The organism is Nocardioides sp. CPCC 206347, assembly GCF_048654605.1.
Lineage (GTDB): Bacteria > Actinomycetota > Actinomycetes > Propionibacteriales > Nocardioidaceae > Nocardioides.
Window position 1 is genome coordinate 109367 of the sequence record NZ_JBMCYZ010000007.1, and the last position, 57465, is coordinate 166831.

Genomic DNA, 57465 nt, shown 5'->3' on the forward strand with positions numbered 1-57465 from the left:
ACATCGGGGAGCGCACCAACATCACCGGGTCCGCCCGGTTCCGCAACCTGATCAAGGCCGAGGACTACGACACGGCCCTGTCGGTCGCGTTGCAGCAGGTCGAGGTCGGTGCGCAGGTCATCGACATCAACATGGACGAAGGCATGATCGACGGCGTCGCCGCGATGGACCGTTTCACGAAGCTGATCGCGGCCGAGCCCGACATCAGTCGCGTGCCCGTGATGATCGACTCCTCCAAGTGGGAGGTCATCGAGGCCGGCCTGAAGAACGTCCAGGGCAAGCCGATCGTCAACTCGATCTCCATGAAGGAGGGCGAGGAGAAGTTCATCCGCGAGGCCCGGTTGTGCCGCAAGTACGGCGCCGCGGTGGTCGTTATGGCCTTCGACGAGCAGGGCCAGGCGGACAACCTGGAGCGCCGCAAGGAGATCTGTGGCCGGGCGTACCGGATCCTGACCGAGGAGGTCGGCTTCCCGGCCGAGGACATCATCTTCGACCCGAACTGCTTCGCGCTCGCGACGGGCATCGAGGAGCACGCGACGTACGGGATCGACTTCATCGAGGCGTGTGCCTGGATCAAGGAGAACCTGCCCGGCGTCCACATCTCCGGCGGCATCTCGAACGTCTCCTTCTCGTTCCGGGGCAACAACCCGGTCCGCGAGGCGATCCACGCGGTGTTCCTGTTCCACGCCATCAAGGCGGGCCTGGACATGGGCATCGTGAACGCCGGCGCCCTGGTGCCGTACGACTCGATCGACCCCGAGCTCCGGGACCGCATCGAGGACGTCGTCCTGAACCGCCGCGAGGACGCCGCCGAGCGCTTGCTGGAGATCGCCGAGCGCTTCAACAACGCCGGCGACCCCAAGGAGGAAGCGGCGGCTGCGGAGTGGCGCAGCCTGCCGGTCCGCGAGCGGATCACGCACGCCCTGGTGAAGGGCATCGACGCCGACGTCGAGGCCGACACCGAGGAGCTCCGCGCGGAGATCTCCGCGGCGGGCGGTCGCCCCATCGAGGTCATCGAGGGCCCGTTGATGGACGGCATGAACGTCGTCGGTGACCTGTTCGGTGCCGGCAAGATGTTCCTGCCCCAGGTCGTGAAGTCGGCCCGGGTCATGAAGAAGGCCGTCGCCTACCTGCTGCCGTTCATCGAGGCGGAGAAGCAGCCCGGCGACGCCGAGACCACCAACGGCACGATCGTGATGGCGACCGTGAAGGGCGACGTCCACGACATCGGCAAGAACATCGTCGGCGTCGTGCTGCAGTGCAACAACTACACCGTGATCGACCTCGGTGTGATGGTGCCTGCCCAGAAGATCCTGGACGCCGCCAAGGAGCACAACGCCGACATCATCGGCCTCTCCGGCCTGATCACCCCCTCGCTCGACGAGATGGTCAACTTCGCCGTCGAGATGGAGCGCCAGGGCCTGGAGATCCCGCTGCTGATCGGTGGCGCGACCACGTCGCGCGCGCACACCGCGGTCAAGGTCTCGCCGCGTCGTACCGGACCGGTGGTCTGGGTCAAGGACGCCTCGCGTTCGGTCCCCGTCGCCGCCGCACTGCTCGACGACAAGCAGCGCCCGGCGCTGCTCGAGGCGACCGAGGCCGACTACGCAAGCCTGCGTGAGCGGCACGCCCAGAAGCACGAGCGCCCGACCGTCACCCTGGAGAAGGCCCGGGTGAACCGGACGCCGATCGACTGGGAGGGCTACGTCCCGCCCGTCCCGCAGCAGCAGGGTGTGCGGGTCTTCAACGACTACGACATCTCCGAGCTGCGCGAGTACATCGACTGGCAGCCGTTCTTCAACGCCTGGGAGATGAAGGGGAAGTTCCCCGACATCCTCAACAACCCGGCGTCGGGCGAAGCGGCTCGCCGGTTGTACGACGACGGCCAGGACATGCTCGACCGGCTGATCAAGGAGAAGTGGCTGACCGCCAACGGCGTCATCGGCTTCTTCCCGGCCAACGCCGTCGGGGACGACATCGAGGTGTACGCCGACGAGGAGCGCACCGAGGTCGTCCAGGTGCTGCGCAACCTGCGCCAGCAGGGCGAGCACCGCGAAGGCATCCCCAACCGGTCCCTCGGCGACTTCGTGGCACCGAAGGCCACCGGCGCCGCGGACTACGTCGGCGCGTTCGCGGTCACGGCCGGGCTGGGCAGCCAGGCCAAGATCATGGAGTTCAAGGAAGCCCTCGACGACTACAGCGCCATCCTGCTGGAGTCCCTCGCCGACCGCCTCGCGGAAGCCTTCGCGGAGCGGATGCACGAGCGGGTCCGCAAGGAGTTCTGGGGCTACCAGCCCGACGAGGAGCTCACCAACGAGGCCCTCATCGGCGAGAAGTACGTCGGCATCCGCCCTGCGCCCGGCTACCCGGCCTGCCCGGAGCACACCGAGAAGCAGACCCTCTGGGAGCTGCTCGACGTCACGACCAACACCGGCATCGAGCTCACCGAGTCGATGGCGATGTGGCCCGGTGCTGCCGTCAGCGGCTGGTACTTCTCGCACCCGCAGTCGCAGTACTTCGTCGTGGGCCGCCTGGCCCAGGACCAGGTCGCGGACTACGCCACCCGCAAGGGCTGGACGCTGAAGGAGGCCGAGCGCTGGCTCGGTCCCAACCTCGGCTACAACCCCGAGGACTAGCGGTGGTTGAGGTGCGAGCGCAGCGAGCCTCGAAACCCAAGGCAGTCCTGTGGGACATGGACGGCACCCTCGTCGACACCGAGCCGTACTGGATGGCCACGGAGTCGGAGATCGCGGAGACCCACGGCGGGACGTGGACCCACGAGGACGCGATGCACCTGGTCGGCAACGACCTGCTCGTGTCGGGGGAGTACATCAAGGCGAAGCTCGGTCTGGCGCAGACGGCCGAGGAGGTGGTGGAGATGCTGCTCGACGGCGTCGTCGAGCAGGTCCGCCACGCCGTGCCGTGGTGCCCGGGTGCCCGCGAGCTGTTGCTGGCGCTACGCGACGCCGGCGTCCCGTGCGGGCTGGTGACGATGTCCTACCAGCGGTTCGTGGCGCCGATCCTCGAACACCTGCCACCGGAGACGTTCCGGGTGATCGTCACCGGTGACATGGTCAGCCAGGGCAAGCCCCACCCGGAGGCCTACCTCACGGCTGCGGCCGCGCTCGGCGTCGACCCCGCGGACTGCATCGCCATCGAGGACTCACCGACCGGAGCGCGTTCGGCGGAGGCCGCCGGCTGTCGCGTCCTGGTCGTCCCGAACCACGTGCCGGTGCCCGAGGGTCCCGGTCGGACGTTCCAGGAATCGCTCGAGGGGCTCACTCCGGAGGCGTTGGGCTCACTGCTCTGATCGGGATCGTCGGGCCGGCAGCGTTTCGCGGCAGTTTCGTCGCCTCATTGACGGCACCTACCGCGGCTGGGACTCTGAATTGCAATGAGAGGAAGGTCCGACAAGGAGTTCGCGCCCGCTTTGGGGCGAGCGGTCGCCGCCCGACCGCGCCCGCGCGGGGCGGTGCGCAAATGGGTTCCGCACGACGACCGTAGCGAGCGGCCCGACCATGCGGCCCTCCACACCCTCCAGCACACCGCAGGCAACAAGGCTGTCGTGTCGCTGGTCGCGGCCACACTGCAGCGCACACCTCCAGGCGCGCCGCCCGTGCTCAACATCCCCGCCGCTCACGCCCACACGCTGCCGGGTGCGACGGCGCAGCCGCGCGGATCGACGAGGACAGCGGTTGCCGTGAGCGATGCCGAGGTTCGCGAGGTCTACGCCCAGGACCCGGGGCGTGTCCGCCGCAGCTGGCAGGACGATTGGCACGCCCAGATGTACAGCCTGGACAAGGGCGCCGGCCCGGTACCGACTGCGTACCGGATCGGAAACCTCATCCTGGTCCATCCGACCTACCAGGGCATGGCATCGGAAATGCCGGACTGGACCAAGGACACGAAACCGATCATCGTCGCCGCCCAGCCAGCAGCTGTCGAAAGTGCGCCGGCCAAGGTCGCGCCGCCGCGCGACGTCACCCCTGGTCCGAACGGCACGATGGTCTCCTCCGCACCGGAGCCGGCCGGCAAGAAGGCAGGCCAGCCGCGAGCGTGGAAGCGCCCCGATTCCTGGGCAACCGCGTTCCCTGCGCGGCGGAGCGAGGTCGAGGCGGCCTACAAGAAGGACCCGTCCACGGTCGTCCGGAGCAACACCCTCGCCTTCCACCAGTTCATCTGGAGGCAGGACCAGGGCGTGGGAAAGAACGTACCGCGCTCCTACCGCATCGGCAGCCGCTTCTACGTCGCGCCGAACTGGGTGGGCTCCGCAACCCCGCTGCCCGACCACAGCGTCCCACGGGTCGACCCGACCAAGGTCGTCGCGCTGCCAGGGACCACCCACCACACGGGCGGCACGGTTCGCAACAGCACAACCGCCGTCACCGAAAGCGCCACCGGGCAGACCAAGGTGACCACGCGCAAGCGCGAACTCGGGACGGCCACCGTCACCGAAGAGGAATCCTCTGGCGGCGTCACTCGCAAGAAGGAGCGCTACACGGCCATCGGCAAGGGCGGCAAGCCCGGAGTGGCGTGGGGCAAGAGCGAATCGGTCAGCCCCGACGCCGAGACCTCGTCGACCAAGTCGTCGCACGGTTCTGCCAACGTCGCGATAGTCGATCCGAAGCTGACGGTCGGGCAGACCTGGGGCAAGGAACGTGTCGAGGGCACCGACGACTCTGGTTCACTGCGCAACCCTGTCCGCCAGGTGAAGACGGGCACGACGACGGGTGCGGCCGGGGAGCTCGGCGCGGACGGTGCCGGCGGAAGCCTGACCCGCACGAACACCCGTGCCACTGGCACGAAGTCGAGCACATCGGGGGGCGGCAAGCTCGACCTGGACGGCAACTCGTCGGCGAACATCACGAAGGGTATCGAGAGCAAGGGTGGACACAGCGCCTCGGTGAGCGGCGGGACCCAGCACAGGGTCTCCGCGGAGGCTCCGGAGCAGGTCGCGTCGGGCGTTTGGGAGGTGCGCTACACCGTCCAGGACACCCGCTCTGCGGGCGTGAATGTCTCGGCCAAGGGCCCGGGGATGATCGGCGCGGGTGCCGGGGCCAGCAGGAGCTCGGGCACAGCCCGCACCGGTTCGCGTCAGTTCACTTCCGAGGCCTCTGCCAAGGCGTTCCAGAAGAATGTGGCCAAGCACGTCGACGGCCTCGCCGCACTGATGGAGAAGTCGCCCACGACCGTCGCCGGGGCGCTTTCCATCCCGATCGGCGAGGCACGCGGCGTCGCATCGTCGAGCGGCAGGAGCGTCAACGCTTCGGTCTCGCTCGGCGCTTCCGCCGGCCGGACGGAGAGCACGTCGTCCTCCCAGGAGATCTCGGTACGTCGTACCGGCGACAAGACGGTCGAGGTCACCCGCGCGGTGTCTTCCAGCGACGTCGGCGACTGGGGCATCAGCGGGCTCGGGCTGAGCAACGAAAAGGGCAGCTCACGCTCGCAGATGTTCGAGGTCACGTACACGTTCGACCTCGGGCAGAAGGTCGACATACGCGCCTTTGAGGCGCTCTGTCAGTCGGGCGCCCCTCCCGGACGGCCGCCGAAGCGCACGGTCAAGCTGACCTCGGCACAGGACCACGACGATGTCGGCTTCCTCGGCGGCAAAGCATCCTGGAAGGGCGGGACGTCGGAAAGGGTGACGACCGACGAGACCGGGAAGCGCGAGGACTACAGCGGCCACCAGTCGCACGACCAGGACCCGGGATGGGTGCTCAAGAACATCTTCGGCGAGGACACGATGCACTCGAAGGCCGAGATGGTTCGCTCGCAGGCCAACGACAAGGACGCCGGCGCCAAGGCGGTGTTCACGCTCTCCGGCGACTCCGGCGCGAACAACCGGGAGGAGTTCGCGAAGATCTTCGGCACCTCCGGTATGACAGGGAAGGCGCGGGCCTCCGGCAGCTGGACGCTGAGCGCCGAGGTGCCACGCGAGGCAGTCAAGAGGCTCGAGGCCGTCCACCGAGAGATGGGTCGCGCCGCCAACCTCGACGAGAAGATGCGGATCTACGCGCGGCTGGTCAAGGAGAACGGCGCCACGATGCTCGGCGCCCAGGTCGGCATGTCCAGCGAGCGGTGGAGCCTCGAGCTCAAGGGCGACCCGAACTTCCCCGGCGAGGCCGGCCGGCGGCGCCTCGATGCCCTCGCCAAGGAAGCGCTCGTGAAGCTGAAGCGCGAGCCGGCCGCGGCGACGACGATGGCCGCCCAGCTCGACACGGAACTCGCAGCGCTCGCCAAGCGCCAGAAGGAGGTGGGTGACCCGAACAAGTACACCGACCTACCCGGACGGCTGCGCAAGCAACAGCTCGCCGTGATCGCTCGGCACATCGAGAACCTGTCACGGGTGCGGCGCGAGGCGCAGACGGTCAGCGCACTGCACGGCGGCGACGCCGTCACGGCACGGTCGACGAACAAGGACCCCGCCACCGCCAAGCTGGAGCAGGAGATGGCGGACAAGAGCCGCGCGGCCGCCGCGCTGAGCGCCGAGTCCCAGGAGGGGCTGCGCGCACTGGGTGCAGTGCTCAAGAGCGGCCACGTCGTCGTCGCCGACGACATCGACGAGGCCTCTGAAAGGATGCATACCTCGCACGCCCTCGAAAACATCCGCGACGCCGACTCTGCCTCGTTCCGCGCCAAGACTGGAGTCGCCCTGGTCGACGAACACCGCGACAGATGGCTCGCCGCGACCACGCCGACCGACAAGCGCGCTGCGCTCGCCGCGGCCAACGCAGCCCTGGACGATGTCATCAAGTTCCGGCGCGAAGAGGTGAAGCTGGTGCAGGCTGCCGCGAACTGGCTCGATCCCATCGCCGCCGACAGCGCCAAGGCCAAGCACGCCGGTTACTGGGCGAAGGTGCGCGCCGCGTCCTTCGCTGCGGCCTTCCCGCCGAAGAAGGCCGCAGCGACGAAGTAGCCGCAGGTGCCAACAGACCTGCGTCCGAGGCTGCCTCAGGCGCTGGGGAACGGCGGGGGCGTGCCGTCGTACGACGGGCACAGGGTCTGGTGTGCACACCAGCGGCAGCCGTAACCGGGTCGCGACTCGAACTCGCGCTTCTCGGTGGCCAGCTGGATGGCCTGCCACACCGCCTGGACCTTGCGCTCGGTGGCGAGCAGGTCCCGCTCGTCCGGCTCGTAGCGCAGCACCTCGCTGTTGCCGAGGTAGACCAGCTGGAGCATCTTCGGGATGACGCCACGCATCCGCCAGAGGACCAGGCCGTAGAACTTGAGCTGGAAGAGGGCCTTGCCCTCGAACATCTCGTTGGGCGATGGGCCCGTCTTGTAGTCCACCACCCTGATCGCCCCGTCGGGAGCGATGTCGACCCGGTCGACCACGCCGCGCAGCAGCAGCTTCGTGTCGGTGAGCGTCTCGACGTACAGCTCCCGCTCGGCCGGCTCGAGAACGGTCGGGTCCTCGAGGTCGAAGTACTTCACCAGGGTCTCCCGGCACGACACCAGCCACTCGGCGATCTCGGGCCCGTCGACCGGGAACATCGACGTGACCGCCGGCTCGGCCTCCTGCAGGTCGGCCCAGGCCGGCGTGAGCATCGCCTCGGCGGCGGCAGGCGTGCGGTCAGCCGCCGGCAGGTCGAACAGGCGCTCCAGCACCGTGTGGATCACCGTCCCGCGCACGGCGGCCGGCGACGGCGGCTCGGGCAGGCGATCGATCGTGCGGAACCGGTAGAGCAGCGGACACGACAGGAAGTCACCCACCCGCGACGGCGACAGGGCACCGAGCACGTCCACGCCATCGACGCGGGTGCCCCCGCGTTCGGACGGGTCGGCCGGCTCGAGACCGGTCGGTGCTGGCTGTGTGGTCATGTGTCCGACCCTAGGTCAGGCCTCCGACATAGGGTCGGGGGCATGAGTCGATCCTCCGAAAGCCTCCGGCGGCGCCTGGCGAACACACCGGAACGGATCGGACACGTCGTCCGTCGGCGCTTCCCGATCGTTGCCGTCACCGGGATGACCGGGGTGGGCAAGACCCAGCTGACGGACCGCCTGACGGGAAGCACGGACGACGTGGCCGCCGATGTGGGATCCGCCGTCATGGAACGCCGCACGCGCCGCTCGTCGGGGCTGCGCGGCTTCCGGTTCCGCGTGGTGCCGGGCGACAACGCCGCGACCCGGCTGGGCGCGCTCGACGAGGTGTTCCACGACGAGCCCGTCGACGGCGTCCTCCACGTGGTCGCCAACGGCTACGCCACCCCTCGTCGCGCTGCGGGGACGTCCGGCACCGCGGACGCCAGCCGCGAGGAGCAGCTGGTCCAGGAGCTCGAGGACTGGGCGATCACGTCGCACCGGATCGCGTCGATGGCCGTGCGCCGCGACCGGCCCATCTGGCTGGTCATCGTCGTCACGAAGGCCGACCTGTTCGCCGACGAGATCGAAGAGGTCGTCCGCTACTACTCGCCCGGCAGCGGCTCGCCGTTCGGGAACAAGGTCGACGAGCTCCGCGCCCTGGCCGGGGGTGCCAAGCTCTCGATCGACGTCCTCGCGGTCAGCAGCCAGGGCGGCGACCGCAAGTCGGCGATGCCTGCCAAGCGGAGCGCCCAGCTGGTCGACGCCCTGGCCACCCGTCTCGCACAGCTGAGCGGGCACGCCTGACGGGCACCTCGCCGCACCCCGGGCAGACCTGCCACGGGTAGCCTCGGGGCATGTCTGAACCTGACGTCCCGCAACGGGCAGCCGCGCCTCGGGGGATGGTCAGGATCGGCCGGATCGCCGGCAGTGACGTCCTCGTCGCGAACTCCTGGTTCCTGGTCGCCGCCCTGATCGCCTACATCATGGGCCCGCGCGTCGACGAGGTGCAGTCCGGCCTCGGCGGCTGGAAGTACGTCGTCGGGCTGGCCTTCGCGATCGCGCTCTACCTCGCGATCCTGCTCCACGAGGCGTCCCACGCCGTGGTGGCCAAGAGGTTCGGGTTCCGCGTGGAGTCCATCACCCTCCACTTCCTCGGGGGAGCGACCGCCATCGTCGGCGAAGCCCGCCGCCCGCGCCAGGAGTTCTGGATCGCGGTGGTCGGGCCGATCACCTCCCTCCTCGTCGGAGTCGTTGCACTCGGCCTCTGGTTCGTCACACCGCCCGGCGTGGGCCGTCTCGTCATCGAGGGCCTCGCCGGAGCGAACCTGATGATCGGCGTGCTGAACCTGGTGCCCGGCCTGCCCCTCGACGGCGGCCGGGTCCTCAAGGCCGGCGTCTGGGCCGCCACCGGCCGCGTCCACACGGGCACCATCGCGGCCGCCTGGGGTGGCCGCGTGACGGCCGTCCTGGTGCTGGCCTGGGCAGTGTTCAGCGCCCTGAACGGCAGCGTCATCAACCCGGTCATCCTCGCCATCGTCGCCATCTTCCTGTGGACCGGCGCCAGCCAGTCACTGATGGCCGCACGCCTGGTCCGGCGCCTGGGTGAGATCGTGCCGCGCGATCTCGCGCGTCGTACCCTCTCCGTTCCTGACGACCTCCCGCTGGCCGAGGCCGTGCGGCGCGCCGAGGAGGCCGGAGCGGGCAGCATCGTGACCGTCACGTCGGACGGGCGACCGATCGGCGTGGTCGACGAACAGGCCGTCAGCGCGATGCCGGACGACCGCAAGCCCTGGGTTGCCGTCTCGACGGTGGCCCGCAGCCTGGCCGGCGGCCGCGCCCTGCCGGCGTCGGTCAGCGGTGCCGAGCTGATCGCTGCGCTGCGCAACAGTCCTGCGTCGGAGTACGTCCTGATGGCCGAGGACGGCAGCGTGTACGGCGTTCTGTCGGCCGCCGACGTCGCGCGCGAGGTGCAGCGATAGATTGCGCCGGTGAGTGACGCAACTTCCGACGTGCCCCCGGAGGCCTGGTCCGGTGTCCATCGCGGCCCCCTTCGCGAGGGTGAATGGGTACGCCTGGTGGACGGCAAGGGCCGGCGCCACAACTTCGCGCTCGAGGCCGGCAAGCGGTTCTTCTCCAACAAGGGCCACCTGGAGCACGACGAGCTGATCGGCCGGGAAGAAGGCTTCACCGTCGGCTCGTCGGTCGGCGGCGAGTACCTCGTCTTCCGCCCCCTGCTCTCCGAGTACGTCGTCTCGATGCCCCGCGGCGCGGCCGTGGTCTACCCGAAGGACTCGGCCCAGATCATCGCGATGGCCGACATCTTCCCGGGCGCCCACGTGGTCGAGGCCGGCGTCGGGTCCGGCGCACTCACCTGTTCGCTGCTGCGTGCGGTCGGCCCCTACGGCCGCGTGTCGTCCTTCGAGCGCCGCGAGGAGTTCGCCGAGGTCGCCCGCCGCAACGTCACCCAGTTCTTCGGGGCCCCCGACGGCGAGACGCACCCCGCCTGGTACCTCACCCTCGGCGACCTCGCCGAGGCGTTGCCGGCGTCGGGAGAGCGCTGCGACCGGATCATCCTGGACATGCTCGCCCCGTGGGAGTGCCTGGACGCGGCGGCCGACGCCCTCCTGCCCGGCGGGATCGTGTGTGCGTACGTCGCCACGACCACCCAGCTGTCGAAGTTCGTGGAGGCCGTGCGGATGCACGGTGGCTTCACCGAGCCGTCCCCGTGGGAGTCGCTGGTCCGCGACTGGCACGTGGAGGGTCTCGCGGTCCGTCCCGGCCACAAGATGATCGGCCACACGGCCTTCCTGGTCACCGCGCGCCGGATGGCGCCGGGGGAGCGGGCCCCGCTCAAGAAGCGCCGCCCGGCACCGGGTGCCTACGGTCCCGACTACGACGGCCCGCGCCCTCCCGGCGTACCCGAGCTTCCGACCGACGACTGAGCCGCTCCACGTGGGCCGTTACAGAAACGTCGCGTGCCACGTGTCGTGAACCACTTCCTCGCTGGACCGGTCCGAGTAGGGTCGGATTCAGGAGGTGTGCCATGACGAACATGGGAGAAGGCACCTCGGGGAGCCACAGCTCCCCGAGCCGCCAGCAACTCGAAGACCAGGTCCGTTTCCTCGAGGACGAGATCAACGAACTGCGCCGACGACTGATCGACACGCCCGGAAGCGGAGCTCGCTCCGTGGACATGCGCCTCGCTGACACCCAGCGATCGCTGGCTGCGGTGACCGCGCAGAACGAGCGTCTCGCCAGCACCCTGCGTGATGCGCGTGACCAGATCCTCAAGCTCAAGGAGGAAGTCGACCGGCTCGCCCAACCTCCGGCGGGCTTCGGCACCTTCCTCCAGCGCAACGAGGACGACTCGGTCGACGTGTTCACCGGTGGGCGCAAGCTACGGGTGAGCGTGAGCCCGAACGTCGAGATCGACACGCTGCGCCGCGGCCAGGAAGTGATGCTCAACGAGGCGCTCAATGTCGTCGCCGCGTTCGACTACGAAACCGTCGGCGAGGTCGTCATGTTCAAGGAGCTGCTCGCCGACGGCGAGCGGGTCCTGGTGATCGCGAACGCCGACGAGGAACGCGTCGTACGGCTGGCCGACCCGTTGTTCAACGAGACCCTGCGCGCCGGCGACTCGCTGTTGCTCGACTCCCGTGCCGGCTACGTCTACGAGAAGGTCCCGAAGTCCGAGGTCGAGGAGCTCGTCCTCGAGGAGGTCCCGGACATCTCCTACGAGTCCATCGGTGGCCTCGGCAACCAGATCGAGATGATCCAGGACGCCGTCGAGCTGCCGTACCTCTACCCCGAGCTCTTCGCCGAGCACGAGCTGAAGCCGCCGAAGGGCATCCTGCTCTACGGTCCTCCGGGCTGTGGCAAGACGCTGATCGCCAAGGCGGTCGCGAACTCGCTGGCCAAGAAGGTCGCGGCGAAGACGGGCCAGGAAGGGAAGTCGTACTTCCTCAACATCAAGGGCCCCGAGCTCCTCAACAAGTACGTCGGCGAGACCGAGCGGCACATCCGGCTGGTCTTCCAGCGGGCGCGGGAGAAGGCGAGCACCGGCACGCCGGTCATCGTGTTCTTCGACGAGATGGACTCCCTGTTCCGCACCCGCGGCTCCGGCGTCTCCTCCGACGTCGAGAACACCATCGTCCCGCAGCTGCTGAGCGAGATCGACGGTGTGGAGCTGCTGGAGAACGTCCTGGTCATCGGTGCCTCCAACCGCGAGGACATGATCGACCCGGCGATCCTGCGGCCCGGTCGCCTCGACGTGAAGATCAAGATCGAGCGTCCCGACGCCGAGTCGGCCCGGGACATCTTCAGCAAGTACCTCACCACCACGTTGCCGCTGCACGCCGAGGACGTCGCCGAGTTCGGCGGTGACCGCCAGGCCACCATCGGCGGCATGATCCGGGCCACCGTCGAACGGATGTACACCGAGACCGAGGAGAACCGCTTCCTCGAGGTGACCTACGCCAACGGTGACAAGGAGGTCCTGTACTTCAAGGACTTCAACTCCGGCGCCATGATCCAGAACATCGTCGACCGGGCGAAGAAGATGGCGATCAAGGACTTCATCGACCACAGCCAGAAGGGCCTGCGGGTCTCGCACCTGCTCCAGGCGTGCGTCGACGAGTTCAAGGAGAACGAGGACCTGCCCAACACCACCAACCCCGACGACTGGGCACGGATCTCCGGCAAGAAGGGCGAGCGGATCGTCTTCATCCGCACGCTCATCACCGGCAAGCACGGCACCGAGCCCGGCCGGTCCATCGACACCGTCAACGACACCGGGCAGTACCTGTAGGCGAGGTCCCTAGGACCCACGGAGGTAGAAGGCGCGCACCATGTGGAACGCGCCGTAACAAGCGAGCCCTGCGGAGATCGCAAGCATCATCCAAGGTCCCAGCCATCCGTCTCGCAGGCGCACGATGGCCTGGTCGAGCCCTCCGGACTTGCCCGGGTCGTGGGTGATGCCTGCCCACACGAAAAGACCGGCGATCAGCAGGAAGGCCCCACCACGGCTCAGGTAGCCGGCCCGGGCGAGCACGGTCACCGCGCCGGCGGCCGTGCCGCGGCGTCCGCCGCCGTCGAGCCCCTTGCGCCAGCGATCGGTGACCGCCGTGCGGATCGACACGATGCCGAGCACGGCCACCACGCCACCCACGCCCATGACCAGGGCCGGGCCGAAGGGACGCCCCATCAGGTCCGCCGTGACACCTCCGGTACCGCTTCCACCGCCGCTGGTGCCGGTCGCGGTGCGCACGGCGAGGACTGCGAGGACGCCGAAGACGACCGTCCGCACAGCGGACCCCAGTCGACCCGCCCAGCGCTTCGCTCCCTCTGAGCTCCGGTGCCCGCCGACCGCCTGGCACGCCTGCCAGACGGTGAGCGCAGCGAAACCGGCTGCCGCGAGCCACAGCGAGACCGCGCCGAGCGGTTGGCGTGCGATCTCCCGCAGCGCGCCCGAACCCGACGCGGATCCGGCGCGATGACCCAGCGCCAGCTGCCCGCCGAGCCAGGCGACGATCACGTAGACGACGCCGTAGGCGAACATCCCTGCCCGGGCCGGCCACTTCAGCGCGGGATGGTCCCGGGCGCTGCGTGCAGCAGCCTCTGCCGAATCCTGCTGCGCACTCATGTCGCCTCCTGGGCGATCGATACCCGAACCCGACCGCTCCATGCGACGGCAACGCCACCCGTACGGCGATGTCACGCCGTACGCTGGCAGCATGAGCGTGCGCCGGGTGATGGGCACCGAGATCGAGTACGGCATCTCGGTACAGGGACAACCGACGGCCAACCCCATGGTCGCCTCGTCCCAGGTCGTCAACGCCTATGCGTCGGCGACGGTGCGGGCCCGGCGCGCCCGGTGGGACTTCGAGGAGGAGTCCCCGCTGCGGGACGCCCGCGGGTTCGACATGGCACGCCAGATCGCCGACCCCTCGCAGCTCACCGACGAGGACCTCGGGCTCGCCAACGTCATCCTGACCAACGGTGCACGGTTGTACGTCGACCACGCCCACCCCGAGTACTCCACGCCCGAGGTGATCACCCCGCTCGACATCGTCCGGTGGGACAAGGCGGGGGAGCAGGTGATGCTGGACGCGGCGCGCCTGGCCCACCAGCTGCCCGGCAGCCCGACCATCGCGCTCTACAAGAACAACACCGACAACAAGGGGGCGTCGTACGGCGCCCACGAGAACTACCTGATGCGGCGCTCGACGCCGTTCGCCGACATCGTCCGGCACCTCACACCGTTCTTCGTGAGCCGTCAGGTGTTCTGTGGCGCCGGCCGCGTGGGCATCGGCCAGGACGGTCGCGGCAGCGGGTTCCAGATCAGCCAGCGCGCCGACTTCTTCGAGGTCGAGGTCGGGCTCGAGACCACCCTGAAGCGACCGATCATCAACACCCGCGACGAGCCGCACGCCGACCCGGAGAAGTACCGCCGCCTCCACGTGATCATCGGCGACGCGAACCTCTCCGAGATCGCGACGTACCTCAAGGTCGGCACGACCTCGCTGGTCCTGGCGATGATCGAGGACCGTTTCATCACCCGTGACCTCACTGTCCGCACACCAGTCACTGCCCTGCGTGCCGTCTCCCACGACCCTGGGCTCGCGCACCAGGTCACGCTGACCGACGGCCGCACCCTGACCGGCATCCAGCTCCAGCTGGAGTACCTCGACCTGGCCAGGAAGTACGTCGAGGACCGCTACGGATCCGACGCCGATCCGCAGACCGTCGACGTCCTCGCCCGCTGGGAGGACGTGCTCAACCGCCTCGAGACGGATCCGATGTCCCTGGCCGACCAGCTCGACTGGGTCGCCAAGCTGAAGCTGATCGAGCAGTACCGGTCACGCGACGGACTCGACTGGGACGACGCGAAGCTCCAGCTGATCGACCTCCAGTACTCCGACATCCGTCCCGACAAGGGGCTGTACCACCGCCTGGTGAAGGCCGGTCGGATCCAGCGACTGCTCACCGACGCCGAGGTGGACGCGGCGATGACCAACCCGCCCGAGGAGACCAGGGCCTACTTCCGCGGCCGCTGCCTGGAGAAGTACGCGCCCGACATCGCAGCCGCGTCGTGGGACTCGGTCATCTTCGACCTGCCCGGCCGCGAGTCGCTCCAGCGGGTCCCGACCATCGATCCGCTCCGCGGCAGCAAGGCCCACGTCGGAGAACTGATCGACAACTGTGAAACCGCGGAGGCATTGGTCCGCGCACTCAGCCGTTGAGTGGCTAGGGTTGAGGCATGGCCCAGGAGCAGAAGCAACCGCGCAAGTCGGAAGACGCCGAAGAGACCACTGAGGTCGCTCCGGAGTCCGACGTCGCCGAGCGCAAGGACGCGATGGACGACGACGTCGACGCGATCCTCGACGAGATCGACGAGGTCCTCGAGTCCAACGCCGAGGACTTCGTGAAGTCGTTCATCCAGAAGGGCGGGGAGTAACCCGCACATGACTGGTGACGCACGGATCCCGGCTGCGTTCCTGCGCCCCGGCACGTCCTCCTTCAGCGACTTCATCGGCGTCAACGCGCCCGACCTGCTGCCTGCCCGCCGCTCGCTGCCGGCCGGCACCGCGGCCGACCTCGCCCCGCACGGCACGACGATCGTCGCCGCGACCTTCCCCGGCGGCGTCGTCATGGCCGGTGACCGGCGCGCGACGATGGGCAACGTCATCGCCCAGCGCGACATCCAGAAGGTCTTCCCGGCCGACGAGTACTCCGTGGTCGGCATCGCCGGCACGGCGGGCCTGGCCGTCGAGATGGTCCGGCTGTTCCAGGTCGAGCTCGAGCACTACGAGAAGATCGAGGGCACCGTCCTCTCCCTCGACGGCAAGGCCAACCGGCTCTCGGCGCTGATCCGCGCCAACCTCGGCATGGCCATGCAGGGGCTGGCCGTCGTCCCCATGTTCGCCGGCTTCGACCTCGACAGCGGGGTCGGCCGGATCTTCGGGTACGACGTCACCGGCGGCCGTCACGAAGAGGCCGCGTTCTTCACCGTCGGCTCCGGATCGCTCTTCGCCCGCGGGGCGCTGAAGAAGCTCTACCGCGAGGACCTCAGCCAGGACGACACCGTCCGGGTCTGCCTCCAGGCCTTGTACGACGCCGCGGACGACGACTCCGCCACGGGCGGGCCCGACATGGCCCGCCGGATCTTCCCGATCGTGTGGGTCGTGACCGCCGAGGGCGGCGTGGAGCTGACGCAGGACGACATCGGAGCGTTGGCGGACGAGGTCGTCGCGGCCCGGTTCACCCGCCCCGACGGCCCGCTCGCCCCGCTGCCCGGTGGCGACACTGCTGGCGACCAGGGACAGGAGGCCTGAGATGAGCACCCCGTTCTACGTCTCGCCCGAGCAGTTGATGAAGGACCGCGCCGACTTCGCCCGCAAGGGCATCGCGCGCGGCCGCTCGCTGGCCGCCGTCCAGTTCGCCGACGGCGTCCTGCTCGTCACCGAGAACCCGTCCAAGGCGCTGCACAAGGTCTCCGAGCTGTACGACCGCCTCGCCTTCGCCGCCGTGGGCCGCTACAACGAGTTCGAGAACCTGCGCATCGCCGGCGTCCGGCTCGCCGACATGCGCGGCTTCGCCTACGACCGCCGCGACGTCACCGGGCGCGGACTGGCCAACGCGTACGCGCAGACCCTGGGCACGATCTTCTCCTCGGGCGGCGAGAAGCCCTACGAGGTCGAGATCTTCGTGGCCGAGGTCGGCAAGACGGCGGACGACGACCAGATCTACCGCCTGACCTACGAGGGTCGCGTCGCCGACGAGCACGGCTACGCCGTGATGGGCGGCGACGCCGACACCGTGGCGGCGTACCTCAAGGAGCATTACACCGACGGCGCGAGCCTCGATGCAGCGCTCGCGGTCGCCGTGGCAGCCCTGGGGCACTCCAGCGACGAACGCGGCGAGGTGCAGGACCGGGTGATCCCGGTCGAGGACCTCGAGGTCGCCGTGCTGGACCGCACCCGCTCGCAGCCGCGCAAGTTCCGCCGGATCCTTCCCGCGAAGCTCGCCGAGCTGCTGGGCGACCGCGGCCCGGCCGAGGCCGCCCCGGAAGCCCACGCCTCCGAGACCCCGACCGACGCCCCGGCCGACGCCCCGGCTGACGCCCCGGCCGGCACGCCGGACGCAGCTCCGACCCCGACTCCGACAAGCGACGGCCCGGAAGAGCCGCCGGTGGCGCCTCCGCTCGCGTAGGGTTCCATCATGGACCGCCGAATCTTCGGTATCGAGAACGAGTACGGCGTCACCTGCACGTTCCGGGGTCAACGCCGGCTGAGCCCGGACGAGGTCGCGCGGTACCTGTTCCGCAAGGTCGTGAGCTGGGGGCGCTCGAGCAACGTGTTCCTGCGCAACGGCGCCCGGCTGTACCTCGATGTCGGCAGCCACCCGGAGTACGCCACGCCCGAGTGCGACGACATCGGCGAGCTCGTCACGCACGACAAGGCGGGGGAGCGGGTCCTCGAGGGCCTGCTGCTCGACGCCGAGCAGCGGCTGCACGACGAGGGCATCGCCGGGGAGATCTACCTCTTCAAGAACAACACCGACTCCGCCGGCAACTCCTACGGCTGCCATGAGAACTACCTCGTGGGCCGGGCCGGCGAATTCAGCCGCCTCGCCGACATCCTGATCCCGTTCCTGGTGACCCGCCAGATCATCGTGGGCGCCGGGAAGGTCACGCAGACGCCCCGCGGGACGTCGTACTCCGTGAGCCAGCGCGCCGAGCACATCTGGGAGGGCGTCTCCAGCGCGACCACCCGCAGCCGTCCGATCATCAACACCCGCGACGAGCCGCACGCCGACGCCGAGAAGTACCGCCGGCTGCACGTCATCGTGGGCGACTCCAACATGAGCGAGACGACCACGATGCTCAAGGTCGCCTCGTGCGACCTGGTGCTGCGGATGATCGAGGAGGGCGTGGTGATGCGCGACCTCACGATGGAGAACCCGATCCGGGCCATCCGCGAGATCTCGCACGACGTCACCGGACGCCGCAAGATCCGGCTCGCCAACGGCCGCGAGGCCAGCGCCCTCGACATCCAGGGCGAGTACCTCGCCAAGGCACGCGACTTCGTCGACCGCCGGGGGATCAGCACGCCGATCATCGAGCGGTCGCTCGACCTGTGGGAGCGCGGCCTGAAGGCCGTCGAGTCCGACGACTGGGGCCTGGTCGACCGCGAGATCGACTGGGTCATCAAGTGGAAGCTGATCGATCGCTACCGCGCAAAGCACGGCCTGCCGATGAGCCACCCGCGGGTCGCGCAGCTGGACCTCGCCTACCACGACATCCACCGTGGCCGGGGCCTCTACTACCTGCTGGAGAAGCGTGGCTCGGTCGCCCGGGTCACCACGGACCTGAAGATCTTCGAAGCCAAGTCCGTGCCGCCGCAGAACACCCGGGCCCGGCTTCGCGGCGAGTTCATCCGCCGCGCCCAGGAGCGCCGTCGCGACTTCACGGTCGACTGGGTGCACCTCAAGCTGAACGACCAGGCGCAGCGGACCGTGCTGTGCAAGGACCCCTTCCGGGCGTACGACGAGCGGGTGCAGCGGCTCATCGACGGCATGTGACCGCGCCACCCGCCGTGGGGGTGCCGTCCCGCCATGGGCGAATGGGTAAGGTTTGCGCGTGCTCGACCGCCTGCGCCCTGTGATTGCGCGTCCCACCGCCCTGCTGCTGACCGCCCTGCTTCCGGCGAGCCTCGCGCTGACCGCCTGCGGAGGCGACAGTGACGAGCTCAAGGGCCTCGACGCGGTGGCCGTCAGCGGCGCCGTCGGGTCCACGCCGAAGCTGGACTGGAAGGGCACTCTCGCCGCAGGCAAGGCGCAGACGAAGGTCCTCACCGAGGGCGACGGTCCTGCCATCGCCAAGGACGACGTGGTGCGGATCGACTTCACCCTCGCCAACGGCTACACGCACAAGATCACCTATGACACGTACGACGACTACACCGTCGGCACGCTGCTCAAGGTCGGCGCCAAGAAGGAGCCGGCCAGCGTCGCCGACGTCCTCGTCGCGGGCCTTGCCGACAAGATCGAGGCGGGCCAGAAGATCGGCAGCCGGATCGCCGTCACCATCAACAGCAAGGACGTCATCGGCGACTACCTCGGCAACGCCCAGGCTGCCTCGGCGTTCGCCAGCCTCGACATCGGCAACGAGGACGGCCTGCTCTACGTCGCCGACCTGACCGCCCTCGCCGGCCCGGAGGGCACCGAGCAGGAGGCTCCCGCCTGGGCGCCGGCCATCGTCGAGAAGGACGGGCTTCCGTCCAGCCTCGACTTCAAGAACGCGCCGGCACCGTCCGGCAAGCTCGAGGTCGCCACGCTCGTCAAGGGCACCGGCCCGGTCGTGAAGAGCGGCCAGAAGATCCTCGCCAGCTACCTCGGCCAGATCCCCAAGGGCAAGGCGCCCTTCGACCAGAGCTACACCGACGGTCGCGGCCTCGAGGCGACCGTGGGCGGCGACGCCGCCTCCGTCGTCGAGGGCTGGTCGAAGGGACTGGTCGGGCTTCCGGTCGGCAGCCGCGTGCTGCTGCAGATCCCGCCGAGCCTCGGCTACGGCAAGGAGGCACAGGGCGAGGACATCCCCGCCAACTCCACGCTGTACTTCATCGTCGACATCCTCGACGTCGCCGACCCGGAGCCCGCACCCGAGCCGAAGGAAACGGCCTCGCCGAGCGGATCCCCGAGTGCCACCCCCAGCGGGTCCGCGACCGGCACCGCCTCGACCGAGCCGACCGACGGGTCCTCGGAGTAGCCCTACCGGGCAGAATCGATCCCATGCCTGCTCCGAAGAGCGAGCGCCTGCTCAACCTGTTGATCATGCTCCTGGTCCAGAGGCGACCCATTGCCAAGGAGCGGATCCGCGAGCTGCTGTACCCCGACTCGCGCCCGGACGCCTTTGAGAAGATGTTCGAGCGCGACAAGGACGAGCTGCGCAGCCTCGGAGTGCCCGTCGAGGTCGCCTCGATCGATCCGCTGTTCGAGGACGAGGTCGGCTACCGGATCCCGCCCGAGGCCTTCGCGCTGCCCGACATCGAGCTCACCTCCGAGGAGGCTGCCGTCGTCGGCATCGCGTCGCGGGTCTGGCAGCACGCCACGATGGCGCAGGCCACCACCGACGCCGTCCGCAAGCTCTCCGCCGCCGGCATCGATGTCGACCTCGACGCCCTCGAGATCGCCCAGCCACTCCTCACCGCCGAGGAACCGGCGTTCGAGACCTGCTGGGTCGCGGTGTGCGAACGCATGGCCATCGAGTTCGACTACAAGCGTCCGGGAGCCGACAGCGCCCTGACCCGCCACGTCCAGCCCTGGGGAGTGGTGCGCTACGCCGGGCGCTGGTACGTCGTCGGCCACGACGCCGATCGCGGTGCCGAGCGCGTCTTCCGCCTCTCCCGCGTCCAGGGTGCCGTCCGGACCGTCGGCCCGCCGGGCGCGTACGACGTCCCGCCGGACACCGACGTACGCGAGATCGCCCGGCGGCTGGCTCCGCCCACGAGCACCGAGCGCGCCGTGCTGCTCGTGCGCCACGGCGCCGGCCACGCGTTCCGGCGCAACGCCGACCGGATCGAGACGGGTGTCGCCGGTCCCGACCACGCATCCGCGTGGGACCGGGTCGAGATCACCCGCCGCGCCGTCGGCCTGGCCGACGACGTCCTGGCGCAGGGGGCCGACGTCGTGCTCCTCGAACCGGTCGCCGTGCGCAAGCAGGTCATCGCCCGCCTCGAGCAGGTCACCCGATGACCACTGCGCGCGCCACCGGTGCCGGTGCACGCGACCAGGTGGCCCGGTTGCTGACGCTGGTGCCGTTCCTGCACCACCGCGACGGCGTACGCCTGGAGGAGGCCGCCGCGCTGCTCGGCACCTCCTCGGAGCAGGTGCTGCGCGACCTGAAGGTGCTCTTCATGTGCGGGTTGCCCGGCGGCCTGCCCGGTGACCTGATCGACGTGGACCTCGACGCGATCGAGACGTCGGAGGGCAGCCCGGTCACCGAGGGCGTGATCCGGGTCGAGAACGCCGACTACCTCGCCCGCCCGCTGCGGCTGAGCGCGACCGAGGCGTCCGCGGTGATCGTGGCGTTGCGCATGCTGCGCGACACGTCGACGGGGGAGACCCGGGCGCTGGTCAAGCAGGTGCTCCGCAAGATCGAGAAGGCCGTGAGCACCGCCGGTGCGAACCACGTCGACGTGACGCCCTCGCCCCACGACGCCGTCCAGGTCGCCCAGGTCGAGCTGACCCGGGTGCTCAACGAGGCAGCCGTTGCGGGCAGGCAGGTGCGGCTCGCGTACTTCGTGCCGTCCCGTGGTGAGGAGACCGAGCGTGTCGTCGACCCGCACGGCGTGGTGGGCCACGGGGTCTTCGCCTACCTCGACGCCTGGTGCCACCGGGCAGCGAGTGACCGGCTCTTCCGGCTGGACCGGATCGCGAAGGCCGAGGTCCTGGACAGCCCGATCAGCACACCCCGCCGGGCTCCGCGTGACCTCCAGGAAGGGCTCTTCCGCGACACGGACCAGCCCGGCAGCACCGTGGTGACCCTGCACCTCGGCGCCGAGGCCCGCTGGGCGACCGAGTACTACCCGATGCGCGACGTGCGGCCCCAGGCCGACGGATCGGCTGTCGTGGACCTCGTCGTCGTCGACCGACGGTGGCTCACCCGGCTCCTGATGCGATTGGCTCCGCATGCCACGGTGACAGGACCTCAGGAGTTCACCGACTCTTTCACCGCCACCGCACAGGAGACCCTCGGCCTGTACCGCTGAGGTACGCGTACGATGGGGTCCGTCCCCGAGTCTGAGATGTGAGAGTTGGTAGCCCCGAAATGAACCCCCTGATCGGAATGCCCCAGGGAGCCGAGTGGCTCATCATCCTGGCGATCGTGATCCTCGTGTTCGGTGCTGCCAAGCTTCCCGACCTTGCCCGCGGCACCGGCCAGGCGCTGCGCATCTTCAAGGCCGAGACCAAGGGCCTGCGTGACGACGACAAGAAGCCGTCCGCGCCGAAGGCTGAGCTGAACCCCGCCGACGACGTCGCCGAGGGCGAGATCGTCGACGAGCGCCGCGAGAACAACGCCTGAGTTGTCCCTGCTCGGAGTTGCAAAGCTGCTCGTCGGCACCCCGGTCCACCCGGTCGGTGCGGACGGGCGAATGGCCCTGTCGGACCACCTGCGGGAGTTGCGCGCCCGCCTCTTGAAGGCGGCACTGGCGGTCGTGGTGGCGTTTGCCATCGCGCTCTTCTTCTACGATTTCCTGCTCCACCTCGTGCTCGACCCGTATCTCGAGGCGCAGAAGGCGCTGCCGGACGGAGCCACGGAGGCCACGACCTCAGGAGCGGCCGGCGGGTTCCTGCTGTACCTCAAGCTCTGCGGACTTGCTGCGCTGGTCGGATCCAGCCCGGTGTGGCTCTACCAGATCTGGGCGTTCATCCTTCCCGGCCTCCACCGCAACGAGAAGAAGTGGACCGCGATCTTCGCGGTCATCGCCGGACCGCTGTTCTTCGTCGGCATCGTGCTGGGCTACGTCACCCTGCCCAAGGGCCTTGAGATCCTGATCGGCTTGAACCCGGACGAACTCACGAACCTCGTCGAGTTCAACGAGTACCTCACCTTCTTCAGCCGAACCCTGCTGGGCTTCGGGATCGCGTTCGAGATCCCGGTCTTCGTCGTCCTGCTCAACTTCGCCGGGGTGGTCAAGGGCAAGACGCTCGGAGCGCACCGGCCGTGGATCATCGTCGGTTCGTTCATCTTCGCCGCGGTGATGACGCCTTCGGGTGACCCGTTCACCATGAGCTTCATGGCCGTCCCGATGGTGGTCCTGTTCCTCATCTCCGAAGTGATCGCGCGGTTCAACGATCGCCGGCGCGGCAAGAAGACCATCAACGCAGGCCTGTCACCCGACGAGGCGAGCCCGCTTCCCTGAGGGTGGTCCTCTAACCTTCACCTGTGCCTCGCGCGGTCGTCCTCACCAACCCCACGTCGGGGAAGGGACGCGGTGCGCGCCTGCGGGACGAGGCGCTGCCGAGGTTCCACGGTGCCGGCTGGCGTACGACGGCCCTCTACGGCCGTGACGCGGAGGAGTCCCTCGACCTGGCCCGCGCGGCCGTCGCCGACGAGCCCGACGTGCTCGTCGTGTGCGGCGGCGACGGCATGGTCAACCTCGGGCTCCAGGCGACCGCCGGCACCGAGGTCCCGATCGGCATCCTTCCGGGTGGCACGGGCAACGACATCGCCCGCTCCCTCGACATCCCGCTGCGCGACGGCGCCGCGGCAGCGGCCCGGATCATCCACGGCAGCCCGCGGCCGATCGACCTGGCCCGGGTGGGTGATCGCTGGTTCGGCGGAGTGCTCGCCGCCGGGTTCGACTCGGTGGCCAACGAGCGGGCCAACCGGATGCGCTGGCCCAAGGGCCAGATGCGCTACAACCTCGCCACCCTGGCCGAGCTGAGGGTCTTCGAGCCGCTGCACTACGTCCTCGACCTCGATGGCGAGGAGCGCCGGGTCGACGCCATGCTGGTCGCCGTCGGGAACGGGCCGTCGTACGGCGGCGGGCTGCGGATCACGCACGGTGCGGTCCTCGACGACGGCCTGCTCGACGTGGTCCTGATCAAGCCGATGGGGCGCGTCGAACTGGCCCGGACGTTCCCCAGGCTCTTCAACGGGACGCACGTGAACCACCCCCAGTACGAGCGGCACCGGGTGCGCCGGGTGACCGTCGCGAGCGCCGGGATCGTGGGGTACGCCGACGGCGAACGGTTCGGTCCGCTACCCCTGACCGTCGAGTGCGTTCCTGGAGCAGTCAAGGTATGGGCATGAGCAGCCATCCCGTGTTCGACCAGTTCTCGGGCACCTTCCCCTTCCCTCTCGACGAATTCCAGGTCGAGGGCTGCAAGGCGGTGGAGGACGGCGACGGCGTCCTGGTCGCTGCTCCGACGGGTGCCGGCAAGACGGTGGTCGGCGAGTTCGCGGTCCACCTCGCGCTCGAGACCGGCCGCAAGTGCTTCTACACGACGCCGATCAAGGCGTTGTCGAACCAGAAGTACAACGACCTCGTCGCCCGGCACGGTGCCGACCAGGTCGGCCTGCTGACCGGCGACACCTCCATCAACGGCGAAGCGCCCGTGGTCGTGATGACCACCGAGGTGCTGCGCAACATGCTCTACGCCCGTTCACGGACCCTCGTGGGCCTGGGCTTCGTGGTCATGGACGAGGTGCACTACCTCGCCGACCGCGCCCGGGGCGCGGTCTGGGAGGAGGTGATCATCCACCTGCCCGAGTCGGTGTCGGTGGTGTCGCTCTCCGCGACGGTCTCCAACGCCGAGGAGTTCGGCGAGTGGCTCGAGACGGTCCGGGGATCGACGCGGACCATCGTGGCCGAGCGGCGCCCGGTTCCCCTGTTCCAGCACGTGATGGCCGGGCGGCAGCTCCACGACCTCTTCGCCTCCTCCGACGTCGACGCGGCCGCCGGCTTCGTGCGGGAGGGCGCACCCGTCAACGAGGAGCTGGTCAAGCTCGCCCGCGACGACTGGGCTTCGACGCGCCTCAAGGGCCACCGCACCCCGAAGTCCGGCGGCAAGGGCGGGCGGCCCGGCGGTCCGGGCAGCCGACCCGTCGGCAACGGCCGCCGGATCTGGATTCCCGGTCGCCTCGACGTCCTGGAACAGCTGCAGCGCAAGAACCTGCTGCCCGCCATCGACTTCATCTTCAGCCGCGCCGGCTGCGACGCCGCCGTCCAGCAGTGCCTGGACGCAAATGTCCGCCTCACCACGGCCGCCGAGCGCGACGAGGCGATCGCCTACGTCAAGGGCACCCTCGGCACGATGCCCCCCGACGACCTCGAGGTCCTCGGCTACGACGACTTCCTCGACGCGGCGTCGCGGGGCGTGGCGTCCCACCACGCCGGCATGCTGCCCGCGTTCAAGGAGTGCGTCGAGGAGCTCTACCTGCGCGGGCTCGTCAAGATCGTCTTCGCGACCGAGACCCTCGCCCTCGGCATCAACATGCCGGCGCGGACCGTGGTCCTGGAGAAGCTGAGCAAGTGGAACGGCGAGACGCACGCCGACATCACGCCGGGGGAGTACACCCAGCTGACCGGCCGCGCCGGTCGGCGCGGCCTCGACATCGAGGGCCATGCCGTCGTGCTGTGGCAGCCCGGCATGAACCCCCGTGACCTGGCGGGCCTCGCGTCGACGCGGACCTATCCGTTGCGTTCGTCCTTCCGGCCGTCGTACAACATGGCGGTGAACCTGGTGCACGCCTTCGGCCGGCACCGCGCCCGCGAGCTCCTCGAGATGTCCTTCGCGCAGTTCCAGGCCGACCGGGCCGTGGTCGGGCTCGCGCGCCAGCTGCGCAAGGCCGAGGACGCGCTGGAGGGCTATGCCGAGTCCGCGCACTGCCACCTCGGCGACTACATGGAGTACGCCGGCCTGCGCCAGCAGATCTCCGAGCTGGAGAAGCAGTCCAGCAAGGTACGACGACACGACCGCCGCAACGAGGCGGCTGCCTCCCTCGAGCAGCTCGTCCCCGGCGACGTGATCGTGGTGCCCGCCGGCAAGTTCGCCGGGCCTGCCGTGATCGTGGAGCCCGGACTGTCCGAGCAGGGTCACCGCCCGCTGGTCATTACCGCCGAGCGCCAGGGCCGCCGGCTCGCGATGATCGACTTCCCGGTGCCCGTCGAACCAGTCGCGAAGATCCGGCTGCCCAAGCGGGTCGACACGCGCAACCCCCAGCAGCGCAAGGACATCGCGCAAGCGGTCCGCGCCGCGGTGCGAGCACTGCCCGCGTCCGTGACCCGCCCCCGGCCGGAGCGCGGCCCGGTCGACGAAGGTGTCGCGCGCCAGATCGCCGAGATCCGCGAGCAGATCCGCTCCCACCCGTGTCACGCGTGCGACGACCGCGAGGACCACGCCCGCTGGGCCGAGCGCCACGCCAAGCTCGGCAAGGACGCGCAGATGCTGTCCGAACGCATCGAGCGGCGCACCAACACGGTCGCCCGGACGTTCGACCGCGTGTGCGAGGTCCTGACGGCCCTCGGCTACCTCGAGGAGGACGCCGTCACCGAGCGCGGCCGCGCCCTGATGCGGATCTACTCCGACCTCGACCTCGTCGCCGCCGAGTCTCTCCGCCTGGGCCTGTGGGACGGCCTCACGCCCCAGCAGCTGGGGGCGGTGCTCTCCTCGCTCGTCTACGAGGCCCGTCGCCCCGAGGACGGTCCGGGCAACGTGCCCGGCGGCGCCATCTCGGAGGCCATCGATGCGATGACCCGGCTGTGGTCCGACCTCGAGCAGCTCGAGCGCACCCATCGCCTGGACTTCCTGCGCAGGCCCGACCCGGGCTTCGCCTGGACCGCGTACCGCTGGGCCGGCGGCCAGGACCTCGACGAGGTGATCACCCGCAACGACCAGACGGCGGGCGACTTCGTGCGCCAGATGAAGCAGCTGATCGACTTCGCGGGCCAGATCGCCAACGCCGCGGCCGGGACACCGGTGCGGGACACCGCCCGCGACCTGGTGAAGCTGCTGCGCCGCGGCATCGTCGCCGGCGGCTGAGCAGGCCCGACCGGCAGCTCAGTCGACCGGGGCCCCGGGCAGCGTCAGGGACTGCTCGACGGCGCGCAACCGGGCTGCGTAGGCCTGACCTCGCGGCGACAACGCCACGACGGCTCGCCGCCCGTCCTCCGGGTCGGCCCGGCGCACCACCAGGCCGCGCTCCACGAGGCGGTCCATGTGCCGGGTGAGACTGGCTGCGGGTACGACAGCCGCGACGGCGACCTCGCTCATCCCCAGACCCGGCTCGTCGTCGATGACCGCGATGATCCGCCAGTGCTCGAGCGTCAGGCCGTGCTCGTCGAGAAGCGGCTGGAGGGCATCACGAACCGTCGCCTCGACCTGGCGCACCTGGACCGCGATGCTCGAGGAGACCCGGTGGTGCGTGATGACCCGGCCCACGGCGGTCTCCTTCGCGCTGGCGGTGCCTTGAGACAGATTCGTGACAATCGCGTTAACGACGCCGCTACGCCGCGGAGTCGGCTCTATCGTAGGCATTGCCACAGCAATTCCGGTTGCACCACGTGCCCGCAACGTCGCCGGCCGAGGCAGCCCACGTCCCGCACGGAGGGCCCGTGCCCGACCTGCCCCGCGACCCGAGCAGCGACGTCCTGTCGGTCGCCTTCGTCGTACCCCTCCAGGGAACGACGGGCATCTACGGACCCTCCTGCCTGGCCTGCGGCGAGCTCGCGGTCGAGCAGCTCAACGCGCGTCGCGGGATTGCGGGGCGGCAGGTCGAGCTCGTCGTGGTCGACGGTGGCCGCGAACCCGCTCTCGTGGCGGACGAGGTCGGTCGCCTGGTCGACGGCGGGCGCGTCCAGGCGGTGGCCGGCTGGCACATCTCGGCAGTGCGCCAGGCGATCACCGCGCGCGTCGGTGGCCGGGTGGTCTACGCGTTCGCCGCGATGCACGAGGGCGGCGACGCCACACCGGGCGTGTTCATGATCGGCGAGCGTCCGATCAACCAGTTGCTGCCGGCCGCGCACTGGATGCGCGAGGAGCTCGGGGTGGGGCGCTGGGCGATCGTGGGCAACGACTACGTGTTCCCTCGCGTCACCGGCACCACCGCGCGGATCGCGCTCGAGGACACCCCGTCGGAGATCGTCAGCGAGACCTACGTGCCGCTCGGGACCAGCGACTTCAGCACCGTGCTGTCGGACCTGGCCCGGCAGCCGATCGACGGCGTGATCATGCTCCTGATGGGCCAGGACGCGGTGCACTTCAACCGCCAGTTCGCCCGGTCCGGCCTGTCGGTGGACCTGCCGCGGCTGAGCCCGGCGGTCGAGGAGAACACCCTGCTGGCCGGCGGTGCCGGCGCCAACCACGGGCTGTACGCAGCAGCGGCGTACTTCGACGGCCTCGGTACGGCGGAGAGCACCGAGCTGGCGCGCGCCTACTACGCCCGCTGGGGACGCTGGGCGCCGGCGCTGAACGCGGTGGGGGAGTCCTGCTACGAGGCCCTGTACTTCCTCGCCCGCGTCGGCGAGGTGTGCGGCTCGCTCGACGTCCGGGCCCTGTCGAGCCTGGAGTCGGGTCACTTCTACGCCAGTCCGCGCGGCCTGATGCGCCTCGACGGCAACCTGCTCGACCAGGACGTCTACCTCGCGGCGGCCGACGGCCTCGGCTTCCGCATCGAGCAGCAGATCGCGCGCGCCCACTAGGACCTCGCTCCCTGGCAGCGCACCGCCGTGTGCCACGCCTCCGGGAGGCCGGCCTCGTGGGCGTGGACGCCCAGGCGCCGCCACAGGGTGCCGCCCTGGTCGAGGTCGAACCGGTCCACGGCAGGTCCCTCCACCGGCGTGGAACCACCGACCGCCAGCACCGAGGAGACCACCCGGTGGCCGCCCAGCAGCGCCGGCGTCGTGGTGGCGTCGAGGGGCAGGTCCTCGACCAGCAGCGGAGTGCGGTCGCGCGTGACCTCGGTCCGCTGCCTGATGGTGCCCGGCGCTTCGCCGTACCGCCCGAGGACCAGCGACTCCCGCAGGAGCAGCGTGGCTCCGGCGGCGAGGCGTGCGACGGTCCGTCGCTGCACGTCCGCCCCGGCCGAGACCACGAACGGCTCGCCCGCCCAGGTCAGCGCCGCACCCGGGCCCAGCGTGATGAGCACCGACCAGGACGCCGTACCACCGCGCATGTCGAAGGCGACCGTCCCGCCGGGCTCGATCAGGTCCAGGCGAGCGCCCGCGTCGACCGTCACGTCGATCTCGATGGCGTCGCCGGCCAGCAGCAGCGCCCCCTCGGGCACCAGGGAGACCCGGGCGCCGTTCCGGTCGTGGTCGACGACCATCGGCCGGATCGATGCGGCGGTCGGGTCGGACACGGTCACCGCGCTGCGCACCCGGCAGCGCGCCTCACCCTCGCCGCGACTCACGCGGATGCGAGTTCGCGCCGATCGCTCAGTGCTCGTGAGCATGCCCGTGCGCAGGTGCGTGGGAGTGCCCGTGGGAGTGAGCCGCCATCGGGCCCGGGTCGATCGGCACCAGCGCGCCGGACAGGTGGTGCGCGCGCACACCGTCGAGCCACGCCACGAGCGCATCGATGCTGGTCCGGTCGGTGCGGGACAACCCGATGACGGGACGTTCGTGGCGGGCCGCGGTCGCATCGGCCAGCATCTGCACCACGTCGACCCCGACGTACGGCGCCAGGTCGGTCTTGTTGACCACGAGCAGGTCGGCGCGTTCAATGCCCGGTCCGCCCTTGCGCGCCACGTCGCCCCCACCGGCGACGTCGAGCACGAAGATCTGGACGTCGACCAGCGCCGGGGAGAAGGTCGCGGTGAGGTTGTCGCCACCGGACTCGATCAGCACCACGTCCAGCCCCGGGTAGTCGAACTCGAGGTCCTCGACCATCATCAGGTTCGCGCTGATGTCGTCCCTGATCGCCGTGTGCGGGCACGCGCCGGTCTCCACGGCGCGGATCCGGTCGGCTGCCAGCACGCCGGCCGACCGCAGGAAGCGGGCGTCCTCGTCGGTGTAGATGTCGTTCGTGACCACCCCGAGCTCGAGGCGCTCGGCCAGCTCCCGGCACAGGAGTGCGATCAGCGAGCTCTTCCCGGTGCCCACCGGACCGCAGACGCCGAGCCGCAACGGCCGGGCCGGATGGGGGAGAGCGGCGAGTTCAGGCACGGAACAACCTCCTTGAGGAACCGGCATGGGCCTGTGCCCACGCCTCGATCTGGGGTGAAGCAACAGCGGGGACCTGGTCCGGCGTGCGGACGTCGACAACGGCATCGACCACGTCGTCGACACCGGCCAGCGCGTCGTGCACCCAACCGGTCACCACCACCGGGTCGAGCGGCACGAGCTTCAGCGCGGCTGCACAGACGGTCTGCACGTCGTCGTACGCGACCAGGCGCGCGAGCGACGCCGCTCCGATGTCGAGATGGGCCGCCAGCGAGCCCAGCACGGTCGACCGTCCCGGTCGCGGGACGCTCCCGACGGAGGGACTCGACTCCGGCCAGACCCGCGCCGCCAGGCGCAGCAGCGCCTGACCCTGCAGCCGGGCCGCGTCACGAAGGGCCGGGGAGACTGTCCGGGCAGCCCACGCTGCGTCGACGTCCGCCAGGGCCGCGCCGGTCAGCACAGCGTGTCGTGCTGCCACCGCGGTGCCCGCCTCGACCCGGGTCACGCCGAGCAACCGACTCCGCAGGTAGCCGGGTACGTCGGCCGGGTCCAGGCCGTGGGCCAGGGCGCCTTCGAGCGTGCCCGACTGCGTGTGTCCCGCCACCGGCAGGCGCGCGTCGGCCAGCAGCAGCATCAGGAGCTCGGGGTGCGGCATCGGCGGCTCAGAACATCGAGTAGAGCTGCGCCAGCGGCAGCTCCTCGGCCGGGGCCGGCACGACACGTTCACCGTCCACGTCGATGGCGAAGGTCTCCGGGTCGATGTCGATCCGTGGGAGCGCGGAGTTGTTGACCATCGACGCCTTGGTCACCTCCCGGGTCGGTTGTACGGCGGCCAGCCGGCGTCGCAGCCCCAGCCGGTCCGCCAACCCGTCGGTCAGCGCGGCCGGAGCCACGAAGCTGACTCCGTAGGCGCTGCCGTCGTCCACGAGGGTCGGCCGCATCAGGACCGGCTGGGGCGTCGGGATCGACGCGTTCGGATCGCCGAGCGCGCCCCACACGAGCGCTCCCGACTTCATCACCACGTCAGGCCTGATCCCGAAGAAGCGCGGGTCCCACAGCACGAGGTCCGCCAGCTTTCCGGCCTCGACCGATCCCACCTCGTGGTCGATGCCGTGGGCGATCGCGGGATTGATCGTGTACTTCGCGACGTACCGCTTGGCCCGGAGGTTGTCCGCCGCCCCGCCACCGAGATCGGCGTGACTGCCGAACTGGCGCTTCATCACGTGCGCGACCTGCCAGGTCCGGCAGATGACCTCGCCGATGCGCCCCATGGCCTGCGCATCGGAGGAGGTGATCGACAGGGCACCGATGTCGTGCAGCAGGTCCTCGGCAGCGATGGTGGTGGCCCGGATCCGCGACTCCGCGAAGGCCAGGTCCTCCGGCACCTGCGGGTTCAGGTGGTGGCAGACCATCAGCATGTCGAGGTGCTCGGCGACCGTGTTGACCGTGTGCGGGAGCGTCGGGTTCGTCGACCCCGGGATGATGTGGGCAAGCGAGGCCACCGTGAGGATGTCCGGCGCGTGGCCGCCCCCAGCGCCCTCGGCATGGAACGCGTGGATGCCGCGACCGGCGATCGCGCCGACGGTCGACTCGACGTACCCCGCCTCGTTGAGGCTGTCGGAGTGCAGCGCCACCTGGAGGCCGAACTCGTCGGCGGCCCGGAGCGAGGCGTCGATGGCCGCGGGGGTCGAACCCCAGTCCTCGTGGACCTTGTAGCCGGCCGCACCTCCCAGCGCCTGCTCGGCGAGCCCGGCGGCGCTCACCGTGTTGCCCTTGCCGTAGAGCAGGACGTTGATCGGGACCGTGTCGAGCGCGCGGTGCACGGCGGCGAGGTGCCAGGCGCCGGGCGTGACCGTGGTGGCCTTGGAGCCCTCCGACGGTCCGGTGCCGCCTCCCGCGACCGTGGTGATCCCGGTGGCGAGCGCCTCGACGAGCTGGGAACGCGACAGCAGGTGGACGTGGACGTCGATGGCGCCCGCGGTCAGGATCCGGCCCTCGCCGGCGATGACGTCGGTCCCGGGCCCGATCACGAGGTCCGGGTGCACGCCGTCGGCGATGTCCGGATTCCCGGAGCGCCCCAGCGCGACGATGCGTCCGGCCCGGATCCCGACGTCGGCCTTCACGATGCCCCAGTGGTCGAGGACCAGCGCATTGGTGATGACGGTGTCCAGGGCGCCCTCGGCGGACGTGCGAAGGGACTGCGCCATCGATTCGCGGATCGACTTGCCACCGCCGAAGACGGCCTCCTCGCCACCGACCACGTAGTCCTTTTCGACCTCGATCCACAGGTCGGTGTCGCCGAGGCGGACCTGGTCACCGACGGTCGGCCCGTACAGGGCTGCGTACGACGCCCGGCTGATCTCAACCATCGACGGACCCGCCCTCCGACTTGATCTGGATGCCCGGCACGCGCCGGAGGCCGCCCAGCGCCACGATCCCGACCTCCTGCGAAGCACCGGGCTCGAAGCGCCGCGATGTCCCGGACGGGATGTCGAGCCGGGACCCGAGCGCGGCAGCGCGGTCGAACGACAGCGCGGGGTTCACGTCGGGGAGGTGCACGTGGGAACCGATCTGGATCGGGCGGTCACCGGTGTTGGTGAAGACCAGGACCGCTCGCTGCGCCGGGGTCCGGTCACCGTTGAGGACCACTGTCCCGGCGCCGGTCCGGGTCGCGCCCGGGCCTTCCGTCACGATGCCCACAGCAGTCTCCTCACGCGATCGGGTGGTGCAGGGTGACGAGCTTGCGCCCGTCCGGGAAGGTGGCTTCGACCTGGACGTCGCGGATCATGTCCGCGACCCCGGCCATCACCTGGTCACGCGCGAGCACGTCACGCCCGCGCTCCATCAGGTCGGCGACCCGGGCCCCGGCCCGGGCTTCCTCGATGACCCAGCACGAGAGCAGGGCCACCGACTCGGGGTAGTTGAGACGGACGCCGCGGGACAGTCGGTCACGCGCGACCATCCCGGCGACGCTGAGCAGGAGCTTCTCCGTGTCGGCCGGAGTCAGGTGCATGCCTCAGACCGCCATCGCTGCTCGGACGGCTTCCAGGGCGCCCGCTCCGCCGACGCCGCTGGACGTGATCCGTCCCGATTCGAGGACGTAGTAGGAGTCCGTGCTCCGCAGGGCGAAGCCGACGTGCTGCTCGACCAGCAGCACCGACAGGTCGCCCCGCTGCGTCAGGTCTGCGATGACGGCCTCGATCTCGGCGACGACATTGGGCTGGATGCCCTCGGTCGGTTCGTCGAGGATCAGCAGCCGGGGCTTCGTGAGCAGCGTCCGGGCGATGGCCAGCTGCTGGCGTTGTCCACCGGACAGCAGGCCGGCCCGCCGGGGGAGCAGGTCCACCAGGGCGGGGAACGTGCCCAGGACGCCGTCGATCGCGGCCCGGTCGGTGCTGACCAGCTGCAGGTTCTCCAGCGTCGTCATCTGCGGGAAGCAGAGCTGTCCCTGGGGCACGTAGCCCACCCCTCGTCGTACACGCTTGTTCGGCCGCAGGCGCGTCACGTCCTCGCCGTCCAGCAGGACCTGGCCGCTCATCACGGGCAACAGCCCCACCGCGACCCGGAGCAGGGTCGTCTTCCCGGCGCCGTTGTGGCCCATGATGGCCACCGCACCACCCTCGGGGACCTCGATCGACACGTTCTCCAGCACCCGGGTCCGGCCGTAGCCGGCCGTCACGTCACGCAGCTCAAGCACGGTTGACCTCCGCTTCGACGGTGCGGCCGAGGTAGACCTCCTGGACCCGGGCGTTGGCCTGGATCTCGGCGACGCTGCCCTCGGCGAGGACCTTGCCGGCGTGCATCACCGTGACGAGCTGGGCGTAGTTCCGGACGAAGTCCATGTCGTGCTCGATGACGACGATGGTGCGTTCGGTCCCGATCCGGCGGAGCAGCTCGCCCGTCGCGTCCCGCTCCTCGGCACTCATGCCCGCGACCGGCTCGTCGAGCAGCATCACCCGGGCGTCCTGGACGAGCAGCATGCCGATCTCGAGCCACTGCTTCTGACCGTGCGCGAGGACTCCTGCCGGCTTGTCCCGGAGCGCGGTCAGGCCGATCGTCTCGAGAGCCTCCTCGACGTACGACGGCGTGCCGCGACGCGCGCGCAGCATCCCCCAGGCCGAGCGGTGGACGCCGCCGGCGATGTCGAGGTTCTGCAGCACCGACAACCCCTCGAACACCGAAGCCGTCTGGAAGGTGCGCCCGATGCCCGCACGCACGATCCGGTGCGACTTCATCCGCAGCAGGTCCTGGTGGCGGTACCGCGCGAGCCCGGTCGCGGAGACCAGGCCGGTGACCGCATCGACCAGCGTGGTCTTGCCGGCACCGTTCGGACCGATCAGGAAGTGGAGCTGGCCCTGCAGGAGGGTCAGGTCCACCCCGTCGATCGCCTTGAAGCCGTCGAAGTCGACCGTGAGGCCGCGGATCTCCAGATAGTCGTCGTTCATGACGCCACCTCGCTCTTTCGGAACCGGGCGGTGACCTGCGACCACGCGTTGCCGAGGCCCGCGGGGAAGCACAGGATCACGATGATGAACAGCAGGCCGAGGAAGTAGGTCCACTGGTCGGGGAAGGACTCCGACAGCGTCGTCTGGCCGAATCCCACGGCGATCGCGCCGAGCGCGGGGCCCAGCAGCAGCGCCCGCCCGCCGAGGGCCACACCGGCGATGAGGAAGATCGAGGCCGTGGCATCGACGTCCGACGGCGAGATGATGCCGGTGATCGGCGTGAACAGCGCCCCGCCGATGCTCGCCATCACGGCCGCCACCACGAAGGCGGCGAGCTTGATGTTGGCCGGGTCGTGGCCCAGGAAGCGCACCCGCTCCTCGGCATCGCGGGTCGCGACCAGGAGCTCACCGAACCGGCTGCGGTACAGCTGCCACACGATGAGCAGGCACACGACGAGCACGCCAGCGGCGATCGAGTAGATCATCTTCTTGTTCACCGGGTCGTACAGGTTGTAGCCGAAGAACAGCGTGAACTGGTTGAGGCCGTTGAACCCGCCGGTCTGCTGGATGGTGGCGATCAGCAGCGTCGCGAACGCGACGGCCAGCGCCTGGGTCAGGATCGCGAAGTAGGCCCCCTTCACCCTGCGCTTGAAGATCGCGAACCCGAGTATCGCGGCCACCACGGCGGGCACGACCACGATCGCGAAGAGCGTGAACGGGCCGCTGCGGAAGGGCTCCCACCAGCCCGGCATCGTCCCGTCGCCGTACAACACCATGAAGTCCGGTACGGCGTCCGGCCCCCCGGTCGCCATGGCCGCCTCGAGCTTCAGGTGCATCGCCATGGCGTACCCGCCGAGGCCGAAGAAGACGCCCTGGCCCATCACGAGCATGCCTCCGCGACCCCACGCCAGCCCGATGCCGACGCCGGCGATGGCCCAGCAGACGTACTTGCCGAGGTTGTTCAGCCGGAACGGGCTGAGCACGGCCGGCGCGATGACGAGGAGGGCGACGGCGACCAGCACGATGGCGATGAGCGGACCCCACGTCCGCCCCCACTTCTGCAGCGTGCCCTTCATGCCAGCCCCCTCGTGCGCACGGTGAACAGCCCCTGGGGCTTGAGCTGGAGGAAGATGACGACCAGCGCGAACGTGACCACCTGCGCCATGCTCGAGCTGAACCAGTCGGTGAAGAACGCGGTCACGATGCCCACCGCAAAGGCCGCGATCACGGTGCCCTTGAGCTGTCCCAGCCCACCGGCGACGACCACGAGGAACGCCGAGATGATGTACGTCGTCCCGAGGTTCGGGTTCGTCCCGGAGATCAGCGAGACGGCGACGCCGCCGACGCCCGCGAGGCCCGAGCCGACGAAGAACGTGACCCGGTCGGTGGTGCGGGTCGAGACCCCCATCGTCTCGGCGAGATCGCGGTTCTGCACGGTCGCCCGGATCTGCCGGCCGTAGGCGGTGTACTTCAGCAGCAGGCCGAGTCCGCCGAGGGCGGCGACGGCGAGCAGGATCGTGAACATCTGCCGGTACGGCCAGTGGTACCCGAACACATTGATGAAGCCGTCGAGCCATCCCGGTGTCTGCACGGGGTCGCCCTGCGCACCGAAGACGTCCTTGGCCAGCTGCTGGAGCAGCAGGCTCACGCCGACCGTGACCAGCAGCGTGTCGAGGGGGCGTCGGTACATCCACGAGATGATCGCGACCTCGAGCAACAGCCCGAGGGTGCCGGCAACGAGGAACGCCGCCGGCAGCGCGACCAGGATCGAGATGTCGGTGTTGGTCACGACCTGCTGCGTGAGGAAGGTCGTGTAGGCGCCGGCCATGAGGAACTCGCCGTGGGCCATGTTGATCACGCCCATCTGGCCGAACGTGAGGGCCAGGCCGAGGGCGGCGATGAGGAGCAGCGCGCCGGTGGCGGTGCCGGCGAGCAGGGGAGTGGTGAACGCGTCCAAGACGGAGGTCTCCTGGCTGGGGGGAGAGCCCCGGGGCGCCGTACCGCGTGGGTACGACGCCCCGGGTAGCTGGGCCCGGCAGCGTGTCGAGAGGCGTCGGCGGCAGCTTGCTGCCCCCTCTGCGCCGAAGACACGCTCGGGCAATGGGAAAGCTCAGTTCAGTTCTTGCTCGGGTCCCACCAGGCGTAGCCCTTGAGGAACGGGTCAGGCTCGATCGGCTTCTCGGAGTCCCACACGACGTCGAACTGGTTGTCGGCGTTGATCTGGCCGATCAGTCCTGTCTTGGCGATGTGGTGGTTCTCGCCGTCGATCACGACCGTGCCTTCCGGTGCGTCGAAGGACACCCCGTCCGCGGAGTCGTTGATCTTGTCGACGTCGAACGACTTGGCCTTCTCGACCAGGTTCTTGTAGAGGTACAGCGAGGTGTACGCCGCCTCCATCGGGTCGGAGGTCGGACGATCCTTGCCGTACTTGTCCTGGAACGCCTTGATGAAGGCGGCATTGGCGGGGCTGTCCACGGACTGGAAGTAGTTCCACGCGGCGTACTGACCGGTGACGTCCTTGCCCATCGCCGGTGCCTCCTCCTCGGCGATCGAGACGGAGATGATCGGCGTCTTCTCCGCCGTCAGGCCCTGCTCGTAGTACGCCTTGATGAAGCCGACGTTCGAGGAGCCGTTGATCGTGTTGAACACGAAGTCCGGCTTGGCCGCAACGATCTTGGCCACCTGGGTGGTCCAGTCGTCGTCATCGAGCGGGACGTACTCCTCGCCGACGATCTCGATCCCGAGCTCGGCGGCGTACTGCTTGATGATCTTGTTGGCGGTCCGGGGGAACACGTAGTCCGAGCCCGCCAGGAACAACGTCTTGACGCCCTTGGTCTTGAGGAAGTCCATGGCCGGGATGATCTGCTGGTTGGTCGTGGCGCCGGTGTAGTAGATGTTCTTCGACGCCTCGAGGCCCTCGTACTGGACGGGGTAGAACAGCAGGCCGTTGTTGGCCTCGACCACCGGGAGCATCGCCTTGCGCGATGCCGAGGTCCAGCCACCGAAGACGGCAGCGACACAGTCGCCGGTCAGCAGCTTCTCGATCTTCTCGGCGAAGATCGCGGGATCGCTCGCGCCGTCCTCCTCGACGAACTTGATCTGCTTGCCGAGGATGCCGCCGTCGGCATTGATCTCCTCCGCGGCCATCGAGAGCGAGTCGCGAACGGTCTGCTCGCTGATCGCCATCGCGCCGGAGGTGGAGTTGAGGAACCCGAGTTCGATGGTGTCACCGGAGGTGTCGACGCAGCTCTCGACTGCGCTCTTCTCTCCGGACTTGGTGCCACCACAGGCGCTCAGGCTGAGCGCTGCGGTGAGCGCGAGGACGGTGCCTGTCGCAAGGCGGGTGCGGGAATGCAACACGTGGGTGAACCCTCTCGGTCATCGGCCTGCAGTCTCGGGCTGCAGGCTCGGAGCCAGGGGGCACGGCGTCGGGCCCCGGTGACGATGAACCTAGGAAGGGCTGATTTCCAACTACTACCAAATGGAATGAAATCGGTGTTACGAAGCGGTCCCGGAAAGAACAGTTGTGAGTCGGGCGACCGGCGAGGCCAGTGACCACCGCTCCGCGAGCTCCGCCAGCCTGTCGGGATCGACAGGCGTACGAGGCAGGGCAAGGGCGTCGCCGCGGGGGAGGTCGATGTCGCGAGCGACCGCGACCACCTTCGGGGCCACGTCGAGATACGACGCCGCCTCCCGGATCTTCAGCCGCGGACCGGGGCCCAGGTCGCTGCCCGGGTCCTCGACCGCCGCGCGGACGCCGGCGACGTCGCCGTACTTCTGGAGCAGGGAGGCGGCTGTCTTGTCGCCGACACCCTTCACCCCGGGCAGGCCGTCGGAGGCGTCGCCGCGCAGCGTGGCGAAGTCGGCGTACTGGTCGGCGCGGACGCCGTACTTCTCGAGGACCCAGGCCTCGTCGACGCGCTCGTGCCGTCCGACGCCCTTGCCGATGTACAGGATCCGGACGCCGGCGGCATCGTCGACCAGCTGGAAGAGGTCACGGTCGCCGGTCACCGCGTCGACGGGCATGCCCGCGCCGGTGGCCAGCGTGCCGATCACGTCGTCGGCCTCGTAGCCCGCAGCACCGATGACCGCGATGCCGAACGCCGCGAGCACCTCGCGGATGACCGGGACCTGCAGCTCGAGCGGGTCGGGCACCTCCTCGACGTCGGGGGCGCCCGCGACCTCGGTGACGACGCGGTGCGCCTTGTAGGTCGGGATCAGGTCGACACGCCACTGCGGGCGCCAGTCGTCGTCCCAGCAGCAGACGAGATGGGTGGGCTCGTACTGCTCCACGAGGCTCGAGATGTAACCCAGCAGGCCGCGCACGGCATTCACGTTCGTACCGTCGGGAGCCAGGATCTCGGGCGACCCGAAGTAGGCGCGGAAGTACATGCTGGCGGTGTCGAGAAGCATCAGTCGCTCGGTCATCGCGGCCCAGCCTAGGGCCCCGGGACGAGATGTGAACGGGTCCGGGGCCGGCCTGCCCTAGTCTGACCCTGTGAGCCAGAGCATCAACCCAGCGGTCGAGGTCATCGATCGGCAGATCCTGGAGCTCCTGGCCAAGGACGGGCGGATGTCCTACACCGATCTCGGGCGAACGACGGGCCTCTCCACCTCGGCCGTGCACCAGCGCGTCAAGCGCCTCGAACAGCGCGGTCTCATCCTCGGCTACGGAGCGACGGTCAACTACGCCGAGATCGGACTCCCGCTGACGGCGTTCATCGCCATCCGCCCGATCGACCCTTCCCAGCCCGACGACTGCCCCGAGCGCCTGGTGGGGATGCCGGAGATCGAGTCCTGCTGGTCGGTCGCCGGCGAGGAGTCCTACATCCTCAAGGTGCGCACCACCTCGCCCGCCCAGATGGAGGGCCTGCTGGGCCGGATCCGCACGGTTGCGAACGTTTCGACACACACCACGATCGTGCTCTCGACCTACTACGAGAACCGCCCGGTTTCCGGCTGAGCCTCGCCGCCGTACGGCACCGTCGGCGTGCCGTCCGCGACACGCCGGACACTCCGATGTTTTTTGTAGATTTTTCCGGGCTGTTGATCCCGCGCTGACCTGCGAGAACACGTATCAGTGCAGGTCAGCGGGCGGTTGACAGGCACGGCGTGGCTGACCAGAGTACGGATTCGTTCGCTCGTGCAGGTCGTGGCAGGCGGACCGACGTCCGAGTGGCCGGTCGTCGGGGGAGTAGCACCAACTCCACCCGACATTGGTTCGCGGAGGTCGGTTCGCTCCTCGAGAGCGAACCGGAAGGGTCCGGGTCTCCCTAGACAACGTCGCGTGCGCCGACCGCCAGTCGGAAGTCGCGATGGCCCGAAGGACTCCCGGCCCCTTCCGCGCCTGATGTGCCCGAGCGTGTCTTCGGCGACGCTGCGGGCGAGCAAGCTCGCCGGAGTACGCCTCCCGCCACACTGCCGGGCGTGCCTGATGTGCCCGAGCGTGTCTTCGGCGACGCTGCGGGCGAGCAAGCTCGCCGGAGTACGCCTCCCGCCACACTGCCGGGCGTGCCTGATGTGCCCGAGCGAGTCTTCGGCGGCGCCTCCCGCCACGCTGCCGGGCGTGTGTGCCGACTAGGCTCGCGGCGTGCTGCAGCGCTCCTTCTTCGCGGTGTTCGGCGGGGTCCTGCTGGCCGCGTCGTTCGAACCGCTCGCGCTTGCCTGGCTGCTGCCCTTCGCCGTGGGTGGCTTCGCGCTCGTGATGCGCGATCTCACCGTGCGCCGTTCCGGCGTCCTGGGCGTGCTGTTCGGCGCGGGCTTCATGTTCACCCACCTCGCATGGATGCGCACGTCGGTCGGGCCGGACGCATGGGTGGTGCTCTCGGCCTTCGAGGCACTCTTCTACGGCCTGCTCGGCCTCGCCGTCCCCGTCCTGCGCCGCCTTCCGGCCGCGCCGGTGTGGCTGGCCGCAGCGTGGACGACGATGGAGACCTTCCGCGGCGGCTGGCCGTTCAGCGGCCTGCCCTGGGGCCGGTTGGCGTTCGCTGCAGTCGACACCCCGGCAGCGCCGGCAGTGGCCTACGTCGGGATGACCGGGCTGACCTTCCTGCTGGCCCTCACCGGCTTCCTGCTGGCCCATCTCGTCGAGTCCGGGGCAGGGGAGCGGCGGACGCGTGGCGCGGCCGTGGTGGGCGTCCTCGCCCTTCTGGTCACCCCTGCCGTCCTGTCGTACGACGTCCGGCAGACCGGCACCACGACGGTGGCTGTGGTGCAGGGCAATGTCCCCGGCCCGGGCAACGACATCCTCTTCGATCCCCGCGGCGTCACGCAGAACCACGTGGACGCGACCCTGCAGCTGGCTGCCGACGTCGCTGCCGGCACCCGGCCGGCGCCCGACTTCGTGCTGTGGCCCGAGAACTCCACTGCGGTGGACCCGTTCCTCGACGCCCCGGTCAACCGGGGGATCCATGACGCCGTGACGGCCATCGGGGTGCCGGTCATCGTCGGCGGCATCGTCGACGACGGTGAGGAGCACATCCTCAACCAGGGCATCGTGTGGGACCCGGTCAGCGGCCCGGGCGACCGGTACACCAAGCAGCACCCGGTCCCGTACGGCGAGTACATCCCGTTCCGCCGCTACTGGGACCCACAGTTCGGGCAGCTCGCCCTGATCTCGCGCGACATGAAGAGCGGCACCCGGCAGACCCCGCTCCGCGTCGCCGGCGTCGACCTGGCCGACGCGATCTGCTTCGACGTCGCGTACGACGACGTGATGCCCGCCCAGGTTCGCGACGGCGCCGAGCTGCTGACGGTCCAGACGAGCAACGCGAGCTTCATCTTCACCAACCAGATCGAGCAGCAGTTCGCGATCACCCGGTTGCGGGCGATCGAGGCGGGACGCTGGCTCGCTGTTGCGTCGACCAACGGACGCAGCGGCGTGATCGCCCCCGACGGCGCGGTCGTCGCCTCCGCCGAACCGCGCACCACGACGGTCCTGGTCGAGGAGGTCGGCCTGAGCACCGATCTGACCCCCGCGATGCGCTGGGGAGCGTGGCCGTCCCGGCTGTTCACCGTGATGACCCTTGTTGCTCTCGTGTGGGGCGTCTTCGCGTACCGTCGTAGGCAAGAGTCGGCCGGGTTCACGGAGGAGGAAACCGTTGCCTGATCACATCCCAGACCTGGGCCGCACCGTCATGGTCGTTCCGACGTTCAACGAGGCAGAGAACATCGCCTGGATCGTCGGCCGGCTCCGTCTCGCCCAGCCGGCTCTCGACGTCCTCGTCGTCGACGACGGGTCGCCCGACGGCACCGGTCGCATCGCCGACGAGATGTCGGCTGAGGACCCGCAGGTCCACGTCCTGCACCGCACCGCCAAGGGTGGCCTCGGGGCGGCGTACCTCGCCGGCTTCGACTGGGCCATCACCCAGGGCTACGACGTCATCGGCGAGATGGACGCCGATGGCTCCCACCAGCCCGAGCAGCTGCACCGCCTGCTGAACGGCCTGGCCGACGCTGACCTGGTCATCGGTTCGCGGTGGATTCCCGGCGGGTCGGTCGTCAACTGGCCCTGGCAGCGCGAGGCGCTGTCGCGCGGCGGGAACCTCTACGTCCGGATCCTGCTCGGCATCTCGGTCCGTGACGCGACGGCCGGCTACCGCCTGTTCCGGCGCACCACCCTGGAGAAGATCCGCCTCCAGGAGGTCAAGTCGACCGGCTACGTCTTCCAGACCGACATGGTCACCCGCACCCTGCGCGGCGGGATGACCGTGCGCGAGGTCCCGATCGAGTTCGTCGAGCGAGTCCGTGGCGAGTCGAAGATGAGCGGCCAGGTCGCCATCGAGTCGCTCAAGCGGATCACTGCCTGGGGCCTGCGCGAGCGCTGGCACAAGGTGAGGGCGCGGCTACGTCGATGAGGTGTGCATGAAGTCGTCCATGGGATCGGCATGGTGAGGCGGGGCGGACGCCGGGCAGCGCTGTTGCTGTTCCTGGCGTTCGTCGTGATGCCCATCCTGGAGATCTTCGTGCTCATCCAGGTCGGCCAGGCGATCGGCCCGTGGTGGACGATCCTGTTGCTGGTGCTCGACAGCATCATCGGTGCCTGGCTGATCAAGCGGGAGGGCCGGCGGGCCTGGCAGGCGCTCCAGGCGCGCCTCCAGACCGGTCAGATGCCCGCCCGCGAGCTCGCGGACGGCGTGCTGGTGGTCCTGGGCGGCGCGTTCATGCTGAGCCCGGGATTCGTCACCGACATCCTCGGCATCCTGCTGATCCTGCCGATCACCCGCCCGCTGTTCCGCGGGTTGCTGACGTCGTACGCCGTCAACCGGATCACGATACGAACAAGCCCCGGAACACCGTCGCGAGGCGACGTGGTCCGGGGCGAGGTCGTTGATCCCGAGGAGTAGGGGTCAGGCCGTCACGACTTCGTGGCGGCCTTCCGCTTGCGGGCGTTGGCCCGGTGCAGGTGCGCGGGACCGATCTCGCCGCCGCGCAGCAGCTCCAGCCGCTCGGTGAGGATCTCTTCGAGCTCCTTCTCCGACCGCCGCTCCAGCAGCATGTCCCAGTGGGTGCGCTGGGGCTTCTCGACCTTCACCTCGCGTTCGATGCCCGAGGTGCTCTCGCCCTCGGCGCCACAGCGTGGGCACTCCCACACCGCGGGCACGTCGGCCTCGATCGACATGGTGATCTCGAACTCGTGTCCCTGGGTGCAGCGATAGCCCACCTGCTGGCGAGCCGCGAACTCGATTCCGCGCTCGTCCTCGAACGACTGGCCCCCCAGTCGGGCGCCCCGCAATGTCCGCTCAGCCATGAGAACTCCACCTCCCGTGTTTCGTCTCTGATCTGTCAACGCTACCCGCCGGTAAAAGGTTCCAACCTTCGCGAACCGGGCGGGTGTCCGCCGTCACGTCAGATCACGGGCGGTGGGGTGTTGCCAGCCTCTCGGATGCCCCGCTCAGTGTCCACCCGGAGGAGCAGCAGCGCCCCGATCACGAAGAACGCGATGAGCGCGAAGATGGCCGGCCGATAGGAACCGGAGAACTGGTAGACGAGCCCGAAGGCGAGGGTTCCGAACCAGGATGTGCCCCGGTCCATCGCGTGGTAGAGGCTGAAGTACTCCGCTTCCTTGCCCTTGGGGATGAACAGGGAGAAGTAGGACCGGGCCAGGGCCTGGGTGCCACCGAGGACGATCCCGATCGCGACGGCCAGCAGCAGGAAGGGCCACAGCGTCTTGTCCGGGATGAAGATCGCAGCCGTGACGATGGCCATCCAGATGCACAGGCCGCCCAGGATGACCTTCTTGGCGCCGTGGCTGCGTGCCAGCCGGCCGAACCCGACCGCGCCGAAGACGGCCACGAACTGGACGAGCAGGTAGGTGCCGAGCACGGTTCCGGTCGCGAAGCCGAGCTCCTTCTCGCCGAAGATCGCCGCCGACCCGATGACGGTCTGGATGCCGTCGTTGAAGAACAGGTAGGCGACCAGGAAGGTCAGCGCGACGGGGTAGTTGCGCAGGTCCTTCAGTGTCGCGAGCAGCTGGCCGAACGAGCGCGCGACGATGCCGCCCTCGACGTGTTCGACGGCGGCAGGCGGGTGGTGCTTGATGCCGCGCCACGGGATCACCGTCCACGCGGCCCACCAGATGGCTCCGGACAGCATGCAGAGCCGGACTGCGGTCGCCGTGCTCAGCCCCAGGGAGTCGTGGAAGGTCACCACCCCGAAGTTCACCGCGAGGAGCAGCCCGCCGCCGGCGTACCCGTAGGCCCAGCCGATCGAGGAGACCCGGTCCCGCTCCCACTCCTCCGAGATGATCGGGAGGATCGCGTCGTTGATGACGGTCGACGCACCGAAGGCGAGGTTGGCCACGATGAACACGATGCTGCCGAACAGCCAGTTGTCGTCGACCAGGAAGAACAGCAGGCCGGCCGCTGCCGCACCCGTCCACGCGAAGCCCGCGAGCATCGTGGGCTTGCGGGCGGTGCGGTCGGCGAGGGCGCCGATCAACGGGTAGAGCAGCGCTCCGAGCACGGTGGACAGGGTGATGACGTACGACGGCAGCGACCCCGGCGAGATCGACAACCCGAGCAGCTCGAGGCTCTGGCGGCACTTGTGGTCGTCCTCGCTGACGAAGCCACACGCGGCCTTCTCCGCGATCGAGATCAGGTACGGCGCGAACAGCACTCCCGCGATCGTGGTCGCGAAGGCCGAGTTCGCCCAGTCGTAGAAGAACCAGGCGCGTTGCTCCTTCGCCCGGTGCAGTGGCGCGAGATCGGCGATGCCCGCAAGCCCGTCGGTCGGCTTCATGTGGTTGTCCCTCCCCGGACGTTCAGTCGGGCACGGACAGCCATTGGCCGCGCCCCTGCAGGACATCCTTGAGCACGTCGGTGCGGTCCGTGAAGAGGCCGTCGACTCCACGGTCGAGGAGCTCGACCATCTCGGCTCGGTCGTCGATGGTCCACACGTGCACCTGATGGCCCGCGGCGTGGGCCCGGCGCACGAATCCCGGGGTGACCACCGTCAGCCGCCCTCGCCGGTGCGGGACCTGGAAGGCAGCGAAGGCTCCGCCGGCCAGGAGGCGCGCGATCCGGGCGCTGGGGGAGAGGCGGAAGGCGACGATCTGCCACGGGTGGGCGGCCGTCGGCACCCGGCCGTCGGTCAATGCGCGGAACCGGGTGATCCGGCGGCGGGAGAACGATCCGACCAGGACCCGGTCCCACAGGCCACGCTCCCGGACCAGCGCGGCCAACGGCGCCACCGCGTCCTCCGACTTGATGTCGATGTTGAACCGGGCCGTCGGGAAGGCGTCGAGGAGGTCTACCAGGGTCGGCACCTCCTCGCGGGCCCCGATCCGGGCCTTGCGGACCTCGGCGAGCGTGAGCTCGCAGACCGCGCCCTTCTGGTCGGTGACCCGGTCCAGGACGTCGTCGTGGAAGGCGAGCAGCACGCCGTCCGCGGTCAGGTGGACGTCGGTCTCGAGGTAGGCGTAGCCAAGGGCAGCGGCGTGCCGGAAGGCCGCCATCGTGTTCTCGAGGCCCTCGATCTCGGGGTGGTAGGCCCCGCCGCGGTGCGCGAAGGCCAGCACCTTGCCGGGCTGGAGGTACATCGCCGGCCGCCGGTCAGATGTCCCGGAACGTTTCGATGTCGGCACCGAGCGAGCTCAGTCGCTCGGCAAGGTCCTCATAGCCACGGTGGATGACATAGGTGCCGCGCAGGACCGACGTGCCCTTGCTGGCGAGCATGGCCAGCAGTACGACGACCGCGGGCCGCAGCGCCGGCGGGCAGATCAGCTCGGCGCCGGTCCACGAGGTCGGACCCTCGATCTGGACGCGGTGCGGGTCCAGGAGGGTCACCCGGCCACCGAGCTTGTTGAGCTCGGTGAGGTAGATCGCGCGGTTGTCGTAGACCCAGTCGTGCAGGTAGGTCTGGCCCTCGGCCACGGCACCGATCACCGCGAAGAACGGCAGGTTGTCGATGTTCAGGCCCGGGAACGGCATCGGGTGGATCTTGTCGCGGGGAGCGACCAGGTCCGAGGGGTGCGTGGTGATGTCCACCAGCCGGGTGCGGCCGTTCGCCGCGAGGTACTCCTCGGTCAGCGTGTAGCGGAACCCCATCTCCTCGAGCACGGCCAGCTCGATCTCCAGGAACTCGATCGGCGCGCGCTCGATGGTGATCTCCGAGCGGGTCACGATCGCCGCGGCGAGCAGCGACATGGCCTCGATCGGGTCCTCGCTGGGGGAGTAGTCGACGTCGACGTCGATGGACTCGCAACCCGTCACGGTCAGGGTCGTCGTACCGATGCCGTCGACCTGGACACCGAGGGCCTGCAGGAAGAAGCAGAGGTCCTGGACCATGTAGTTCGAGGACGCGTTGCGGATGACCGTGGTGCCGGGGTGGAGCGCCGCGGCCATGAGGGCGTTCTCGGTGACGGTGTCGCCCCGCTCGGTGAGCACGATCGGGCGGGTCGGGACGATCGCGCGGTTGAGCTGCGCGTGGTACCAGCCGTCGGTCGCCTTGACCTCGAGGCCGAAGGGACGCAGCGCCGACATGTGCGGCTCGACCGTGCGGGTGCCGAGGTTGCAACCACCGGCGTAGGGCAGGTCGAAGTCCTCCGAGCGGTGCATCAGCGGGCCGAGGAACATGATCACCGAACGGGTCCGGCGGGCGGCCTCCTCGTCGATCTTGGTGAGGTCCAGCTCCTTGGGCGGAATGATCTCGAGGTCGTTCTCCGCGTTGATCCAGCGGGTCTGCACGCCGAGGCTGTCGAGCACCTCGAGCAGGCGGTTCACCTCCTCGATCCGGGCGACCTTGCGCAGGGTGGTCCGACCGCGGTTGAGGAGCGAGGCGCACAGCAGCGCGACACCGGCGTTCTTGGAGGTCTTCACGTCGATGCTGCCGACCAGCGTCGTCGGTCCCTTGACCCGCAGGTGCGTGGGCCCGGCGCCCACCGCGACGATCTCGGAATCGACCGCGCTGCCGATCCGCGCCAGCATCTCCAGGGACAGGTTCTGATGGCCCTTCTCGATGCGGTTGATCGCGCTCTGGCTGGTCCCGAGCCGATCGGCGAGCTGGGCCTGCGTCAGGCCGCGGTGCTTGCGCGCGTCACGGATCAGGTTGCCGATGCGACCCTTGTAGTCGTCGCCGGAGTCCTCGGAAGTCATGCCAACGACGGTAACTCATATATGAGATAACCGGTACCCGCGACGCACCGTCACATCCGTCGGGTTCGGCCGGCGTGGCAGGATCACGCCATGCGCGCGACGACGATTCACGGTGCCGGGGACATTCGGGTCGAAGAAGTTCCGGACCCCGTGATCAAGAAGCCCACCGACGCCATCATCAAGGTCACGGCCGGCTGCATCTGCGGCTCGGACCTGTGGCCGTACCGCGGCGAGAACCCCATCCGTCCGGGGTCCACGATCGGCCACGAGTGCATCGGGATCGTCGAGGAGGTCGGCAGCGAGGTCGCTTCCTTCAAGGCGGGGGACTTCGTCGTCGTCCCGTTCTGCCACTGCGACAACACCTGCGCCCACTGCCTCGCCGGCGCCCAGTCCGCCTGCGTGAACCTCGGCATGACCTCCAGCGGCCAGGCGGAGTACGCCCGCGTGGTCCAGGCCGACGGCAGCCTGGTCTCCACCAACGGTGTTCCGGACGCCGACCTGGTCGCCTCGATCCTCGCCCTCAGCGACGTGATGCCGACCGGGTGGCACGCCGCCGTCGCCGCAGGCGTCAAGGCCGGCGACACGGTCGTCGTCGTCGGTGACGGTGCGGTCGGCCTGTGCGGTGTGCTCGCGGCATCCGTGCTCGGTGCGGAGAAGATCATCGCGATGTCACGCCACGAACCGCGGCAGGCCATCGCCCGCGCCTTCGGCGCCACCCACGTCGTCGCGGCGCGCGGCAAGGAGGGCGTCGCCGAGGTCATGGAGATCTCCGGCGGCATCGGCGTCGACGCCGCCCTCGAGTGCGTCGGCACCAACGACGCGATGACCACCGCCATCAACGTCACCCGCCCCGGCGGCGGCGTCGGCTTCGTCGGCGTCCCGCACGGCGTCGACCTGCCCGTGGGCACCCTGTTCGCCAAGAACGTCGGCCTGCGCGGGGGCATCGCGCCGGTCCGCCAGTACCTCCCGCACCTGCTGGACCTCGTGGTCGAGCGCAAGATCGACCCGGGCCAGGTGTTCGACCTGACGCTGCCCCTCGACCAGTCGCCCGACGGCTACCGCGCCATGGACGAGCGCCGCGCGGTGAAGGTGCTGCTCCAGCCCTGAGCGTCAGTGGCGCTGCTGGGCCTTTCGCCCGGACTTGCCGGCGAAGAACACCACGCCGAAGAGCACGGCGATGAACGCGATGACTGCAAGGACGGACGCGAGAAGGATCACCAGTGCCAGGCCGCTCATGGGCACAGCGTGGCATGACCTGGATCACAAATCACGGATGTCCTGTCCGTGGAACGGACCGGTCAGGGTTTCTCGACCACCAGTTGCCACATGCCGCCCATCCGCAGGAACGGCTCGCGGTCGCACAGCGCCACCTCGAGGCGGAGGAGCTCGGCGAAGTACTCCGCATCCTGCTTCGGGCGGTCGTCCGCCAGGAAGTCGTTCGCGATCCGGGCGCCGTAGCGGTGCACGAGGGTGAGGCCTGCGGTGGCCAGGTCCCCGACCATCTCGTGTGCCGCGATCTTGCGGGCCGTCTGGTCGAAGGTGTGCGACGACATCGTGTCGGCTTCGAGCTCGGCCAGGGCGGCGGCAGGGCCCTGTCGGGTCAGCGCCATGACGACGCGCCCCTCCGGGTTCGGCGCCATCACCGACACCCGGCCACCGGGTCGCACCCGGGCTGCTAGACGACCGGGATCAGCAGGCCCGGGGGAGCGGTAGTGCAGGACGAAGTGGCAGAGCACGAGGTCGAAGTCGCTCGCGAGGCCGTCCACCCCGTCCGCCCCGTCCTCCTCGTCCAGGTCGTCGAGCGAGCCGGTCACGGTCGTGATCCGGTCGGCAACACCTGCCGCTTCGGCACGACACCGGGCTTCCGCCAACCACAGGGGCGCCGGATCGAGGATCGTGACGTGGTGCCCGGCCCGCGCCAGCGGTACGGCGTCCCGCCCGTCTCCGCCACCCACGTCCAGGACACGGAGCGGGCCGCCCCCGAGCTCGGCGACCTGGCGCCGCAAGGTCTCCTCGACGACGGCGAACCGGATCCGCCCCCACGGCGCGTCGGCCCAGGCCCGCCAGTCGGCGAGCTTGTCGTCGAACACTTCGACGGGGCCGCGACCCGTCACGTCTTCACCCTGTTCCGTCCCGGCCACGCGCTCAACACTCGATGACGTTGACGGCGAGGCCGCCGCGCGAGGTCTCCTTGTACTTGGTGTGCATGTCCCGGCCGGTGTCGCGCATCGTCTTGATCGCGCGGTCGAGGCTCACGGTGTGCAGCCCGGTGCCGACCAGTGCCAGTCGGGCAGCGTTGATGGCCTTCACCGACGCGATCGCGTTGCGTTCGATGCAGGGGATCTGGACGAGCCCGCCGACGGGGTCACAGGTCAGGCCGAGGTTGTGCTCGATCCCGATCTCGGCAGCGTTCTCGACCTGCTGGGGCGTGCCGCCGATCACCTCGCAGAAGGCGCCCGCGGCCATCGAGCAGGCCGAGCCGACCTCGCCCTGGCAGCCGACCTCGGCGCCGGAGATCGAGGCGTTCTGCTTGAACAGCGCACCGATCGCGCCGGCCGTCAGCAGGAACCGCACGATCCCGTCCTCGGTGGCGCCGGGGACGAAACGGACGTAGTAGTGCAGGACGGCGGGGATGATCCCGGCCGCACCGTTCGTCGGAGCGGTCACCATCCGGCCGCCCGCGGCGTTCTCCTCGTTGACCGCCAGGGCGAAGAGGTTCACCCAGTCCATCGCACGCAGCGGGTCGTGGTCGTCAGGTGACTCGGTGAGGCGAGCGAGCAGGGCCGGGGCCCGCCGGGGCACCTTGAGCCCACCGGGAAGCACGCCCTCGCTCGCACAACCCGCGCGGACGCACGCGGCCATCGCCTCCCAGATCTCGAGCAGCCCGGCCCGTACCTCGTCCTCGGTGCGCCACGACAGCTCGTTGGCCAGCATCACGTCGCTGATGCTCAGGCCGTTCTCCGCGCAGGCCGCCAGCAGCTCGCCCGCGTTGTTGAACGGGAAGCGGACCGGCGTCTCGTCGGCCACCACGCGGTCGGCGCCGATCGCGTTCTCGTCGACCACGAACCCGCCACCCACCGAGTAGTAGATCCGCTCGCGGAGCACGGCCCCGCTGGCGTCGTATGCCGTGAAGAGCATGCCGTTGGGATGGCCGGGCAGCGACCGACGCCGGTGCATGACGAGGTCGTCCTCGCCGAAGTCGACCTCGTGCTGGCCGGCCAGGGACAACCTCTGCGCCGTCCGTACGGCGGCCGCGCGGTCGTCGTACGTCGCGATGTCGACGGTCGCCGGCTCGGCCCCCTCGAGCCCGAGGATCACCGCCTTCTCCGAGCCGTGCCCGTGCCCGGTCGCGCCGAGCGAGCCGTAGAGCTCGGCCCGCACCCGGCCGACCGACGCGATCAAGCCGTCGGCGACGAGCCCGTCCGCGAACTGCTTCGCGGCCCGCATGGGGCCGACAGTGTGCGACGAGGACGGGCCGATGCCGACCGAGTAGAGATCAAAGACGCTCAGCGCCATGCCTCCACCCTAGGCCGCTCACCCCAGCGGGATGTAACCCTTCACGGTGTCGGCGAGGCGGCCGACCGGATTCTTCTTCTCCGGCTCCTTCTCGCCGACCGCGTGCCACGGCGCGAAGACCCGCTCGGCGTCACCGATCACCGGCTCCAGCTCCGGGTAGTGACGCAGCATGACGTCCTTCATCGTGGTGTTGTTCACCCAGTCCAGGCCGACCTGGGTGTACACCTCGGGGCGGTAGTCGGTCGTGAAGAACCGGTCGCTCTTGAGGCGACGCGACGCCATCAGGATGAAGATCCGGAAGGCCGTGTCGGAGAAGCCGAAGCCCTTCGGCGGCTTCTCGGCCTGCATGCCGATCTGCAGGTCGACGGCGTTGACGTCCCCCTTGTAGATCTCGGCCATCTCCTTGGCCCACGCCTTGTTCGGGGTGATGTCGTCGAACGTCTTGCGCCGTGGCATCCGCAGCACCTCGCGGAAGTCGTTGTAGCGGGGGATGCCCCGCTCGCGGTCGCGGACGATGTCGAGGGTCGCGAGGTCGGTGATCTGGCCGTCGACGCGGGTGAGCTTGCGGAGCGCGTTCGGGTAGTTCTTCAGGCTGACGGCGCCGGCCGAGGCCCGGCCGAAGGAGTACCACATGTCGCCCATCTCCATGCTGTCCATGAAGTCGCGGGTGTACATGCCCTGCAGCTCGGTGAAGTCGCGGTGCTCGATGAACTCGCCGGACTCGAGGGAGTAGAAGTCCCAGTCGTCAGCGATCAGCGGGTGCATCCGGTAGACGGAGACGAACTCCTCGGTCAGGGAGAACGGCGCCGAGTGGTGGTCGGTCGAGGAACCGATGATCCCCGAGAGCGCTTCGCTGTCGCCGATCCGGCCGAACTTGTCGCGGAAGGCCTCGCCGAGGCCGCCGTACCAGTTGGCGTACATGCCGACCTGCAGCGCCGGGTGGCGCAGGACGCAGGGGGTCCACTCGACGGTGTGGATCTTGGCGATCAGGGCCGACACGACGAGGACCCCGACCTCGAAGAGCCGCTGGTCGCTCAGCGACGGGTAGGCCTTCTTGAGCTCGTCACACACCGCGTTGTGCTCGCGGGAGAACATCGTGTGGAGCAGGCCGACGCCCACCCAGTAGTTCTCCTTCATGCCGGTGAGGTCGATGCCCGGGATGCTGCTCTTGAGCAGGCGGCCGTCGTCGCCGACCTTGATCTTGCCGTCGACGAACGTGCGCATCTCGTCCTGGCGGTCCTTGCCGCTGCCGTAGATCTGCGAGCCGTCCCACCAGTGCGTCTCCTGGTTGGCGAAGACCGGCGCCGGACAGCCGCTGGTGATCTCGCCGCCGTTGATCGGGATGGTGGACCGGATCCGCATCGGGTTCTCGGGGAAGGTGTCGCCGTCCTGGAGCGGGATCTCGATGGCCCGGTCGGGCACGCCGTCGCCGTGGAAGAACCAGTTGTGGTTCTCGAACTGCAGCCACGCAGCCGCGAGGCCGTTGATGATTCCGGCCGGCTTGAACGTGTCGCGCGCCATGAGCCGCTCGCTGATCACCCGCGGGTCGGGGTCCAGCAACCGTTTCAGGTCCGGCGAGGTCTTCTCGATCGGTGCATTGCGACCGAAGCCCGTGCCGCGGGCCCCCATGTGCTTGCACCCCAGGTCGTTCCAGGTGCCGTCGGGGGTGCGCGCCCGGATCGCCTCCTCGGGCGGCGTCTCCTTCGGGTCCTCGGCAGGACGGATCTCGTCCCCCTCGAAGAGGTTCTTGTCACGAAGGTCGTTGCGCTCGCCGGCAAGGGCCTTCAGTTGGAGGAGCAGGGACGGGTTCTGGTGCCACTGGAGCATGAGCGAAGTGTGACCACAGCCACACTCGGTCGTCTAGTGTCACGTCCATGGCTCAGGAGAATGACTTCCCGCGGGCATCGATCATCGAAGGCGTGCGGTTCACCGCGCAGGTCGGTGTCCCGAACGTGATCCAGGGACTCTTCAAGAAGCGAGAGCTCCCCACGAAGGTCGCCGGCGTCGCTCGCGCCGACCTGTTCGGCTTCATGTTGATCCAGGGCCTGGTCCGGAAGTACGGACCGGGTCCGTTCTACGTCCGGGTCGCGACCGACGAGACGCTGCTGCTGAGCGATCCGTCCGACATCGAGTTCGTCCTCGGCGGCTCGCCCGAGCCGTTCGCTTCGGACCCGCCGGCCAAGAAGGCCGGGATGAGCGCCTTCCAGCCGGACGCGCTGACGCTGTCGCGCGACGACCTGTGGCGCAACCGGCGCGCGTTCGCGGAGAGCGTGCTGCAGACCGGCAAGCCGATGCACTCCCTCGGCGCGCGCATGGTCAAGGCGGCCAGCGAGGAGGCGGCCGGGCTGACCGGCGAGATCGGGTACGACGACCTCAACGCCGGCTTCCAGCGCCTCACCCGTCGTGTGGTGTTCGGTGACGCTGCCGCTGACGACACCGAGCTCACTGCCCTGCTCGGCACCTTGATGTCGGCCGGCAACCGCACGCCCGGCAAGGCCGCGAAGGGGTACGACGAGCTCGTCGAGCGGATTTCGTCGTACGTCGACGCGGGGGAGAAGGGCTCCCTGGTGTCGCTCGTGGCCAAGGCGCCCCACGACGAGGAGACCTCGGTCCCGGGACAGCTGGTGCACTGGCTGTTCGCGATGGGCGACACCCTTCCCGCGAACCTGCTGCGCGCCCTGGCCCTGATCGGCAGCCACCCGGAGCAGCGCCGCGAGGTCTACGCGGAGCTCGAGGGCGTCGACGTGACGGTCCCGAAGGCCGTGGCCGGGCTGGAGTACCTCGGCGGGGTCATCCAGGAATCGATGCGCCTGTGGCCGACCACCCCGATGTTCGGCCGCGTCGCCACCACCGACGTCACCTTCCCCGACGGACGCGTCCTTCCCGCAGGCACGCAGGTGCTGCTCTCCAACCTGTTCAACCATCGCGACGCCGACCGGATCCCGTACGCCGACCGGTTCGCGCCGGGGGAGTGGGTGTCCGGTGACGCCGGGAAGTCGTGGTCGTTCAACTTCTTCAGCCACGGACCCCAGGGTTGTCCGGGCGCCAACATGTCGGTCTTCCTCGGACAGGCCTTCCTGGCTGCTCTGCTGCGCCGGGCCACGCCCGAGCTGGTCAGTCCGTCCCTCAACCCCACGAAACCACTACCGCACGGGCTCGACCTGTTCGCGATCCGGATTGGACTGACTGCATGAGCGACCTGGCTGGCCGCACCTTCCTCGTCACGGGAGCCAACACCGGTATCGGCAAGGAGACGGTTCGCGTGCTCGCGGGACGCGGCGCTCGCGTCGTCCTGGCCGGGCGGTCGGAGGAGAAGACGAAGGCCGCGATCGACGAGATCGCCAGCGAGACGGGCAACACCGACCTCGACTTCCTGGCGCTCGACCTGGGCGACCTGACGTCGGTCCGCAAGGCGGCCACGACGTTCCTCGAGTCCGGTGAGCCGCTGCACGTACTGATCAACAACGCCGGTCTCGCCGGTGCGAAGGGCCTGACCGCCAGCGGGTTCGAGCTCGCCTTCGGCACCAACCACGTCGGCCCGTTCCTGTTCACCGAGCTGCTCCGCGAGCACTTGATCGAGAGCGGTCCCGGCCGGATCGTGAACGTGGCCAGCACGGCCCACTTCCAGGCCAGGGGGATCGACTGGGACGCCGTACGCCAGCCGGCTGCGACGCGCACCGCGCTCGCCGAGTACGCCGTGTCGAAGCTCGCCAACGTGCTCCATGCCCAGGAGCTCGGACGCCGACTGCAGGGGACGGGCGTGACGACGTACTCCCTCCACCCGGGCGCGATCGCCTCCGACGTGTGGCGCGAGGTGCCGTTCGGGCTCCGCCACGTGCTCAAGCTGTTCCTCAAGTCGACGGCCGACGGTGCCCGGACCTCGCTGTACTGCGCGACCTCGCCCGACGTCGCCGGGGACTCCGGCCTCTACTACGACAACAGCCGCGAGAAGACCGCTTCGAAGTACGCGACGGCCGAGCTCGCCGACGAGCTGTGGCGCCGCAGCGAGGCCTGGGTGATGGGCTGAGGGCTCGTTGATCGACGTGGCACCATGGCGGACGTGACCAGCGGACCGGACGCGGAGTACCTGCGCCAACTGGCCCGGCTGCGGCGCGTCCGCGACCGGATCGACCGGGAGTACGCGAAGCCGCTCGACGTCGAGGCGCTTGCCCGCGACGTGCACATGTCGGCGGGACACCTCAGCCGGGAGTTCAAGCGGGCCTACGGCGAACCGCCGTACTCCTACCTGATGACGCGCCGGATCGAGCGGGCGATGGCGCTGCTGCGCCGCGGCGACGTCAGCGTCACCGACGTGTGCTTCGAGGTCGGGTTCTCCTCGCTCGGGACCTTCAGCACCCGCTTCACCGAGCTCGTCGGCGTGGCGCCCAGCGTCTACCGCGAGCAGACGGATGCCGCGGACGGGCAGCCCGTCGAACCGCCGTCGTGCGTCACCAAGAAGGTCACCCGCCCGGTACGCCGGGGCGGCGCGCAGACCAGTCCCGACGTCCCGGGATCGAACGGAGAATCGATCAGGAATCAAGAAGCGCCGCGCTTCCAGTCGCCACTAGCGTGACTGCCATGAACCTCAGCCTCCAGCACAGCTTCCTGCCGCACACCGACGCCGAGGCCTCGGTTGCGTTCTACCGCGACGTCCTCGGCTTCGAGATCCTCAACGATGTCGGCTACGGCGACATGCGCTGGGTCACCGTTGCGCCGGCCGGCCAGACCAGCCCCTCCATCGTGCTCACCCCTCCGGCTGCCGACCCGGGCATCACCGACGAGGAACGCAACACGATCGCGGAGATGATGGCCAAGGGCACCTACGCCACCGTGGTGCTGAGCTCGCCGGACCTGGACGCGACCTTCGAGAAGATCCAGGCCACCGGTGCCGAGGTCATCCAGGAGCCGATCGACCAGCCGTACGGCGTCCGCGACTGCGCCTTCCGCGACCCTGCCGGCAACCACGTCCGCATCAACCAGGCCTGACGGCGTGGCCGAGCCTCGGGATGCGGCCACCCGACGCCGGGACACTGTTGCCCTCCTGACCACGCCGGCGATCGACGTCTGGGTCGCCACCTCGTCGCCCGACGGGGACCCCCACCTCGTCCCGGTGTCCCTGGCGTGGATCGATGAGCGGGTCGTCATCGCCGTGGCCGCGTCCTCGGCCACCGCCTCGAACCTCACGGCCACCCGGCGGGCGCGCCTCGGGGTCGGTCCGACCCGCGACGTCGTGATGATCGACGTGGAGCTGGAACGGGCCGTCGGCACCGACGACGACGCCCTGGGCGCCGCCTACGCCGCCCAGGCGGACTGGGACCCGCGAGGCCAGGCCGACTACGTCTACCTCGTGCTGTGTCCCCGGCGACTGCAAGCATGGCGCGAGGCCAACGAGATCGTCGGTCGTACCCTCATGCGCGACGGCACCTGGCTCACCCCCACCGCAACCGATGGAGATGTCTGAATGAGCACCACCCCCCACCCAGCGGACAGCCACGACCTGATCCGGGTCCAGGGCGCGCGGGAGAACAACCTGAAGGACGTCAGCGTCGAGCTGCCGAAGCGACGCCTGACCGTGTTCACCGGTGTCTCCGGGTCCGGCAAGAGCTCGCTGGTCTTCGCGACCATCGCTGCCGAGTCGCAGCGGATGATCAACGAGACCTACAGCACCTTCGTGCAGGGCTTCATGCCGAACCTCGCTCGCCCCGAGGTCGACAACATCGAGGGTGTCACGACCGCGATCCTCGTGGACCAGGAGCGGATGGGGGCCAACGCCCGGTCGACCGTCGGCACCGCCACCGATGCCAACGCGATGCTGCGGGTGCTATTCAGCCGGATCGGTGACCCCTTCATCGGCCCGCCCACTGCCTTCTCCTTCAACGTGCCGACCCGCAAGGCCAGTGGCGTGATGAGCACCGAGAAGGCCGGTGGCAAGGTCGAGAAGAATGTCGTCCGGCAGGCCGTCTACCTCGGCGGCATGTGTGCGGAGTGCGAGGGCCGGGGGAGCGTCTCCGACCTCGACCTGACCCAGATCTTCGACGAGTCGAAGTCGCTGGTCGACGGCGCCATCCTGGTGCCCGGCTACACCGCGGACGGCTGGATGGTGGCAGCGTTCAAGGAGGCCGTGCCGGCCGACATCCCGATCAGAAAGTTCACGGCCGCCCAGCGCGAGGACTTCCTCTACGCCGAGCCGCGCAAGGTGAAGGTCGACAAGATCAACATCACCTACGAAGGCCTGATCCCCAAGATCCGCAAGTCGATGTTCAGCAAGGACGTCGACTCCCTGCAGCCCCACATCAAGGCGTTCGTCGAGAAGGCCGCCGTGTTCGCGGCCTGCCCCGCGTGCGAGGGAACCCGCCTCAACGAGGCCGCTCGTTCCTCGAAGGTCAACGGCCTGGGGATCGCCGACGTGTGCTCGATGCAGATCACCGACGCCGCCGACTGGGTCCGCAAGATCAAGGACCCCTCGGTCGCGCCCCTGCTGGGCAACCTGCTCCACCTCTTCGACTCGTTCGTCGAGATCGGGCTGGGGTACCTCTCGCTGGACCGTCCTGCCGGGACCCTTTCCGGGGGAGAGGCGCAGCGCACCAAGATGATCCGCCACCTCGGATCCGCCCTCACCGACGTCACCTACGTCTTCGACGAACCCACCATCGGCCTGCACCCCCACGACATCGAGCGGATGAACAAGCTGCTCCTCGAGCTGCGCGACAAGGGCAACACTGTTCTCGTCGTCGAGCACAAGCCCGAGACCATCGAGATCGCCGACCACGTCGTCGACCTCGGCCCGGGCGCTGGTACGGCGGGCGGCATGGTCACCTTCGAAGGTGACGTCGCCGCACTGCACAAGTCCGACACCCTGACCGGCCGGCACCTCAGCTATCGGGCCGAGCTCAAGTCCGAGCTGCGCACCGCCTCGGAGCATCTCGAGATCCGTGGCGCCTCGACCCACAACCTGCGGGACGTGTCGGTCGACATCCCGCTCGGCGTCCTGTGCGTCGTCACCGGTGTCGCCGGGTCCGGCAAGAGCTCGCTGATCCACGGCTCGGTGGCGGGCGGCGAGGGCGTGGTCGTCATCGACCAGGGCGCCATCAAGGGCTCGCGGCGGAGCAACCCGGCGACGTACACGGGGTTGCTGGAGCCGATCCGCAAGGCATTCGCGAAGGCGAACAACGTGAAGCCGGCGCTGTTCAGCGCGAACTCCGAGGGTGCCTGCGGGAGCTGCAACGGCAACGGGATGATCTACACGGAGCTCAGCTTCATGGAGACCGTCGCCACCCTGTGCGACGAGTGCGGCGGCAAGCGGTTCCAGGCGTCGGTCCTGGAGCTGACCTTCGGCGGTCTCAACATCGCCGAGGTGCTCGACCTGCCCATCACCGACGCGCACGCCTTCTTCGCCGAGGGCGATGCCAAGACACCGGCAGCGGCGTCGATCCTCGGCCG

The 57465-nt window shown here is 69.4% G+C and carries 54 protein-coding genes (2 of these 54 only partly in view); 31 read left to right on the forward strand and 23 right to left on the reverse strand.

The genetic code is table 11. The features are described from left to right. From metH to ACOACQ_RS21320, 3 genes are all read left to right on the forward strand, one after another. Positions 1 to 2636 carry the 3' portion of a methionine synthase gene (gene metH, locus ACOACQ_RS21310; RefSeq protein WP_378601230.1) on the forward strand. 1000 nt of this gene lie to the left of the window's left edge, so the window shows 2636 of its 3636 coding nt (coding positions 1001–3636); its start codon lies off the left edge, out of view; its stop codon occupies positions 2634 to 2636. Between the two features lie 2 nt (positions 2637 to 2638). Next, positions 2639 to 3310 carry an HAD family hydrolase gene (locus tag ACOACQ_RS21315; RefSeq protein ID WP_378600941.1) on the forward strand — a complete coding sequence of 224 codons (672 nt, stop codon included), beginning with the start codon at positions 2639 to 2641 and terminating at the stop codon, positions 3308 to 3310. A 306-nt stretch (positions 3311 to 3616) separates the two neighbouring features. Continuing rightward, positions 3617 to 6916 (forward strand): hypothetical protein, encoded by a 3300-nt coding sequence (locus tag ACOACQ_RS21320; RefSeq protein WP_420289249.1) that lies wholly within the window; start codon positions 3617 to 3619, stop codon positions 6914 to 6916. 35 nt (positions 6917 to 6951) lie between these two features. On the opposite strand, the gene ACOACQ_RS21325 is transcribed toward ACOACQ_RS21320, so the two are convergent. Continuing rightward, complete coding sequence (locus ACOACQ_RS21325) at positions 6952 to 7821, reverse strand: RecB family exonuclease (RefSeq protein ID WP_378600935.1); 870 nt, start codon at positions 7819 to 7821, stop codon at positions 6952 to 6954. A 42-nt stretch (positions 7822 to 7863) separates the two neighbouring features. Between ACOACQ_RS21325 and ACOACQ_RS21330 the strand changes: the two genes are divergently transcribed. The 4 genes from ACOACQ_RS21330 to arc all read left to right on the forward strand — a co-directional run bounded on the left by ACOACQ_RS21330 (position 7864) and on the right by arc (position 12610). Next, complete coding sequence (locus ACOACQ_RS21330; RefSeq protein WP_378600932.1) at positions 7864 to 8607, forward strand: GTPase domain-containing protein; 744 nt, start codon at positions 7864 to 7866, stop codon at positions 8605 to 8607. Positions 8608 to 8657: 50 nt separating this feature from the next. Continuing rightward, complete coding sequence (locus tag ACOACQ_RS21335; protein ID WP_378600929.1) at positions 8658 to 9782, forward strand: site-2 protease family protein; 1125 nt, start codon at positions 8658 to 8660, stop codon at positions 9780 to 9782. 9 nt (positions 9783 to 9791) lie between these two features. Further along, positions 9792 to 10745 (forward strand): tRNA (adenine-N1)-methyltransferase, encoded by a 954-nt coding sequence (locus ACOACQ_RS21340; protein WP_378600926.1) that lies wholly within the window; start codon positions 9792 to 9794, stop codon positions 10743 to 10745. A gap of 101 nt (positions 10746 to 10846) precedes the next feature. Continuing rightward, a complete protein-coding gene (arc, locus tag ACOACQ_RS21345) occupies positions 10847 to 12610 on the forward strand; it encodes a proteasome ATPase (RefSeq protein WP_378600923.1) in 1764 nt (587 codons plus the stop codon). 9 nt (positions 12611 to 12619) lie between these two features. On the opposite strand, the gene ACOACQ_RS21350 is transcribed toward arc, so the two are convergent. Beyond that, positions 12620 to 13444 carry a DUF1206 domain-containing protein gene (locus ACOACQ_RS21350; protein WP_378600920.1) on the reverse strand — a complete coding sequence of 275 codons (825 nt, stop codon included), beginning with the start codon at positions 13442 to 13444 and terminating at the stop codon, positions 12620 to 12622. A 91-nt stretch (positions 13445 to 13535) separates the two neighbouring features. Here ACOACQ_RS21350 and dop point away from each other — a divergent pair, with 91 nt between their 5' ends. The 12 genes from dop to ACOACQ_RS21410 are packed head-to-tail and all read left to right on the forward strand — an operon-like array spanning position 13536 to position 26352. Then, positions 13536 to 15044, forward strand: coding sequence for a depupylase/deamidase Dop (dop, locus tag ACOACQ_RS21355; protein WP_378600918.1), 1509 nt, complete (start codon positions 13536 to 13538; stop codon positions 15042 to 15044). A gap of 17 nt (positions 15045 to 15061) precedes the next feature. Next, complete coding sequence (locus tag ACOACQ_RS21360; protein WP_378600915.1) at positions 15062 to 15259, forward strand: ubiquitin-like protein Pup; 198 nt, start codon at positions 15062 to 15064, stop codon at positions 15257 to 15259. A gap of 7 nt (positions 15260 to 15266) precedes the next feature. Beyond that, positions 15267 to 16136 carry a proteasome subunit beta gene (gene prcB, locus ACOACQ_RS21365; protein WP_420289250.1) on the forward strand — a complete coding sequence of 290 codons (870 nt, stop codon included), beginning with the start codon at positions 15267 to 15269 and terminating at the stop codon, positions 16134 to 16136. 1 nt (position 16137) lies between these two features. After that, positions 16138 to 17013, forward strand: a complete 876-nt coding sequence (gene prcA / locus ACOACQ_RS21370) for a proteasome subunit alpha (protein ID WP_420289251.1) — start codon at positions 16138 to 16140, stop codon at positions 17011 to 17013. 9 nt (positions 17014 to 17022) lie between these two features. Beyond that, positions 17023 to 18384, forward strand: coding sequence for a Pup--protein ligase (pafA, locus tag ACOACQ_RS21375; protein WP_378600906.1), 1362 nt, complete (start codon positions 17023 to 17025; stop codon positions 18382 to 18384). Between the two features lie 58 nt (positions 18385 to 18442). After that, entirely contained in the window at positions 18443 to 19570 is a 1128-nt protein-coding gene (locus ACOACQ_RS21380) for an FKBP-type peptidyl-prolyl cis-trans isomerase (RefSeq protein ID WP_378600903.1), read from the forward strand. Positions 19571 to 19593: 23 nt separating this feature from the next. Continuing rightward, positions 19594 to 20556 (forward strand): helix-turn-helix transcriptional regulator, encoded by a 963-nt coding sequence (locus ACOACQ_RS21385; protein WP_420289252.1) that lies wholly within the window; start codon positions 19594 to 19596, stop codon positions 20554 to 20556. After that, on the forward strand, positions 20553 to 21572 hold the full coding sequence (locus tag ACOACQ_RS21390) for a helix-turn-helix transcriptional regulator (RefSeq protein ID WP_420289253.1): 1020 nt from the start codon (positions 20553 to 20555) through the stop codon (positions 21570 to 21572). Before ACOACQ_RS21385 ends, ACOACQ_RS21390 begins: the two co-directional genes overlap by 4 nt. 59 nt (positions 21573 to 21631) lie before the next feature. Beyond that, complete coding sequence (locus ACOACQ_RS21395; protein WP_378600896.1) at positions 21632 to 21886, forward strand: Sec-independent protein translocase subunit TatA; 255 nt, start codon at positions 21632 to 21634, stop codon at positions 21884 to 21886. A 1-nt stretch (position 21887) separates the two neighbouring features. Next, positions 21888 to 22727 carry a twin-arginine translocase subunit TatC gene (gene tatC, locus ACOACQ_RS21400; protein ID WP_420289254.1) on the forward strand — a complete coding sequence of 280 codons (840 nt, stop codon included), beginning with the start codon at positions 21888 to 21890 and terminating at the stop codon, positions 22725 to 22727. Between the two features lie 23 nt (positions 22728 to 22750). After that, entirely contained in the window at positions 22751 to 23620 is an 870-nt protein-coding gene (locus tag ACOACQ_RS21405) for a diacylglycerol kinase (RefSeq protein ID WP_420289255.1), read from the forward strand. After that, positions 23617 to 26352, forward strand: coding sequence for a DEAD/DEAH box helicase (locus tag ACOACQ_RS21410; RefSeq protein ID WP_420289256.1), 2736 nt, complete (start codon positions 23617 to 23619; stop codon positions 26350 to 26352). Before ACOACQ_RS21405 ends, ACOACQ_RS21410 begins: the two co-directional genes overlap by 4 nt. 18 nt (positions 26353 to 26370) lie before the next feature. On the opposite strand, the gene ACOACQ_RS21415 is transcribed toward ACOACQ_RS21410, so the two are convergent. Next, positions 26371 to 26751, reverse strand: coding sequence for a MarR family winged helix-turn-helix transcriptional regulator (locus ACOACQ_RS21415; RefSeq protein WP_378599132.1), 381 nt, complete (start codon positions 26749 to 26751; stop codon positions 26371 to 26373). Between the two features lie 173 nt (positions 26752 to 26924). Here ACOACQ_RS21415 and ACOACQ_RS21420 point away from each other — a divergent pair, with 173 nt between their 5' ends. Then, entirely contained in the window at positions 26925 to 28010 is a 1086-nt protein-coding gene (locus tag ACOACQ_RS21420; protein WP_378599129.1) for a substrate-binding domain-containing protein, read from the forward strand. Here ACOACQ_RS21420 and ACOACQ_RS21425 read toward each other — a convergent pair. The 12 genes from ACOACQ_RS21425 to ACOACQ_RS21480 all read right to left on the reverse strand — a co-directional run bounded on the left by ACOACQ_RS21425 (position 28007) and on the right by ACOACQ_RS21480 (position 38344). After that, positions 28007 to 28720, reverse strand: coding sequence for an urease accessory protein UreD (locus ACOACQ_RS21425; protein WP_420289257.1), 714 nt, complete (start codon positions 28718 to 28720; stop codon positions 28007 to 28009). The two genes, ACOACQ_RS21420 and ACOACQ_RS21425, sit on opposite strands and share 4 nt — an antisense overlap. 25 nt (positions 28721 to 28745) lie before the next feature. Continuing rightward, positions 28746 to 29474: an urease accessory protein UreG gene (ureG, locus tag ACOACQ_RS21430; protein WP_378599123.1), complete on the reverse strand. Its 729-nt coding sequence runs from the start codon at positions 29472 to 29474 to the stop codon at positions 28746 to 28748. Next, positions 29467 to 30126 carry an urease accessory protein UreF gene (locus ACOACQ_RS21435; protein ID WP_378599120.1) on the reverse strand — a complete coding sequence of 220 codons (660 nt, stop codon included), beginning with the start codon at positions 30124 to 30126 and terminating at the stop codon, positions 29467 to 29469. Before ACOACQ_RS21435 ends, ureG begins: the two co-directional genes overlap by 8 nt. Positions 30127 to 30133: 7 nt before the next feature. Next, complete coding sequence (locus tag ACOACQ_RS21440; protein ID WP_378599117.1) at positions 30134 to 31840, reverse strand: urease subunit alpha; 1707 nt, start codon at positions 31838 to 31840, stop codon at positions 30134 to 30136. Then, positions 31833 to 32165, reverse strand: a complete 333-nt coding sequence (ureB, locus tag ACOACQ_RS21445; RefSeq protein WP_378599140.1) for an urease subunit beta — start codon at positions 32163 to 32165, stop codon at positions 31833 to 31835. The genes ACOACQ_RS21440 and ureB overlap by 8 nt, the downstream gene beginning before the upstream one ends. Before the next feature lie 16 nt (positions 32166 to 32181). Beyond that, on the reverse strand, positions 32182 to 32484 hold the full coding sequence (locus ACOACQ_RS21450; protein WP_378599114.1) for an urease subunit gamma: 303 nt from the start codon (positions 32482 to 32484) through the stop codon (positions 32182 to 32184). A gap of 3 nt (positions 32485 to 32487) precedes the next feature. Then, positions 32488 to 33168, reverse strand: coding sequence for an ATP-binding cassette domain-containing protein (locus ACOACQ_RS21455; protein WP_378599111.1), 681 nt, complete (start codon positions 33166 to 33168; stop codon positions 32488 to 32490). Beyond that, positions 33161 to 33916 carry an urea ABC transporter ATP-binding protein UrtD gene (gene urtD, locus ACOACQ_RS21460; protein WP_378599108.1) on the reverse strand — a complete coding sequence of 252 codons (756 nt, stop codon included), beginning with the start codon at positions 33914 to 33916 and terminating at the stop codon, positions 33161 to 33163. Before urtD ends, ACOACQ_RS21455 begins: the two co-directional genes overlap by 8 nt. Continuing rightward, complete coding sequence (urtC, locus tag ACOACQ_RS21465; protein WP_378599105.1) at positions 33913 to 34992, reverse strand: urea ABC transporter permease subunit UrtC; 1080 nt, start codon at positions 34990 to 34992, stop codon at positions 33913 to 33915. The genes urtD and urtC overlap by 4 nt, the downstream gene beginning before the upstream one ends. Further along, positions 34989 to 35873: an urea ABC transporter permease subunit UrtB gene (gene urtB / locus ACOACQ_RS21470; protein WP_378599102.1), complete on the reverse strand. Its 885-nt coding sequence runs from the start codon at positions 35871 to 35873 to the stop codon at positions 34989 to 34991. The genes urtC and urtB overlap by 4 nt, the downstream gene beginning before the upstream one ends. 158 nt (positions 35874 to 36031) lie before the next feature. Next, positions 36032 to 37276, reverse strand: a complete 1245-nt coding sequence (urtA, locus tag ACOACQ_RS21475) for an urea ABC transporter substrate-binding protein (RefSeq protein WP_378599099.1) — start codon at positions 37274 to 37276, stop codon at positions 36032 to 36034. A 138-nt stretch (positions 37277 to 37414) separates the two neighbouring features. After that, on the reverse strand, positions 37415 to 38344 hold the full coding sequence (locus ACOACQ_RS21480) for a 5'-3' exonuclease (protein WP_378599096.1): 930 nt from the start codon (positions 38342 to 38344) through the stop codon (positions 37415 to 37417). 70 nt (positions 38345 to 38414) lie between these two features. On the opposite strand from ACOACQ_RS21480, the gene ACOACQ_RS21485 reads away from it, so the two are divergent. From ACOACQ_RS21485 to ACOACQ_RS21500, 4 genes are all read left to right on the forward strand, one after another. After that, positions 38415 to 38879, forward strand: coding sequence for an Lrp/AsnC family transcriptional regulator (locus ACOACQ_RS21485; protein ID WP_082574222.1), 465 nt, complete (start codon positions 38415 to 38417; stop codon positions 38877 to 38879). A 627-nt stretch (positions 38880 to 39506) separates the two neighbouring features. Beyond that, the gene (gene lnt / locus ACOACQ_RS21490) at positions 39507 to 41024 is read left to right on the forward strand and encodes an apolipoprotein N-acyltransferase (RefSeq protein ID WP_420289258.1); all 1518 of its coding nucleotides are present in this window, start codon (positions 39507 to 39509) and stop codon (positions 41022 to 41024) included. Continuing rightward, the gene (locus ACOACQ_RS21495) at positions 41017 to 41772 is read left to right on the forward strand and encodes a polyprenol monophosphomannose synthase (protein ID WP_420289259.1); all 756 of its coding nucleotides are present in this window, start codon (positions 41017 to 41019) and stop codon (positions 41770 to 41772) included. The genes lnt and ACOACQ_RS21495 overlap by 8 nt, the downstream gene beginning before the upstream one ends. Before the next feature lie 30 nt (positions 41773 to 41802). After that, positions 41803 to 42261 carry an FxsA family protein gene (locus ACOACQ_RS21500; protein ID WP_378599086.1) on the forward strand — a complete coding sequence of 153 codons (459 nt, stop codon included), beginning with the start codon at positions 41803 to 41805 and terminating at the stop codon, positions 42259 to 42261. A gap of 11 nt (positions 42262 to 42272) precedes the next feature. On the opposite strand, the gene ACOACQ_RS21505 is transcribed toward ACOACQ_RS21500, so the two are convergent. The 4 genes from ACOACQ_RS21505 to ACOACQ_RS21520 all read right to left on the reverse strand — a co-directional run bounded on the left by ACOACQ_RS21505 (position 42273) and on the right by ACOACQ_RS21520 (position 46509). Then, positions 42273 to 42665 (reverse strand): RNA polymerase-binding protein RbpA, encoded by a 393-nt coding sequence (locus ACOACQ_RS21505; RefSeq protein ID WP_378599083.1) that lies wholly within the window; start codon positions 42663 to 42665, stop codon positions 42273 to 42275. A gap of 98 nt (positions 42666 to 42763) precedes the next feature. Then, a complete protein-coding gene (locus tag ACOACQ_RS21510) occupies positions 42764 to 44155 on the reverse strand; it encodes an MFS transporter (protein WP_378599080.1) in 1392 nt (463 codons plus the stop codon). A gap of 22 nt (positions 44156 to 44177) precedes the next feature. Then, entirely contained in the window at positions 44178 to 44954 is a 777-nt protein-coding gene (locus tag ACOACQ_RS21515; protein ID WP_378599077.1) for a glycerophosphodiester phosphodiesterase, read from the reverse strand. A gap of 13 nt (positions 44955 to 44967) precedes the next feature. Continuing rightward, positions 44968 to 46509 carry a UDP-N-acetylglucosamine 1-carboxyvinyltransferase gene (locus tag ACOACQ_RS21520; RefSeq protein ID WP_378599074.1) on the reverse strand — a complete coding sequence of 514 codons (1542 nt, stop codon included), beginning with the start codon at positions 46507 to 46509 and terminating at the stop codon, positions 44968 to 44970. Positions 46510 to 46599: 90 nt separating this feature from the next. Here ACOACQ_RS21520 and ACOACQ_RS21525 point away from each other — a divergent pair, with 90 nt between their 5' ends. Next, on the forward strand, positions 46600 to 47616 hold the full coding sequence (locus tag ACOACQ_RS21525) for a zinc-binding dehydrogenase (RefSeq protein WP_378599071.1): 1017 nt from the start codon (positions 46600 to 46602) through the stop codon (positions 47614 to 47616). Positions 47617 to 47619: 3 nt separating this feature from the next. On the opposite strand, the gene ACOACQ_RS21530 is transcribed toward ACOACQ_RS21525, so the two are convergent. The 4 genes from ACOACQ_RS21530 to ACOACQ_RS21545 form a co-directional block, all read right to left on the reverse strand. Then, positions 47620 to 47745, reverse strand: a complete 126-nt coding sequence (locus ACOACQ_RS21530; protein WP_378599068.1) for a hypothetical protein — start codon at positions 47743 to 47745, stop codon at positions 47620 to 47622. A 62-nt stretch (positions 47746 to 47807) separates the two neighbouring features. After that, positions 47808 to 48623, reverse strand: a complete 816-nt coding sequence (locus ACOACQ_RS21535) for a methyltransferase domain-containing protein (RefSeq protein WP_420289260.1) — start codon at positions 48621 to 48623, stop codon at positions 47808 to 47810. 31 nt (positions 48624 to 48654) lie between these two features. Then, complete coding sequence (locus tag ACOACQ_RS21540; RefSeq protein ID WP_378599059.1) at positions 48655 to 50025, reverse strand: L-serine ammonia-lyase; 1371 nt, start codon at positions 50023 to 50025, stop codon at positions 48655 to 48657. A gap of 18 nt (positions 50026 to 50043) precedes the next feature. Further along, positions 50044 to 51852, reverse strand: a complete 1809-nt coding sequence (locus ACOACQ_RS21545; RefSeq protein ID WP_378599056.1) for a peroxidase family protein — start codon at positions 51850 to 51852, stop codon at positions 50044 to 50046. 47 nt (positions 51853 to 51899) lie between these two features. On the opposite strand from ACOACQ_RS21545, the gene ACOACQ_RS21550 reads away from it, so the two are divergent. The 6 genes in view from ACOACQ_RS21550 to ACOACQ_RS21575 are tightly spaced (at most 33 nt apart) and all read left to right on the forward strand, a layout consistent with a single transcriptional unit that may run on beyond the window. Further along, a complete protein-coding gene (locus ACOACQ_RS21550) occupies positions 51900 to 53219 on the forward strand; it encodes a cytochrome P450 (RefSeq protein ID WP_378599053.1) in 1320 nt (439 codons plus the stop codon). Next, entirely contained in the window at positions 53216 to 54052 is an 837-nt protein-coding gene (locus ACOACQ_RS21555; RefSeq protein ID WP_378599050.1) for an SDR family oxidoreductase, read from the forward strand. Before ACOACQ_RS21550 ends, ACOACQ_RS21555 begins: the two co-directional genes overlap by 4 nt. A 33-nt stretch (positions 54053 to 54085) precedes the next feature. Continuing rightward, positions 54086 to 54598 (forward strand): helix-turn-helix transcriptional regulator, encoded by a 513-nt coding sequence (locus tag ACOACQ_RS21560; protein WP_378599047.1) that lies wholly within the window; start codon positions 54086 to 54088, stop codon positions 54596 to 54598. Positions 54599 to 54603: 5 nt separating this feature from the next. Then, a complete protein-coding gene (locus ACOACQ_RS21565) occupies positions 54604 to 55011 on the forward strand; it encodes a VOC family protein (RefSeq protein ID WP_378599044.1) in 408 nt (135 codons plus the stop codon). Positions 55012 to 55015: 4 nt separating this feature from the next. After that, positions 55016 to 55486, forward strand: coding sequence for a pyridoxamine 5'-phosphate oxidase family protein (locus ACOACQ_RS21570; RefSeq protein WP_378599041.1), 471 nt, complete (start codon positions 55016 to 55018; stop codon positions 55484 to 55486). Further along, positions 55487 to 57465: the 5' portion of an ATP-binding cassette domain-containing protein gene (locus tag ACOACQ_RS21575; protein WP_378599038.1), read on the forward strand. The gene runs 385 nt beyond the window's last position; the window shows 1979 of its 2364 coding nt (coding positions 1–1979); its start codon is at positions 55487 to 55489; its stop codon lies off the right edge, out of view. It begins immediately after the preceding gene.

Coding starts and splice junctions, on each gene's coding strand:
- ACOACQ_RS21325 (WP_378600935.1), bottom strand. CDS start 7,821: ATGACCACACAGCCAGCACCGACCGGTCTCGAGCCGGCCGACCCGTCC.
- ACOACQ_RS21330 (WP_378600932.1), top strand. CDS start 7,864: ATGAGTCGATCCTCCGAAAGCCTCCGGCGGCGCCTGGCGAACACACCG.
- ACOACQ_RS21335 (WP_378600929.1), top strand. CDS start 8,658: ATGTCTGAACCTGACGTCCCGCAACGGGCAGCCGCGCCTCGGGGGATG.
- arc (WP_378600923.1), top strand. CDS start 10,847: ATGACGAACATGGGAGAAGGCACCTCGGGGAGCCACAGCTCCCCGAGC.
- ACOACQ_RS21350 (WP_378600920.1), bottom strand. CDS start 13,444: ATGAGTGCGCAGCAGGATTCGGCAGAGGCTGCTGCACGCAGCGCCCGG.
- dop (WP_378600918.1), top strand. CDS start 13,536: ATGAGCGTGCGCCGGGTGATGGGCACCGAGATCGAGTACGGCATCTCG.
- ACOACQ_RS21360 (WP_378600915.1), top strand. CDS start 15,062: ATGGCCCAGGAGCAGAAGCAACCGCGCAAGTCGGAAGACGCCGAAGAG.
- prcB (WP_420289250.1), top strand. CDS start 15,267: ATGACTGGTGACGCACGGATCCCGGCTGCGTTCCTGCGCCCCGGCACG.
- prcA (WP_420289251.1), top strand. CDS start 16,138: ATGAGCACCCCGTTCTACGTCTCGCCCGAGCAGTTGATGAAGGACCGC.
- pafA (WP_378600906.1), top strand. CDS start 17,023: ATGGACCGCCGAATCTTCGGTATCGAGAACGAGTACGGCGTCACCTGC.
- ACOACQ_RS21385 (WP_420289252.1), top strand. CDS start 19,594: ATGCCTGCTCCGAAGAGCGAGCGCCTGCTCAACCTGTTGATCATGCTC.
- ACOACQ_RS21390 (WP_420289253.1), top strand. CDS start 20,553: ATGACCACTGCGCGCGCCACCGGTGCCGGTGCACGCGACCAGGTGGCC.
- ACOACQ_RS21395 (WP_378600896.1), top strand. CDS start 21,632: ATGAACCCCCTGATCGGAATGCCCCAGGGAGCCGAGTGGCTCATCATC.
- ACOACQ_RS21410 (WP_420289256.1), top strand. CDS start 23,617: ATGAGCAGCCATCCCGTGTTCGACCAGTTCTCGGGCACCTTCCCCTTC.
- ACOACQ_RS21435 (WP_378599120.1), bottom strand. CDS start 30,126: ATGCCGCACCCCGAGCTCCTGATGCTGCTGCTGGCCGACGCGCGCCTG.
- ACOACQ_RS21440 (WP_378599117.1), bottom strand. CDS start 31,840: ATGGTTGAGATCAGCCGGGCGTCGTACGCAGCCCTGTACGGGCCGACC.
- ACOACQ_RS21450 (WP_378599114.1), bottom strand. CDS start 32,484: ATGCACCTGACTCCGGCCGACACGGAGAAGCTCCTGCTCAGCGTCGCC.
- urtD (WP_378599108.1), bottom strand. CDS start 33,916: ATGAACGACGACTATCTGGAGATCCGCGGCCTCACGGTCGACTTCGAC.
- urtC (WP_378599105.1), bottom strand. CDS start 34,992: ATGAAGGGCACGCTGCAGAAGTGGGGGCGGACGTGGGGTCCGCTCATC.
- ACOACQ_RS21480 (WP_378599096.1), bottom strand. CDS start 38,344: ATGACCGAGCGACTGATGCTTCTCGACACCGCCAGCATGTACTTCCGC.
- ACOACQ_RS21500 (WP_378599086.1), top strand. CDS start 41,803: ATGGTGAGGCGGGGCGGACGCCGGGCAGCGCTGTTGCTGTTCCTGGCG.
- ACOACQ_RS21505 (WP_378599083.1), bottom strand. CDS start 42,665: ATGGCTGAGCGGACATTGCGGGGCGCCCGACTGGGGGGCCAGTCGTTC.
- ACOACQ_RS21510 (WP_378599080.1), bottom strand. CDS start 44,155: ATGAAGCCGACCGACGGGCTTGCGGGCATCGCCGATCTCGCGCCACTG.
- ACOACQ_RS21515 (WP_378599077.1), bottom strand. CDS start 44,954: ATGTACCTCCAGCCCGGCAAGGTGCTGGCCTTCGCGCACCGCGGCGGG.
- ACOACQ_RS21520 (WP_378599074.1), bottom strand. CDS start 46,509: ATGACTTCCGAGGACTCCGGCGACGACTACAAGGGTCGCATCGGCAAC.
- ACOACQ_RS21525 (WP_378599071.1), top strand. CDS start 46,600: ATGCGCGCGACGACGATTCACGGTGCCGGGGACATTCGGGTCGAAGAA.
- ACOACQ_RS21530 (WP_378599068.1), bottom strand. CDS start 47,745: ATGAGCGGCCTGGCACTGGTGATCCTTCTCGCGTCCGTCCTTGCAGTC.
- ACOACQ_RS21540 (WP_378599059.1), bottom strand. CDS start 50,025: ATGGCGCTGAGCGTCTTTGATCTCTACTCGGTCGGCATCGGCCCGTCC.
- ACOACQ_RS21545 (WP_378599056.1), bottom strand. CDS start 51,852: ATGCTCCAGTGGCACCAGAACCCGTCCCTGCTCCTCCAACTGAAGGCC.
- ACOACQ_RS21550 (WP_378599053.1), top strand. CDS start 51,900: ATGGCTCAGGAGAATGACTTCCCGCGGGCATCGATCATCGAAGGCGTG.
- ACOACQ_RS21555 (WP_378599050.1), top strand. CDS start 53,216: ATGAGCGACCTGGCTGGCCGCACCTTCCTCGTCACGGGAGCCAACACC.
- ACOACQ_RS21565 (WP_378599044.1), top strand. CDS start 54,604: ATGAACCTCAGCCTCCAGCACAGCTTCCTGCCGCACACCGACGCCGAG.